The following is a 55,011-nucleotide window of genomic DNA, read 5'->3' on the forward strand; positions in this document are numbered from 1 at the left end:
GCACGATCCAGTACCGCAGCAACCTCATCGACGGATGCCTCGCCGGCACCGGCCTATCCCTCACTCCAACGACTCCACGAGTTCAAGCCCAGTAGGTGCCAACTGAAGCGCTAAATGTAGCTGCGTCCGATGTGCGTCTCGCGGCCCATGCAGACGAGCCCGTACGCAGCGGGGAAACAAGACACTCTGCGGCATCTGGAGAACCCGGGGACGCGCCATCGCCCTCGGCCTCCGTGCGGTGCGCCGTGTCACCTACGGTCGGGTTCATGAGCAGCGACGGTGCAGTGGTGAACGAGGCGGTCCGTGCGGCATGGGACTCCTACCGAGTCCTGGAGAAGCGGACGCCCCATCAGGAGCGTCGGCAGGCGCAGCAGCGAGTGCAGGCCGCGGTGGACTCCGTTGGGCGCGAGGAGGTCTCGCGGGGCACGGTGTTCCTGGTGGGCGTCCTGACCGGGTACCTGATCGCCGAGCAGCCCGGTGGCCGCAAGGATCGTCTTGATCCGCTCGGTGATCTGATTCCTGCTGTGATCCGCCGGCTCCCCGCCTTCGAAGAGGCCGACCCGGAGCAGGTGCCGATGGTCACCGGTGTCCTCATGGCCGCCGCGATGGGCATGGACACCGTGGCCTGGCGCGACCGGTTCGGACAGATCCCGGCGCAAGAGGCCCTGGCACACAGCTTCGTGCTGTGGGTGCTCGCCGACCTTTTCGACTCTCTGATCGAAAAGCCCGGAGCCATCGACCAGATGATGCGGGAGACCCTCGATGCCATGGCCACCGAAGGCCCCTGACCTGCGAGCTTGGAGCGGCACCCATCGGGCGTGAGCCGGCGGCCCGAGCCGCCCGCAAGGGGCGGGGGAGGTGACCCGAGGCCTGCCTACGACCACGCCCTGTGGGGAATCCCTGTGGCCGTTGACATTACGCAGGCAGTTACCTGCATAATAGTGTCGTGAGCTTCGAACCGACGGCTATCGACGCGGTCTTCAAGGCCCTTGCCGATCCCACCCGGCGCCAGCTGCTCGACCGGCTCCGCGCCCACAACGGGCAGACGCTGGGCGAGCTGTGCGAGCGGCTGGAGATGGCGCGGCAGTCGGTGACGCAGCACCTCGACGTTCTCGTACGGGCCGGCCTGGTCACCGTGGTAAGGCGTGGGCGAGAGCGGCTGCACTACCTCAATCCGGCCCCCATCCACGAAATCGACGAGCGCTGGATCTCCGGGTTCGACCGGCCCCGCCTGCAAGCGATCAGCGCCATCAAGCACCAGGCAGAGGAGTACGCCATGGCAGACACCGCACCCGCACCGGTGCCAACCTACGTCTACGTCACCTACATCCGCGCAGGCGCCGAACAGGTGTGGCGCGCGCTCACCGACGCCGACCTCACGGCCCGTTACTGGGGGCACCACAACGTCTCGGACTGGCAGCCGGGATCGGACTGGGAACACCGGCGCGCCGATGGCTCCAGCGCCGTCGACGTCGTCGGCCGCGTCCTCGCCGCCGAGCCGCCGACGCGGCTGGTCATCACCTTCGAGGACACTCCGGACGCCGAAGCGCCCCGGGAACCGTCAGTGGTCACCTTCCTCATCGAGCCGCACCAGGACATCGTGCGCCTCACCGTGACGCACGAAAACCTCCCCAACCAGGAGATGTTCACCGGCATCTCGGCCGGCTGGCCCGCCGTACTGGCGAACCTGAAGTCACTCCTCGAAACCGGCGACGTACTCCCGCAGGCACCCTGGGACATGTCCCCCGCCCACCAGTGAGAAAGGCACCGACGACCATGGACACCACCCCGCTGCGCGACGCCTGTCGCTCCCTGCTGGACGCCGCCACCGAAGTGGCGACCCGCGCGGACAACCCCGCGCCGCCCGACGGCGAATGGAGCGCCGATCAGATCCTGGCGCACGTCTCCGTCGTCACGGCCGCCACCATCGTCACGGCCGCCACTGTCGCCGCCGGGGCAAACGCCACCTACGACAACCGCCACGCACAGGACACCTGGACCCTGACCCGCGTCGCCGAACGCGCCGGCGGCAACGCCGGACTCCGGGAACGTATCCGTGCCCAGGTCGACGCCCTGTGCACCCTTGGGGGTGAACCTGGGCTCGGCGAGGCCGAACTCGACACCCTCGTGCCGGCACTGCTGCTGTCCAACGACGCCCTCATGCTCGATCAGCCCATCACGCTCCGGGACATCCTCACCGGCCTCGCCGAGGCAGAGCTGCCCGGCCACACAAAACAACTACTGGCACTCATGCCGTCACACGTCGGCGCACAGGCCTGCGCGACTTAGGGAATCCAGGCGAAAACGATTTCACCCATTTACCAACCATTACGCACCTTGACTCGAAACCTCAAATTCCCCTCAAGAGTCGACCAACTCCCTTGGAGTGACCGCGAGTTACTCGGGCCGGCTCCCAGGTCGAAAATTGAGCGTTGCCGTTCTCTTGACTGGGTATTCCTGCGGTCAATATGGTCTGCACCTGCCAACATCCATTCGGATTGCTGGCGAGATCTTCGACCTGGGGGAACAATGAGCAGGGTCACGAAAATGGGTGCCGCAATGGCAACGGGAGTGGCACTGACGCTGGGCGGGACCGCTCCCGCCATTGCGAGCGACATGGGGACGCAGTCATGCCCCGTCGACTACGGGGTACTCATTACTTCACACAGCGGATATTTCCTCCCCGCCAGCGGTCAGTCTTTCAAGGACGGGCCCGGCGGGACCATGACGGTGAGCGTCACCAAAGCCAGCACCATCACCTACACGCTGTCGACCTCGCTGGAAGTCAGCGCCTCATACCTGTTCGCAGCAGCCAAGGCGCAGGTAAGCGGCAGCGTCGCATCGTCCACGGCCGTGACAGTGGGCCACACGTACTCACACAACATCGGATCAAAAAAGTACGGGCACATGCAGTACGGCTCCAGCGGTTACAAGGTGGGGTGGGAGTCGAACAAGACCAATCCGAACTGCACCACCACCACTCTCGCCCGCGGCACGGCCTATCTGCCGGTCAACTCCGTGGGATGGAAGTACTGGGAGACATCTTCTTGAGATTCGACCCGCACCGGTCGGTCTCTGAGCGGCCCGTTGGCGCCGCACTCGCCATGGGAGTGATCATGCTCGGCTTGGCAGCCTGTTCCGGACAATCCGGTCCGGAACAGGTGCACGCTGCGTCACCCACCCCAAAGGCCACTCCGTCGTCGCCCGGCAAGAGTCTTGATGACACGGCGAAGCCCGCCGTGGCCCTCGTGAACGAGCACACACCAAGCAGCTATCGGGCTTCTGCGGACGCATCCGGTTACGACTGGTCCAAGGCATCAGGTCAGAAGATTTCCGAATCGCTTCCCGGCGATCATCTGTTCCAGATTGCCTGTTCCGGCAGCGGGGGCATCTCCATGCATATCTATCTCCCAGAGGGAGATAAAAAAGAACACGTAGAGTGCGGGGCGAAGGCGAAGTCAATTTCCTTCAATGATAATTTCGACGTAATCATCGACGGAGATCAGTTGAATGACGGAGCTTACGCTTGGCGTATGCTACGACGTGTCTGAAATGACAAATAAGTAGCGGTGGCCCCTTTCGGCTCGAAGGGGGCCATTTACTTATCGGCTATGCCGGGCCCTGTGCGGATCACGGAGCGCAATCGGCAGCCGTCGCAGCGCCTTCGCAAGAGCACCCGCCAATGAGGCGAACATCCGGCCCCACGGGTGTCCTTCTGTGGTTCGGGGCGTTGGCTGGTCATGAACAAGATCCATGCACTCTGCCGAATCGCCACAGCTGCGGTCTGCGCCGCCCTGCTGCTGAACGCCACCACGCGTTCCGCAGAAGCCGCAGACGGCCAGTTCACCTACACCCGCACGGACACCCAGGCCACGATGCCTCTGGCCGCTACGCCCAGCGATCAGTGTCTGCCCCTGGACGGCGGTGCAACCCACGCGGCCAACGACACCGACGCGACGGCCTTCCTCTACGCCGACGACGCGTGCACTCAGCTGCTGGCCCTGGCAGAAGTCGGCGCCATCTGGGAGGGCGTAGAGGGCCACCCTGCCCATAGCGTGCGCTTTGGTTCCTGATTGCAGGCCGGGGTGGGCCCGCGCACGGTGTCGATGGCACCGAGTCGGAACTCACCCACATCGTCGTTGCGCGGCCGGCAGGCGACCCGCGCCGGTCGTGTCGGCTAGCGCTCCTGGCTGATCTCGTACAAAGTGCGGAGGCTTCGCAGGAACACCTCTCGGTCCGCGGCTGGAAGCCGTCCCAGCAGGAGTTGCTCGCCGTCCTGGATGGCGGCCTGGGCGGCGTCCCGCAACCGGCGGCCCTCGGAGGTGAGCGAAAGCAGCCGCGCTCGACGGTCGTTGGGGTCGGGGCGGCGGGTCAGCAGTCCGCGGGACTCCAGGCCGTCCAGTACCGGGATGATGCGGGTCTTGTCGGCCTGGATGGCTTCGGCCAGTGCGGCCTGGGTCCGAAGGGGTGTCTCGTCGAGATATGACAGCACCGCATAGGCCCACATGGTCAGGCCGTGAGCGTCGAGGATCGGCTGCTCCGCAGCCATCAGGGTGCGCCCCAACGGGACGACCATAGCGGCGACATCGGGGCGCGGTGCGTTCCTGCGGGGTGCGGCCATATCAAGGAACGTACCCGTTGACAAACGATACGCACAAGCAGATCGTAAGCGCATGCGTACTAAAGTGTTGAGGTCCTCATGGACGCCTGGGCCGGACCATGACCGAGATGGCCCCGTCCTGGTCAGCGTCACCGAGTTCCGACTCGACCGGCGGATCGACCTGCTCGGCGTACACCGTGCCGCCCGACGGCTCGCGACCGGCTGGCCTGAACTCGACGGGGCATACGGAATGTGGCTCTGGGCGCGGCCCACCGTCGGCCGGTGCGGCGCCGTGGCCGTGTGGCGGGACGTAGCCGCCCTGCACCGATTCATCGCCTGGCCACCGCACGTCGAGATCATGCATGCCTATCGCGGCAGAGGCGTCCTGACCTCCAGCACCTGGCACGCGGACGCCTTCGACCCGGTGGAGACATGGGCCCGCGCCTGCAGAGGCCTGCTCACCTGAACTCTGCCTTCGACGCGCACGCTCTGGAGATGACCCGTTCGGCGAGGCAGCCCTCCCTGTGCGAAGTGGAACCGCGGGACGGCGCCGTCCCGTGCGGTGGTTGATCACTGCTCGTTCAGCGAAACGAGGAGTTCGCGGCCATGCGGCCACGCACCCAGGCCGCTGGCGGAGTTGATGTGCCCGAACGCGCCCGACAGGTGCCATCGCGCCTCCCATCGCGCCGCGAAGTCGACGGCTGCCTCGGGGGTGCAGTACGGATCGTTCGTACTGCCCACCACCAGGGCCGGACAAGGCAACGGTTGTGCGGACACCTCGATGAACGTCGCGGCCGCCTGGCTCGGGAAAGCCGGCCCCCGCGGATCGGGGGGCGCGACCAGGAATGCACCGGCGACCGGCCTCGACGGGTTCTTGCTCAGCCAAGAGGACGCCGCCCAGCAGCCCAGGCTGTGGGCTACCAGCACAACGCGACTGTCTTGGCGGCAGGCATCGTCGTACGCCTTGTGGACGGCGTTGACCCAGTCATCCAGATCGGGGGTGGACCACGAGGCCGGAGAGATCCTTACCGCTGAGGTGCCCCACTCTCGCTCCCACAAGGTCTGCCAGTGCTGCCCGTCGGAGCCGTCGATACCGGGGATGATGACGTACGCGACCACTGCTTGCCACCGTTTCACTCGTCCGCCCCCAGCGATCCTGGGGAAGCCTGCGGAGATTCTGTTGGAAGCAACAGATCAGCGACAGCGGCGCAAATGATCTCAAAGAAGATGGTGCGGACAACGATGGAATCACTCGACCAGATCGACCGGGACATCCTCAGCTTGCTCCAGGCCGAGGGCAGGTTGACCGGCGCCGAGGTAGGCCGTCGCGTCGGACTCTCGCAGCCCGCGGCCAGCGCGCGCATCCAACGACTGGAGAAGAGCGGCGTCATCACCGGCTACCGGGCCGTTGTCGACCCGGCGGTACTCGGCCTGAACATTCACGCAGTCATCCGCCTGCGCACCACGCATGCCCAGCTCTCGCGCGCCCTGGACTTCGCTTCCCGGACCCCCGAGATCATCTCCACTCTGAGGGTCACCGGGGAAGACTGCCTCATCTTCAACGTCCACTGCCCGCAGGCAGGGCGACTCGAAGAAGTTGTCGACGCACTGGCCCGTTACGGCCCTGTCACCACGTCACTCGTGCTCCGCGCCTACCCGCCGAAGCCACTGACCGACGCCACGTCAACAACGTCCTGACGCACAACTCCCAAGGCTTCTCCCCGTGTTGCCCACGCGGCCGCTCACTACGGATCGCACCACCAATCACATCGACCCCAGGGTGTAGACCCGTGGGCCGATGCTGCACGAGAGGGGCACATGACAGCGTTTGCCTGTGCCCACGGACCGGCCGTCGCGGCACGAATGACGATCCGTGACCACGGGAGGGCCCCATGACCACCGCTCCGTTCATCAGTCGGCAGGGCACGACGCGCCGCCGCATGCTGGGGGCCGCGCTGGCGGCCGGAGCCGCAGTGCCGCTTGCCGCCATCGCTGGTCCCGCCTGGGCGGAGCCCGGCACGCCTGAGCCCGTACCGAAGCGGCTCACGCTGCCCGTGCCCACCGGGCCTCACCCGGTGGGCCAGGTCCAACTGCGCCTCGTCGACCGGTCGCGACGGGACGACATCGCGGGTCCCGGACACTTCCGCGAGCTGATGGCCACCGTCTGGTATCCGGCCCGGAACACCGAGCGGTACCCGGTGGCGCCCTGGATGCCGGCCGGCGCCCTGCAAGCGTTCCTCGACGACACGGGGTTCGGCTCCCTGACCCCCGTGGCGCCTCTCACGGCCGGCCATGTGGGCGCTCCGGTGCGGCGATCGGGTCGACAGCTGCCAGTCGTCGTGTTCTCGCACGGGGCGCACAGCCACCAGGGCGACCACACCATCGTGGTCCAGGAGCTTGCCAGTCACGGATACGCGGTGGTGACGGCGGCTCACCAGTACGACACCTACACCGAGTTCCCCGACGGCAGGGTCACCGTTCCGCTCTCCGGTCAGAATGCGCCGACGCTGCCCGGGGATTTTGCCGCTGATCTACGGTTCGTCCTCGATTGCGTCGAGCAGCTCGCCGCAGGGTGCAACCCGGACGCCGACCAGCGCAGGCTGCCGGCCGGGCTGCTCGGCTCCCTCGACCCGCGGCGCATGGGCGCGTTCGGCTGGTCGAAAGGTGGGACGGCCACCGCCTCCGCCACGCTCGCGGACGAGCGCATCCGCGCCGGGCTGAGCCTCGACGGCCCGATGCAGATGAACCCGCCGCTGGCCGGCGACCTGCACCGGCCGTTCATGATGATGTCCGCCGAGTTCACGCGGACCACGGATCCCGAGGCCGCCGCGTTCTGGTCGCTCCTGCGGGGTCCGCGTCTCAACATCCAGGCCCAGGGCGCCGCCCACGTCTCGTACGGCGACAACGAAGCACTGTTCCCACAGGTGGCGAAGCTGCTCGGCTGGAGCAGGCAGCAGCTCCAGGACGTGATCGGCACCCTCGATCCCGATCAAGCGGTGAAGATCCAGCAGGCGTACCCGCTCGCGTTCTTCGACGAGCACCTGCGCCACCGGCGGGGGCACCTGCTCGACGGGCCTTCCCCGGCCTTCCCCGCAGTGACCTTCCTCCCCTGACCTCTACGCGACGTCTGGTCGTGTCATCAGCGGCGACCGCACATGCACCTCGAGGCTGGGTCCGGTCAGGGGCACCGTGCTCCATGTCGCTGTCGCGGTCGCCGCGTTGGCGTCGATGACCAGCCGGACTCGGTGCGGGGTGGTGATGACGTAAAGATCGGCAACGAACTTGCTGCCCTGCCAGCCTCCGGCTGCGACGACCGGTCGCCCGAGCGGGGAGCTTTCCCGCCATTCGCTGTGGCCGACCTCGACGTCGAGGAGCGACTCGAATCGGACGAGCCATCCGCCGTCGGTGGGATCGACAGTCACCGTCGTTCCGTCGGGCAGCGCCGAGGCCTCGGCGCACGCGTCCACTCTCGCGGTGACCGAACGCTGCGGGTCGGCGGTGCCCGGCACCGGCGGCAATGACAACTGCTGCAACCGATCGGCGAGGATCTCGTCGTCTCGGGCGCTTCCCGCTTGGCCCACGCCGGGCAGCAGGCACTCCCACAGGGCGTCGAGCAGGTCCTGGGCCTCGGTTTGGGCGGTCGCGGCGACCACGAGATGGTGCGACGGGACCACCACGCACTGCTGCCCGCCGGAGCCATGACCGTGGTATCCGTGACGCGCCATCCAGAACTGGTAGCCGTAGCCGTGGGAGAAGTCGGCGTTCTCCGGTCCGCCGTCCTTGGCCGGTTCCCAGTCGATGTGCCGTCGTGTCGCGAGCTCGACCCATTGGCTCGGGACGAGCTGTTGGTCGCCCCAGCGGCCTCCACGCAGCAGCAGTTCGCCGAAGGCGGCTACGGCCTCGGTCGTGAGGTGCAGCCCATGGAATCCGAAGGCGGCACCGCTCTTCACACGGTCCCATTCGGCGTGGTCGACGCCCATCGGCTTGAAGAGGCGCTCGTTGAGGAACTCCGGGAGGCCGCGTTCCGTGACGCGTTCCAGCATCCGGGCCAAGATGAAGGTGGTTGAGTTGTCGTAGGTGTGGCGCGTTCCCTCGGCATCGGAGAACGGCAAGCTCAGGAAGCCCTTCACCAGGTCGTCGGGTTCCAGTTGCCAGGCTTCGGCAAGGCTGTCCGTAGGGTGCCCTGCTGTCATGGACAGCAGGTGATGAACGGTGATCCGGCTGCCTTGCTCCGAGACGTCGGCTGGGACGTGGTCGGGCAGCACGTCCACCACCCGATCGTCCAGGGAGAGCAGACCGTCGGCGATCGCGAGCCCCACGGCGACCGAGGTGAACGACTTGGTCAGCGAGTAGAGAAGGTGCGGGCGTTCGGCCGCGTACGGCGCCCACCAGCCTTCGGCGACGACGTGACCGTGGTGCACGACCATGAGGGAGTGACATTCCACGGATCGTTCTTCGAGCCGATCCAACAGCGCGGCGATGGAGCGGGACGATATCCCCGAGGCGGCCGGTGTCGAGCGCGGCAGAAGGGTACGCTGAGAAGCCATCCGGGCACCGTACACAAACTCCCTTTCAGGCTCTATCGATTAAGGCCGCGCCCTCTGTGGTGCGGCGAGGTAGGCACTCAACATGGGGTGCGGTACGTGGAGTTGGACTATTCCGGACGGGCTCTTCTGGACGGCTGAGCCTGCTCGTAGAGCGCTACCCACACCCCGTGCACGGGCTGGTCCTCCGCACTCTCCTCGGCCTCGTCGATCAATTCGGTCAGCTTCTCGCCGAGTTCACTTGCCTTCGCCGGGCTGAGACGCAGGTGACGCAGTGTCAGATAGGTCTGGGCGGGTGAGCGGTCCAGTTCCTGGGCGACTGCGGCGAGCATCGCGGCCGTGCCTGCCGGTTGAGGTTCTGCGACGACCATGCGGCGGGCCGTGCGCTGGTAGTACTGCTCGGTGCCGCCGCGAACCTGGCGGGTCTCGGCGATGTGGATAAGCCCGGCTTCGCGGAGCACTTTGAGGTGGTGGGCCACGCTGCCCTTCTTCGCGTCGAGTTGCGCGGCAAGCTGGCTGAGAGTGGCAGGCCGGTGGCCCAGGGCGAAGAGCAACCGCTGGCGCAAGGGGTGAGCGAGCGCCGCGAACTGCTCGGGCGCACCGATCTCCAACACCTCGTCGGGCGGCGGCTGGTAGGAAGACTGATCGCTCATACCGAAAGTGTCCAATTTGATTGACGCTTTCGCAAGGGTGGTGCTCTACTCCCTGCCATGACGACTCCTACGAAGCTTCCGGCGGCCCCTGTCATCGACGAGACAGTCCGGCTGATGACCGAGCACTACGTTTTCCCCGACATAGCCGAGCAGCTGCGCGGCCTGCTGGACCGGCGCCTCGCCGAGGGCGCCTATGACGTCGACGATGCCGAGGAACTCGCCCGTCTGGTCACCGCGGACCTGCAATCCCTCAACGGCGACCGCCACTTGAGACTCAAGCACCACGCCGACCCGGTGTCCCCCGAGCAGGGGGCGGCCACCCTGGAATCCATCCGCCGCGACTTCGACACCTCGCTGGGTGGCGCACCCCGGCTGGAGCTGCTCGAGGGCGGGGTCGCCGTACTGGAGCTGGCACCGATGCTGTTTCCGCTGGACTGGGCCGCCGAACCGCTCGGCGCCGCACTCACCCTTGCCTCCCGCGCCCAGGCACTGATCGTGGACCTTCGCACCAACCGGGGCGGCGACCCGGACACCGTCGCCTTCGTCTGCAGCTACCTGCTCGATGAGCGCACCCACCTCAACACCATGCACTGGCGCGACGGCGAGCGCAGCGAGCAGTCCTGGAGCCTGCCGCACGTGCCTGGCGCACGCTTCGGTGGCAGCAAGCCGCTGTACATGCTCACCAGTGACTTCACCTTCTCCGCCGCGGAGGAACTCGCGTACGACCTCCAGCAGCTCGGCCGCGCCACAGTCGTCGGCGAACCCACGCGCGGCGGCGCGCACCCGTGCAGGGGCTGGACCGTGCACCCCCACCTGGAAGCCACGATCCCCACCGGCCGCGCCGTCAACCCCGTCTCCGGCACGAACTGGGAGGGCACCGGTGTACAGCCGGACGTCCTGTGCGCCGCAGCGGATTCCCTCGACCGCGCGCATGCGCTGGCCCTTGCCCGCCTGACGGACTGACCCCGGCGTGCGGTTCTCGCTCACCCCGCTGACATGTGTGCCGCACCGAACAGGCACTTGGACATCCCGAGACGCTCATACGTGGCAATCGCCGGCGCGTTGCCGGCGAGGACCATGAGCGCGGCGCGCCCGTGGCGTTTGACGAGGTCGTCGAGTACGAAGCCGCTGACCGCCCGCGCGAGGCCGCGGCCGCGGGCGGCGGGATGGGTGATCACCCCGCCCATGAACCCGCAGCCGTCCGCGGACCACGCGTCCGCCGCCACCGCCAGGAGCTCCGGCCCGGCGCCTGCACGCACTGCGCCGGTGGCACCGGCCCAGCGGTGCACCCCCGTACGTCCCGGCTGCGCATAGGAGTCGGGGAAGAAGCGGTCGAACAGCGACGCCGCGTCTTTCTCTTCCTCGGTGCCGAGCCATCGCACGCCCCGATCGGCGGCCTCGGAGAGTGATGTGGTCTCCATCCAGTAGAAGTGGTGGACCGGCGCCAGGCCGGGGAGCCGTCGCACCAACGTATCGATCAGGGCCGCCTCCCCCAAGAGCCGGTAGGACGGCCCGACTTCAGCGAGCGCCCATCGCACCAACACGGCCGCGTCGGCGCTGTCGCCCCGGACCGCAAGGCGGTCCTGTTGCGGGCTCGGGCTCGCCACCGCCAGGGCTGCGCCGTGGCGCCACGCGCGCACCCCCGGCCCCAGTTGCCCATCGCGTTGTCCCTGGGCGGCCCAGATCAGTTGCCCGTCACCGGACGCGGCCTGTTCGATATCGCTGGATCGTTCAAGTTCATCCACGCACCATGCCTACCAGGCACCCGGACTCGCCCGGGCTCCCGGGAGGGGCGGTCAGTAGAAGCTGCGGACGAAGATGTCCGACTTGCCGTTGGTGTCGCCGGGCACGATGTCGTCGGCCGCGGAACTGAAGACCACGTCACGCCCATTGGCGCTGACCGCGTCGGTCCCTGCCGAGGCTGGCTGGTTCGAGACGATTTCGTCGGTGCCCGCCGCCAGGTCACGCAGCATGAGCGACGGTCCGCTCGTGTCGTTCGGGGCGTACAGCAGATAGCGTCCGGTGGGATCGATGGCCACGCCTCGTACGTTCGCCACCAGTTGGTCGGCGCCCGAACTCTCGTCCTGGACGTAGGTGTCGGAGCCCGAGAGATAGACGATCTTGCTGCCGTCCTTGCTGATCTGGACGAGTGTCGCCGCCTTGGACGGGCCTTCGATCGGCCCGGCAGAGGTGTCGTCGGTCCGGTCCCACACGAAGACGTCCTGCGCCTGGCCGTCCTGGTAGGCGACAAAGCGTCCGTCGCCGCTGATGGACGGCCGGGCCGATGCGGTGTGGCCGAACTCGGCGACGGTCTGCGTGGTGTTGGCCTGCCAGTCCTGGATCTCGATGCGCTGGTGGTAGGGCGGTTGATTGAAGGCGGCGACCTGGACGATGTAGCGGGCGTCCGCGCTCAGCGACGGATGGCTGCAGGCGAGGGACGAGCAGTTGATACCGATAGTGCTTTGCGAACTCACCTGGGCCAGGAAGGTCTTCGTGTACCTCTGCACTTCCCCCCACAGGGCAACGTATTGCCCGTCACCGCTGATCACCGGCCGATCGATCGGGGGTGTGAAGGTACTCATCAGCATGGTCTGGCTCGTCCGCTGATCGCGGACGAACACCCTTCTCCACGCCACAGGGTTGGCGGGTGTGAGGTTCTTCGCCAACGACGAGAAGGCGATACGCCGGCCGTCGGTCGTGATCGTGGCGCCGGTGGAGTCACCGTCTCCCTGGGTGCCGTCGGTCGCGACGCTGATCCGTTCGACTCCAGCTCCGCTGTCGCTCGCGCCACCCGGCTCGGCCGAAGCGGCTCCGGGCAGCAGCACCGTCGTGACCGCGCAGACCACGACCGTGGCGCCTAAGGCGGCGCGAACACGTCTGGTGGCACTCCGACGCGTGTTTCCCCTCATTTTTCCCCCTAGGACAGACCTGGCCCTCTCTCCCGATTTCCCCACCGGAGGGCCACAAGCATGCAACCGCGTTGGCACAGCGGGGTCAATGCCGGGATCCGGGCCGCAGAGTAGGTGGATGTCCGATTCACCTGATGTCCCGGCCGGAGCCGGGCCTGCGACCGAGGACTTCTACTGCGATGAGGCGTTGAGCGGTCGGACCGCCGTCGACGTCGTCGTGGAAACCGACACGGTCCTGGCGTTTCACCACACACACCCGTTCTGGCCGGTCCATATCGTGGTGGTGCCCAAGCAGCACGTGCCGTCACTGATCGATCTGGGCGGTGGCGACATGTCGGCGGTGCACGACGTCCTCTCCGTCGTCCGACACGTTGCCCGCCAGGTTGCCGCGGACCATGGTGCGTGCCGGGTGCTGACGAATCTGGGTGACTACCAGGACTCCAAACATCTGCATTTCCATGTCAACTACGGTGAACCGCTGCGCGATTGACGTCGAGCCGGGCGGCTCACTCCTCTTCCAAGCGGCGTACCCGGTCCGCGTCTTCGGTGCGTGGGCAGGTGAGGCATGCCTGTGGCACCGGCCGGTCCGACTCGGCCGCGGTGCGGATGGCGTAATAGAGGCAGCATCCGGCCCGGGTGCGGGTCAGGTGTGTGCGGCCTGCGCTGCCCCGCAGTCGGCGGAAGTCGGCGCCGGCCGGGAAGGGTGCGATCGCGGTGGGCAGCAGGTCGGTCGCGGCGCGCACGGACTGCTCTTCCTGGCCGAGCGTGCGGCCCACGTACCAGATGCCGGAGATCAGGTCGTCGCCGGCCATCCCCCACTGAGCGCGTGGCCCGCGGCGCATCCGGGGTCCGGCCGCGGCCAGCAGCGGGCGCATGTGGTCGGCGACCGCTGAACGCAGTTCGGCCCGCAGCGCCTCCTCGTGGGCGACGACCTTGACACCGCGCAGTGCGGCGGCCGGGTCGTCGGGCAGGCAGGCAAAGCCGCCTGGCGCGAACGCGAGGTCAGCGGTGGCGAGATGGATGTGGATGTCGCGGGGGCGGATGCGTGGGACGCGGCGGGCCAGGTACCAGGGGCCGCTCATCAGAAGGCTCACGGACCACAGGTAGTGGTGCATCAGCCGGGAGGCGGCGACCTCCCTGCGCGGCGCAGCTCCGAACTCCTGCTGGATTCTGGCTGCTTCGCCCTCCACGAGAGCGTCGAGCAGTTCGGGGTCGGCGGCCAGCTCGGCCCCGTTGACCCAGGCGCCGGGTCCGTCGGCGTGAGTCGGCCCCGGCACGGACAGGTCGCGTTCGGTGCACGGCGGGGACGGTTCCACGATCTCGACCCGCAGCGATGCGCAGGTGCGCAGCAGGAGTTGGCAGGTCTCCGCCAGCGGTCCGGAGCCGTTTTCGGCCAGCATAGGAGCCGACATGGCCGGACTTGTTCTCACCGACACCCCTCCACCAACGTCATCATTAGGTGAGGCTCACCTTAGCCACACGCTCGCGGGTTTTCAGTCAAGCCCCTCGGGCCGGATTCACAGCAAGTTGACAGACTTAGGTATGCCTAACCTAAGATCTTGGCCGTGTCCAAGACCGCACCGGGCGTCGTCGCCGGTTTCTCCTCCGTATCCGCCCGCCGCGTCCGCGTCCCTCTACTCCTTCTCGGCGTGGCCGTGTTGGCGCTGTGCGCCGCGCTGAGCCTCGCCCTGGGGGCCAGGTCGATTCCGCCGTCCACCGTCGTCGACGCACTGTTCGGCGACGCGCACGGAAGGGACGCCATCGTGGTCAGGGGGCTCAGGCTGCCGCGTACGGTGATCGGACTCGCCGTGGGTGCGGCACTCGGCGTGGCCGGGGCGGTGGCACAGGGCATCACCCGCAATCCGCTCGCCTCACCGACCACCCTGGGCATCAACGCGGGCGCGGGCTTCGCCGTTGTCGTCGCCATCTACGCCTTCGGACTCACCCGGCCCATCGAGTACGTGTGGTTCGCCTTCGCCGGAGCGGCCGCCGCGACGCTCTTCGCCCTGGCGCTGGCCCGCCGCGCAGGTGACATCGACCCCGTACGCCTCGCCCTGGGCGGCACGGTGCTGCAACTCGTGCTGCTGTCCTGGACCTCCGCCGTCATGCTCGCCAGTCAGCGCACCCTGGACGAGGCCCGCTTCTGGCTCGCCGGCTCCCTCTCCGAGCGCTCCCTGCACGTGCTCTACCCGGTGCTGCCGACCTTGGGCGTCGGCCTGCTGCTCGCCTTCGCCGTCACCCCGGCGCTCAACACCCTGGCGCTGGGCGACGATTCGGCCCAGGCCCTCGGTGTCCCCGTCGCCCGCATCCGGCTCGCCGGAGCCGTCGCGGTCGCCCTCCTCGCGGGATCCGCCGTCGCCGTCGCCGGGCCCATCGCCTTCATCGGACTGGCCGCACCTCACCTGGTCCGCCCGATCCTCGGCGGCGACCACCGCTTCCTGGTGCCCGGGTGCCTGCTGGCCGGCCCGATCCTGCTGCTCTCCGCGGACGTGCTCGGCCGGGTCGTCATCCGACCCTCCGAACTGGAAGTCGGCATCGTCAGCGCCTTCCTCGGTGCGCCCCTGCTCGCACTGCTCGCCCGGAAAGTGGCCCGATGACCGGCCTCGCCAACCCCGTTGCCGCCGCGCTCCCCCAGGCCTTGACCGCGCCCGCCCGTAGGCGACGGCGCATCCTGCTGCTCGGCGTGATCGCGACCGTGGCGCTGCTCGCCCTGTCGCTGATCTCGCTCACGCAGGGGCAGATGGACATGGCGCCGTCCGCAGCCCTGCGCGGCCTGTTCGGATTCGGCGACCAGGGCGATGTGTTCGTGGTCCAGGAGTTCCGGGCGCCCCGCCTTGCGGCCGCGCTGATCGCGGGGGCCGGACTCGGCGTCGCCGGCTCCGTCCTGCAGCGCCTGTTCCGTAATCCGCTCGCCTCACCGGATGTCATGGGGATCACCGGCGGCGCCTCCTTCGGGTCGGTCGTCCTGCTCGCCGCCGGCGCCTCGGCCTCGCTCATCCCGCTGGGCGCACTCGGCGGCGGGCTGCTCGCCGCGCTGTTGCTCGGCGTGTTCGCCTGGCGCTCCGGACTGACCGTCACCCGCCTGGTCCTTGTCGGCCTCGCCGTGCAGGCGGGCCTGGCGGCCGCGGTCAATCTCATGGTCGTACGCTTCCCCGCCGAGCTCGCCGGCGCCGCCCTGCAGTGGACCACCGGCTCGCTGTACGGACGGACCTGGACCGAGGTGGGCGGTGCGGCCGCCGCGATGGCCGCGGCGCTGGTCCTCGTGTTCGTACTGCACCGACGCCTCGCGGTGATGGATCTCGGCGACGAGTCGGCGGGCGGCCTCGGCATCAACGTCTCCGCCGCCCGGCTCCAACTGCTGCTCACCGCGATCACATTGGCGTCCCTCGCCGCGGCGCTGACCGGCCCGGTCGCCTTCGTGGCCCTGGCCGTGCCGCACCTGGTGCGCTTCGCCGCCGGACCGCCCACCGCCGCCACCACCGCGCTGTGCGGCCTGGTGGGCGCCGCCCTGCTGCTCTCCTCCGACCTGGTGGTCCAGCACCTGCTGCCGGTCGAGGGGCTCCCCGTCGGAGTGGTCACCGCCACGCTGGGTGCCCCATGGCTCCTGGTGCTGATGATCCGTCAGAGCATGCCCGTCAACAGGAGCGCCGTATGACCTCCCAGCAGCTCACCCCGCAGCAGGACGCCCTGCCGGGAGCATCCGCACAGCCCGACGAGCTGTCCACCCACGGTCTCGACCTCCGCTACGGCGACCGCATCGTGGTCGGCGGCCTGGACCTGGTGCTCCCCGGCGGCGCGGTCACCGCCATCGTCGGCCCCAACGCCTGCGGCAAGTCCACCCTGTTGCGCGGCCTGACCCGCCTGCTCGCCCCGTCCGCCGGCACCGTGGCCCTGGACGGCACCGACATCCACCGGATGTCCGCCCGTTCACTGGCCCGCCGCATGGGCCTGCTCCCCCAGCAGCCGGTCACCCCCGAGGCCATCACGGTGGAGGCGCTGGTCCGGCTCGGCCGCTACCCCCACCAGCGTCTGCTCAGCCCCTGGTCGGCCGGCGACCAGGCCGCCGTCGACGCGGCTCTGGAGCGCACCGGCACCGCAGCTCTGCGCGAGCAGCCGGTGGACCAGCTGTCCGGCGGTCAGCGCCAGCGCGCCTGGATCGCGCTCGCCCTCGCCCAGGACACCGACCTGCTGCTCCTCGACGAGCCCACCACCTTCCTGGATCTACGTCACCAGCTCGATGTCCTGGACCTGGTCGCCGAGTTGCACTCCGAGGCGGGCCGCACCGTGGTGATGGTGCTGCACGACCTCGGGCAGGCCGCCCGCTACGCCGATCACCTCGTCGTCCTCAAGGACGGCGGGCTGGCCGCTGCCGGCGCCCCGGCCGACGTACTGGACGCGGAGCTCGTCAAATCCGTGTTCGACGTCGACTGCCGGGTGATCCCCGACCCCGAGACCGGCACCCCTCTGGTCATCCCCAGGAGCAGGACGGCCCGCCGGAACCCCTCTGCCTGAGCGCCCACCATCACGCCACAACTCCCCTGCCTAGCAACTCCGTTCGCCGACAGGAAAGAACCCTCATGTCCAGCAGAACCACGCCGCGCGGCCTGCGCCGCCTCGGCACCGCCCTCGCCGCTCTCGCCATCGGCGCCACCGCGCTGACCGCCTGCGGAAGCGACAAGGCCGACGACGCGTCGGGCAAGGAGAACGCCGCCGCGACCGCCGGGGCCTTCCCGAGGACCGTCAAGCACGCCATGGGCGCAACCGAGATCCCCTCCCAGCCCAAGCGGGTCGTCGTCCTCGACACCGGCGAGCTGGACTCGGTGACGATGCTCGGCATCAAGCCGGTCGGCGCGGTCTCCCCGCACTTCAAGACCGCGGGCGGCTTCCCCGGCTACCTGGCGGACAAGGTCGAGGGCGCCAAGGACGTCGGCCCGCTGCTGGAGCCGAACCTGGAGCTGATCGCCTCCCTCAAGCCGGATCTGATCCTGTCCTCCAAGGTCCGCCACGAGAAGGTCTACGACAAGCTCAAGGGCATCGCCCCGACCGTCTTCACCGAGACCACCGGCGGTCCGTGGAAGGCGAACCTGAAGGTGCACGCCGAGGCCCTGGGCCTGGAGAAGCAGGCCGCCGAGGCGCTGACGAAGTACGAGACCGACGCCAAGGCGCTGGGTGCGGCCATCAAGGCGAAGTACCACGGCACGATGCCGTCAGCGTCCGTGGTCCGCTTCGTAGCCGGCCCGACCCGTCTCTACCAGAAGTCCGCCTACAGCGGCGTCGTCCTCGACGACATCGGCCTGGCCCGCCCCGAGTCGCAGTCCTCGACGGACCCCGAGGTCACGATGCTGGACGTCAGCCCGGAGCAGATCGACAAGGCCGAGGCCGACCTGGTCTTCGTCACGCTGGCCGACGAGCCCTCCAAGACCAAGCAGAAGGACGTCACCTCCAACCCGGTCTGGAAGTCCCTCAAGGCCGTCAAGAACGGCAAGGTCTTCAGCGTCCCGGACGAGACCTGGATGTCGGGCATCGGCGTCCAGGCCGCCGAGCACATGCTCGCGGACGTCGCGAAGGCCACCGGCGTAGAGCTGCCCAAGCAGTAGATCCGATACGCGGGCGGGGAGGACTTTCCCCGCCCGCGGTCCCGCCCCGCCCGCCCTCTCCGCTCCACCACCCGCACCCGCTCCCCGATCCGGAAGGGGTTCAGCCCATGCGGCTGTACCTGCTCGCCCTCAATCCCACCGACTCGGTCAGCGAAGGGTTCCTGCCCGCCGCCGCGCGGCTCGGCCTCACGGTCACCGTGCTCACCGACCAACCCGACCTGCACCGGCGCGCGTACCAGGACCTGGGCCATCTCGGCGGTGCCGCGAGCGTCGAAATCCTGGAGTGCGACGTCCGCGACTTCCGTACGGTCATCACCCGGATCGCGACCCACCACCGCGCCGACGCCGTCTTCACCAACAGCGACCATCTGCAGACCCAGGCCGCCCTGGCCGCCGACTACTTCGGCCTGCCCGGCAAGGACTGGCGCGCCGCGCTCCGTACCAAGGACAAGGCGCACATGCGCCGCCACCTCGCCGCCGAGGGCGCCGACACGGTCTGGTCGGCCGAACTGCCCGCAGGCCAGGACCCGGCCTCGCTCGCCGCACTCCCCGTGCCCTACCCGTGCGTGGTCAAGCCGCGCGAGGGCGTGGCCAGCGAGGACGTCGTCCTGGCGGGCGACATCGAAGACCTGCTGCTGCGGTGCAAGGAGATCCAGGCGCGCCGCCCCTGGGCCGCCCTCGTGATCGAGGAGTACCTGCCCGGCGAGCTCTACACCCTGGAGACGCTCGGCGACCGCCACCGGCGCCATGTGCTGGGCGGTTTCCATACGACGGTTTCGCCTCCCCCGGTCTTCATCGAGGAGAGCCTGGTCCTCGTCCCCGCGCACCCCGAGCCGGTCGTCGAACAGGTCCTGGCCCAACTCGACGCCCTGGGCGTCGGTTTCGGCGCCTGCCACACCGAGTTCGTGGTGCACGAAGGCCGCGCCCGCCTCATCGAGGTCAACTACCGGGCCATCGGCGACCAGTGCGACCTGCTGCTCGCGCAGCTCCTGGACATCCCGCTGTTCGAGCACATCCTCCGTACGCACCTGGGCGAGCCGCTGCCCGTGCGGCTCGGCGCGCGCACGGACGGCCGGGCCCGCCTGGACTACCCGTGCGCCGAGCGCGCGGGCACTTTGACCTCGGCGCCCGAGGCCTGCGATCTGACCGTGGACGGCGTGCAGTTGACCTATCGGCCGCTGCGCGCGGTCGGTGAGCGACACGAGGTGTACCGCACCAACCGCGATTACCTGGGGGTGCTGCGGGCCACCGGCACCGACCAGCCGACGGTGGACCGGGTCGTGGCGGGCTTCCTCGCCGCACAGCGCTGGGAGATCACCTCATGACGGTCCCGGCCGCCGTACGCGAGGTGGCCGCTCCGCGCACACCGCCGGACGGCGCCGGCGCCGAGCACGACACAACGGAGTCCGAGCTCGTCCTGCGCGTGCTCAGCGCGCTGCTGCGCGAGGACGTCGTAGGGCTGCGCACCCACAGCACCCTGGAGCGACGCACGGACGGCGACTGGCTGCGGCTGCCCGCCGGCGAGGGCACCTCACTGCTGCTGCCGGTCGGCGACGACGGCTTCCAATGCGCGTACGCCGCCCGCCTGCCGCTGCTGCGCCACGAGCCCGACGGCACCCGGCTCACCGACCTGGACACCATCCTGGCCTCCTTGCGCATGCTCGCCGAGCCCGTCGACCGCGGCGGCTTCGACGCCTTCGCCGAGGAGTGCCGCCAGACCCTGGCCACCATGCGCCTGCACCACCGGGTGCACCCCCAGGTCACCGCCGGGCTCACCGCCAGCCACGGCGCGGACCCGGCGGCCTGGACGGGCCTTGCCAGTTCATTGGCGTACGACACCCTCGCGGCCCATCTCGACCACCCGGTGTACCCGACCGCCCGCGGCCGCTCCGGTCTGAGCGACACCCAACTGCGCTCCTACGCACCCGAATTCCACCCCCGCTTCCGGCTGCGCTGGCTGGCCCTGCCCAAGAGTGCCCTCACCCTCCAAGGCCTGACCGATGAGTTGCCCGGCTTCTGGCCTTCCCCTGCCGACCTCGGTCTGCCCGCACTGGCCACGACGCACCTGGCCCTCCCCGCGCATCCGCTGACCGTCGGCGAACCACTGCGCGAGGCCCTGCGCACGCTGGGGCTCGAAGACGCGGCTGTGCTCGCCGAGCAGCCGTACCTGGACGTCGTCCCCACGCTGTCGATGCGCACCGTCGCACTCGCCGAGCATCCTGGCGTCCACCTCAAACTGCCGCTCGCCACAGCCACCTTGGGGCTGCGCAACCGCCGCACCATCAAGCCCGGCTCCCTGATCGACGGCGCCGCGGGCCAGCACCTGATCGAAACGCTCATCGCCGGCGAACCGCGCTTCCAGGGCGCGATCCTGCACGCCGACGAGACCCGCTACGCCCACGCCGCGCACGAACTGCTCGCCGTCCTGATCCGCCGCTGCCCCGCCGGTCTCGACGACGCGACGGTGCTGCCGCTGGCCGCGCTGCTCAGCCGCGCTCCGGGCGGCCGGCTGGTGATCGACCACCTCGCCGACCGGTTCTACGACGGCGAGGCGGTCCGCCTCCTCGATGCCCTGCTGACCCTGCTCTTCGACTGGCAGACCACCTTGTTCGGCTACGGCGTCGCACTCGAGTCGCATCAGCAGAACGTCTCCCTCGTCCTGGACGAGCACCACGGGCGGACCCGGCTGCGGCTGCTGTTCAAGGACAACGACGGGCCGCGCATCAACACCGTCCGCCTCAAGGCCGCCCTCGGTGACGACGCCCCGGCCCTGGACGCGTTCGACGACGCCCGGACCTTCAGCGACACCGACGACGCGGTGGTGGCGCTGTTCACCACCATCACCGTCCATCTGTGCGCGGGCTCTTACGCGTTCGGCCTCGCCCGGCACGGGCGCGGTTCCCTGGACCGGCTGCTCGGCCTCGTACGCGGGCGCCTCACCGAGGCCGTCGACCGCCTGGGCGCCGGCCCCGGCGAGCCCGGCACCGTACTGAGGGACATGCTCCTGCAGGCCGACCTGCTGCCCGTCAAGGCGATGGTCACCGCAGGAACCCTGCTCAGCAAGGAGCGCTCGGGCGCGGCCGACATCAACAAGCACTACACCACCGGCCCCAACTATCTGCTGCGCGGAGTGTGAGAGGCCATGGCGACGACCACTCCCCCGATCCACCCCCACGCGGCCGGCCAGGACCCGGCTCCCGCCTTCGGGCGCCGTCAGGTGCATGCCGTGGCCGCCTGCTATTTCGTGGCGTCCTTCGCCGCGCTGGGACTGCCGCCCTATCTGACGGCGATCCTGCCCGGGCTGGGTGACGCGGCCGCGCGCTGGGCGGGGCTGCTGTACGTCGTACCGACCGTGTTCGGGGCGCTCGGCGCCCCTCTGTGGGGGCGTCTGGCCGACCGGTTCGGGCGCAAACGCCTGCTGCTGCGGGCCCAACTGGGCCTGGCCGTCTCGTTCCTGCTCGCCGGATGGGCCGATTCGCTGGCCACGTTCACGGCGGCACTGATACTGCAAGGAATCCTCGGCGGCACATTCGCCGCGTCCAACGGCTATCTGGCCGCCGCCCTGCAAGGTCCCGGCCTGTCCAAGGCACTCACCTTGATGCAGGGCAGCGCACGTGCCGCCCTGGTCTTCGCGCCGATCCTCGTCGGCTCGCTGTCGCCGTGGATGTCACCGCACCGCCAGTACGCGCTGCTCGCCGTGCTGCCGCTGGCCGCGGCGGCGATGCTGTACGCACTTCCCGAGCCGGCCAAGGCGACCGGGAGCTGGAGCGAAGCCCAAGAGGACGGTGCGGCCGGGTGCCTTCAGTCGGGAGCCGTCGCCCGAACGCCCCTGACCGCGCTCTACACCTTCGAGTTCGCCTTCGTCTTCTCGACCGTCATCTCCTTCCCGTATCTCATCTCGCTGGTCGAGGAGCGAATACCGGGCACCCCACCGGCCGTGTCCGGCGTGCTGTTCGCCCTGCCGCATCTGTTCTATCTGCTGTTCGCGATGCGGATCCACGCCCGATTCGTCACGCGGCCGCGCCTGGGCATCGGCATCGGCTTCGGCTTCATCGCGCTGGGCCTGGCCGGCCACGGCGTCTCCGACTCGCTCGCCGCGTTCACCGCCGTGCGCATCCTGCTCGGCGTGGGCCTGACCCTGGGCCTGGTCTCTCTGTCCGTACTGGCCGCCGACTGCGCCAACGGCCGCCCGCCGGGCGGCATGTTCGGCTCGCTCGAACTCGTCTCCAAGGGCGGCGCCGTCGCCGCCGGACTGGCCGCCGCCGCCGGCAACAGCCTGCTCGGCCCCACCGCCCCCGTACTGATCGGCACCGCCGTCGCCCTGGGCACGGCCTGCACCGTCGCCCTCCGTTCCCTGTTTCACGGTCCGATCCCCCGATCGCCCCGCATCCGCTGGAGCCGTTGATGTCGCTGCCCACGGGCACCGTCCCCGCTCATCCCACCGCCCCCACCGAACTGCCCACCGCCGACCAGGCCGTGGCCCACACCCTGCTCAACTGTCTGCTGCGCGAGGTGTCAGGACCCGAGCACCAGACCGCCGTCGTCGACGGGCATCTCCTCCTGCGCCTCCCCCGGGCCGGCGTACTGCTGCGCGCCGCCCTGCGCCGCACCTCGCTGCTCGGCGCGCACCGCTTCACCGGGCCCCTGCAGGTCCAGCGTGACGGCGAGTGGGCCGAGGCCGACTGGCAGCTCCTGGCCCGGTTCACCCAGGCCGAGCTGGAGCGGCGTACCGGAGTGCGCAACGAGGAGTTCCTGGAGCAGCTCGCCTCCAGTCATCAGGGCGTACGTTCCGCACTGGGCGCCACGTCGGCTGCCGGCCGTACCGCTTCGACCCGGGCCGCCTCGGACGACGGCCGACTGGCCACGTATCTGGCCTCCGAGCAGTCCCTGCTGTTCGGCCACCGCTTCCATCCCACGCCCAAGGCCCGCAGCGGAGACCCCGCCGCCTGGAGCGAGTACGCCCCCGAGGCCGGCGCCACCTTCCCGCTGCGCCTGTTCGCCGTACGCGAGGACCTCGTCGCCGAGGAGACCGCCGAGCCCGGCGCCACCGCCGCCCTCGACCGCCTGCACCCCGATGTCCCCGCCGGCTACAAGGTGCTGTCCGCCCACCCCTGGCAGCTGTCCCTGCTCCAGGACCACCCCGCGCTGGGAGCCGCCCTGGACCGCGGCGACCTCATCGATCTCGGAACGAGCACCGCGCCCTTCGCCGCCACGGCCTCCGTGCGCACACTGTACGACGGCGATACGTTCCTGAAGTTCAGCCTGAATGTGCGCATCACCAACTGCCTGCGCAAGAACGCCAGTTACGAGCTGTCCGGCGCCGTTGCCCTGACCCGTCTCCTGGACGGCGCCCTCGCCGATCTCGCCGCCCGCTTCCCCGGCAGCGCGATGCTGCGCGAGCCCGCCTACCGCAGCCTCGCCCTGCCCGGCCCGGACGGGCGCCCCGATCGCGCCCTCCTCGAAGGCTTCGGCGTGATCGTCCGCGAGGGCCTGTCCCGGCGCCTCCTTCCGGGCACCACACCGCTGCTCGCCGGCGCGATCGCGGACGAGTACCCGACGGGGCCCGGACATATCACCCGGCTCCTGGACGGCGCCGGACCGGAGCAGGCCCTCGGCTGGTGGCGGGCGTATCTGCAACTCCTCGTGCCACCGGTGCTCGCCGCGTACTTCGAGTACGGGCTGGTCCTCGAACCCCATCTGCAGAACGTCGTCGTCTGCGTCGACGGCGACGGCATGCCCGCCCAGGTCCTCTTCCGCGACCTGGAGGGCACCAAGCTCCTGCCCGAGCATCATGCCGACACGCTCGCCGCTCTGCCGCCGGAGGTGGCGGAGCACATGACGTACGACGCCCAACGCGGCTGGGACCGCGTCGTGTACTGCCTCCTGGTCAACCACGTCGCCGAGATGCTGGCGGCCCTCGCCGACCAGCACCCCGAGACCGAGACCGCTCTGTGGGCCGAGGTCCGTGCCGTCATCCAGGGCTACGCCGACGCCCACACCTGCCCGCCGCGCCTCGCCGCACTGCTGGCCGGCGTGCCCCTGCCCGCGAAGGCCAATCTGCTGACCCGCTGGGAGCGCAAGGCCGACCGGGCGGCCGGCTATGTCCACCTGCCCTCTCCCCTCGCCAAGGACGTGCTGTCCGGCGCGAGCAGCCCCGATGCCCCCTGGAGCACCCGATGACGGCCCCCACCGAGCGGGTACGTGAGCGCGCCCAGGCCCTCGACTTCGAGGAACTGCCCGCCTACCTCTACGACCTGGACGCCCTGCGCGACCATGCGGCCGCCGTCCGCCGGGCCCTGCCCGAGCGCGTCGAGCTGTACTACGCGGCCAAGGCCAACCCCGAGCCGGAGATCCTGGCAGCCCTCGGCCCCCACGTGGACGGCTACGAGGTGTCCTCAGGCGGCGAACTCGCCCATGTCGCCAAGGCGGCGCCGGGCCGTCCGCTGGCCTTCGGCGGACCCGGCAAGACCCCGGCGGAGATCAGGACCGCGCTGGAGCTGGGAGTGAGGCGCTTCCACGTGGAGAGCGCGTACGAGCTCCGCATGCTGGCAGACCTGACCGCACGCCTGGCCCCGCGGGCCCGCCCCGGGGTGCTGCTGCGCTTCAATCTGCCGCTGTCCGACGACTCCCTGCAGGGCAGCTCCCTCACGATGGGCGGCCGCCCGACACCGTTCGGCCTGGACCCCTCCGAGGCGGACTCCGTCGTACGCCTGCTGACCGACGGCACCTGTCCCCAGCTCGAACTCCTCGGCGTACACGCCCACTTGGCCAGCGGACCGGGCGCGCCCGAACTGCTCACGATGTCCCATGCGATCGTCGCGTGGTCGCTCGCCCTGGCCGAGCGGCACGCCATCCGCTTCAAGGAGATCAATGTCGGCGGCGGCATGAGCGTGGACTACGCCCACCCCGAGGACCGCTTCGACTGGGCGGCGTACGGGCAAGGGCTGGCCCGAATCCTCGACGCCCACCCGGAGCTGACGCTGCGCATCGAGCCGGGGCGGGCGCTGACCGCCTACTGCGGCTGGTACGCAACCGAGGTCCTTGATGTGAAGGAGAGCCACGGCGAGGAGTTCGCCGTGGTCCGCGGCGGCACCCACCATCTGCGCACCCCGGCGACCAAGGGCCACGACCAGCCGTGCACGGTCCTTACGAGCGAGCAGCCGTGGCCGCACCCGTGGCCGCGTTCGGTGGCCCGACGGGACCGGGTGACCTTCGCCGGGCAGCTGTGCACACCCAAGGACGTTCTGTCCCGGCAGGTACCGGCGGCCGGATTGCGGGCGGGCGACCGTGTGGCCTTCGGACTGGCGGGCGCGTATGCGTGGAACATCTCGCACCACGACTTCCTGATGCACCCGCGGCCGACCTTCCACTTCCTCGGGGAAAGCTGAGCCTGCCTGGCCGCCACGATCCCGCGCCGCACCCCAGATCGACCATGACCTCCCGGCCAGGAGCCAGCACCACCCGTACAGATCGGCACGCCGAAAACGAGCACTCCGACGCTTGATCAGGAAAGGGTGAGCGCCTCCTGGGGGTGCCGTCGAGGACGAATCCGTTGTCGAGCCGGCTCAGATGTGAGGACGGGCAGCGCGCCGGGCGCGCGCGTGTACCCGACTGTCGCGCGATGACACGTGGCGGAACCTCGCTGTGGCGAGACTCGCAATTCACCATCGCTCATTGCTTGAGCGAACGGGCGGGGCCTAGCGTGATCCGTGGTCCGCCGGTGCGAAGCGTTCCCCCGCAGGTGGCGCAGTCAGAGCCCCTGCGCGCCCGGTCCGTCGGACGGCCAACCGCAATACAGCGAAACAGGTGTGCACCAAGTGTCCAGTACAGCTGAGTTGACAACGTTGTCAGACGTACGTGGAAACCGCGGTAGAGCGATCGGTATCGCCATCGCCGCAGCCGTCGGAGGATTCCTCTTCGGCTTCGACTCCTCCGTGATCAACGGTGCGGTCGACTCCCTCACCGACCAGTTCGCGCTGGGCTCGTTCATGTCCGGCTTCGTCGTCTCCATCGCGTTGCTCGGCTGCGCGGCGGGCGCCTGGTTCGCCGGACGCCTCGCCGACCGCTTCGGCCGGCGCATGGTGATGGTGGTCGGCGCGGTTCTGTTCGTCCTCAGCTCGCTCGGCACGGCGACAGCGTTCAACGTGCCGTCGCTGCTGATCTGGCGCGTCGTCGGCGGCCTGGGCATCGGCGTGGCCTCGGTGATCGCGCCCGCGTACATCTCGGAGATCGCACCGGCCAAGGGCCGCGGCGCCCTGGGGTCGCTGCAGCAGCTGGCCATCACCATCGGCCAGCTCGTGGTGCTCAGCTCCAACGCGGGGCTCTCGCACTGGGCAGGCGGCCCGTCCCGCGATCTGTGGTGGGGCATCGAGGCATGGCGCTGGATGTTCCTCGTCGGCGTCGTGCCCGCCCTGGTGTACGGCGTGCTCGCGCTGATGATCCCCGAGTCTCCCCGCTATCTGGTCTCCCGAGGCAGGACGGACGAGGCGGCGAAGGTCCTCGGCCGGGTCGGCGGAGAAGCCGACCCGCAGGCCAAGGTCGCCGAGATTCAGCAGACGATCTCCGCCGAGCGCCGCCCGTCGTTCGCCGACATCCGAGGCAACCGCTTCGGCCTGCATCCGCTGGTGTGGGTAGGGATCATCATGGCCGCGCTCCAGCAGCTCATCGGGATCAACGCGATCTTCTACTACTCCACAACGCTCTGGCACTCGGTGGGCTTCAGTACCGGCGACTCGTTCATCACGTCCGTGATCACTGCGGGCATCAACGTGATCATGACGGTCGTCGCGATGCTCTTCGTCGATCGCGTCGGCCGACGCCGCCTGCTCACGATCGGCTCGGTCGGCATGTTCGTGGGTCTGCTCATGGCCGCGGTCGCCTTCTCCCAGCAGCACGGCAGCGGCGACAACGTGACACTTCCGGGCTCCTGGGGCCCGGTGGCACTCGTCGGCGCAAATCTCTTCGTCGTCTTCTTCGCGCTCTCCTGGGGCCCGATCCTGTGGATCATGCTCGCCGAGATGTTCCCGAACCAGATGCGTGGCTATGCCCTGGCCATCGGCACGGCATCCAACTGGATCTTCAACTTCATCGTGACGTTCTCATTCGAACCGATGACGAAGCACGTCGGTCTGTCCTGGCTGTACGGAGGGTTCGCCTTCTTCTCGGTCGTCGCCTTCGTCTTCACACGTGCGAAGGTTCCCGAGACCACGGGTCAGGAGCTCGAGGCGATGACCGGCGAGGTCCACCAACGGCAGCAGCCCGCCTGAGCCCGGCCGCTGCCCCGCGTACTTCCGTTCATGGACTCGGGCGATGCCCTGCAGAGTGATACGCAAGCGGGTGGGCCCGGCCGTCTCCGGCCGGGCCCACCCGCTTGCGTCTGCCGCTTTCATGCGACTTCACTCGACGGCACGCATCACCACCGATACCAGCGGCCCTTGCGACCGCCGCTTGCTGCCGGACGGATCACGAAGCCGAGCAGCCACACCACCAGCACGACGACCGCGATCAGCCACAAGGCCTTCAGCGCAAAACCCGCGCCGAAGAGAAGCAGAGCCAGAAGAAGTACCAGAATCAGGGGAACCATTGTTATCAACCTCCTGACCAACGAATGCTCTGGAACCGCTCACACAAACGCACCCAGCTGCGTTTCTCCAAAAGCGTCGGGGGCATATGCGCGTGCTCCGCAATCCTCTTGCCAGTGGGATGTTTGCGTCAGCGGCGAGTGGCCACACGTACGACAGCACCTGATGTCGAGAAGCCAAGGAGCGTGAGCGGACATGGCCGCCAACGAGAAGGCCAAGGCGAAGACCGAGCAGGCGAGCGGCGCCGCGAAGGAAGCGGCCGGACGTCTCGTGGGCAACGAACGCCTCACCGCCGAAGGCAGCGCCGAACGCAAGAAGGGCGATGCGCGCCAGGCCAAGGAGAAGGTCAAGGACGTCGGGAAGCACTGAATACTTCCTGCATGACACTGCCGGTGGGGCGGGACCTCTTGAGGGTTCGCCCCACCGGCAGTGTCGTGCCCTGACTGCGGTGCGTCCCCCGGCACATACTTCACGCGTGAGCGATGAGTTTGGGCGGTGGTCCGAGTCAACCCTGACATGAATCGAACCAGCACGGATATCTCGGCATCGATCGCGCCACATCCGACCTACGACGTCTCCTGGTGACCCGATGACCACTGTCAACGCCAATGAAATCGCCTTGGGCATCGAGTCGTTCGGTGACGAGGACGCACCACTCGTTCTGCTCGCGGGCGGGACCACGATGCTCTCCTGGCCCGACGCGCTGTGCGAGCGTCTCGCCGCCGGCGGGCGTCGTGTGGTCCGCTACGACCTGCGCGACAGCGGGGAGTCAACGGCGGCGAATCCTGAGGCACCGGCCTACACCCTGCGCGACCTCGCCGCCGACGCCGCCGCCCTCGCCGATGTGCTCGGCGGGGGGCCTGCGCACCTCGCGGGGATCGGTGTCGGCGGGATGGTCGCCCAAGTGGCCCTGCTCGACCATCCGGGCGCGTTCTCGGCGCTCACCCTCGTCGGCAGCCGCGCGGTCGCCCCTGGCCCGGCCGACGACGACCTGCCCGACCATGACCAGGCCACTATGGGCCGGCTGTTCGCGCGGCAGATGCCCGATTGGGCCGACCGCGAGTCGGTTGCCGAGTTCGCCGCCGCCGGTGCCGGAATCCTCGGCAACGACCCCGTCGCCGCGCGCGCCATCGCTGGGCGAATCTGGGACCGCACGCCGGGCACCACGCCATCGGTCCAGATGGCCAACCAACTGGGCATGGTGTTTTCCAGGCTCGACTGCACACCGCGCTGGCGCGAGCGCCTGGCCGAGATCGAGGTCCCCACTCTCGTCGTCCACGGCCGCAACGATCCGTTCTTCCCTGTCGGAAACGGCGAGGCGATCGCACGCGAGATCCCCGGGGCACGGCTGCTCGTCCTCAAGGAGGCCTCCACCGCGATCCCGGATGCGTCGGCCGACGAGGTCGCCGAGGCGATGCTCACGCTCGGATAGGGTCAATCCTCGCTGTCAGTGGATCCGCAGCCGATCACGGCATGATGGTGGCTGCCGTGTTGCCGATCATTGAGGGAGAGTCGATGACGAGCCGTGTCCATCAGCCGATGGAGAGCCAGGAATTCGATTTCATTCTCACCATGTCCCGGGTGCCGGTGCTCGCGTACTTCTCGGGGACCTGGCCCAAGGCCGCGAAGGTGTGCAAGGACATGGACGCGATCGTGGGTGAGATCGCCGACGAGTACGGCGACCGTCTGATCACCGTCAAGACCGACATGACGCGCTGCCCCGAACCGACGCGGCGCTACGGCGTCGTCGGGCCGCCGTCATTCCTCCTGATCAAGCAGGGAGAGGTGACGGCGACGAGAGAGGGTGCCATGACCGGTGACGAGTTCAGGGAGTTCCTGGCCGCGCATCTCTGAGCTCTCGCGCCAGGAGATGTCGCTGGGCAGGTCGGTCGATGGACGTAGGGCCATGGCCCCATGCGGTTTCCGATCTTGCTGACTAGCGTCGACGACCATGCAGAACTCGAAGATCGTTCATCGCACGGCAGCCGATCGCAGACGCGAGACTTTGGACCGCCTCGCCGCGGAGCGGGATGTCTGGGTGGCGACAGCTCATCCCGATCATGGTCCCCACCAGGTGCCGCTGTGGTTCGTGTGGGACGGGCAGGCGGTATGGGTGTGCACGGGCGCGGGATCCGCGACGGTGCGCAACGTACGCAAGGATCCGCGGGTACGCCTGTCGCTGCCGCACACCTTTGATGTCGTGATGCTTCAAGGCACGGCGCAATGCTTCGCGGACCAGGGCGTGCCGACGGAAGCGGCCGACGCGTTCGCCGGCAAGTTCGGCTGGGATCCGCGCACCGAGGACGCTCCCTTTGTCTATCTGCGCATCGCGCCGAAGGTGGTACGTGCCTGGCGCGGTGAGCCGGAGCTGAGCGGCCGGGTCATCATGCGTGACGGTGCTTGGCTGGAGTAGTCGGCCACTTCGCGCCCGGCATCCGCTGACGCACGCTGCGAGCGGTGCCGGGCCGTGGTCGTGGCGTTGGCCTCGCGGCAGGCCGTTCGGCGGACCAACTTCCTGGCCTGCAAAGCTTTTTGCAGTACATGTTGGGCAACTTGCGTCTTGAGCGCAGAGTATTGCGCACTGTTGGCCACTTGGTTACTGTCCAGCGCGACGAACCACCAGCGCACCGCAGGTCACTCCCCCACCGTCATGCAGCGTTCACGCCGTGACGCCGATCGGAAAGAGTCCGCCATGAGTGTGTCTCGTCGCAGGTTTCTGACAGCGGCAACGAGCGGTTCCGCCGCGGTGGGCCTGACCGCCCTGGGCCTGAGCGCCGCAGCGGGTACGGCAGCGGCCGCGAGCGGGCCGGGGGACGTGGTCGGCAAGGTCTCGGTCGGCTACCAGGGGTGGTTCGCCTGCATCGGCGACGGCGCCCCGATCAACACGTGGTGGCACTATTCGGCGAACGGCGGCCAGCCCCCGTCACCCGGCAACACCACCATCGTCGCCTGGCCCGACGTCCGCGACTACACCCACACGTACCACAGCGCCTACGCGAACCTGGGCAATGGGCAGCCGGCGAACCTGTTCTCCTCCTACGACCAGCAGACCGTGGACACCCACTTCCAGTGGATGCAGCAGAACGGCATCGACACCGCGGCCCTCCAGCGCTTCAACCCCAACGGCAGCGAGGGCCCCACCCGGGACGCCATGGCCATCAAGGTGCGTAGCGCCGCGGAGGCACACGGCCGACAGTTCTACCTCATGTACGACGTCTCCGACTGGACGAACATGCAGTCCGAGATCAAGGCCGACTGGACCGCCAAAATGAAGGCGCACACAGCGTCTTCGGCGTACGCGACGCAGAACGGCAAGCCGGTCGTCTGCATCTGGGGATTCGGCTTCGCCGACAACCAGCGGCCGTTCGACGCGGCGTCCTGCCTGGATGTCGTCAACTGGTTCAAGTCCCAGGGCTGTTACGTCATCGGCGGCGTGCCCACCTGGTGGCGGACCGGCGACCGCGACTCCCGCCCCGGCTTCAGCGGCGTCTACCACGCCTTCGACATGCTCTCGCCGTGGATGGTCGGCCGTATCGGCAATGTCGCGGACGCCGACAACTTCTACAACGTCGCGACCGTCCCCGACCTCGCCGAATGCGCCGCCCACGGCATCGACTACCAGCCATGTGTGCTGCCGGGCGCGGTCACTCTGCGCCAGCGCGCGCACGGTGACTTCATGTGGCGGCAGTTCTACAACATGGCGCGTGCCGGGGTGCAGGGCATCTACGTCTCGATGTTCGACGAGTACAACGAGGGCAACCAGATCGCCAAGACCGCCGAGTCCCAGGCATTCGTCCCCGTGGGTTCCGGGCTCCTGGCGCTCGACGAGGACGGCACCGCCTGTTCCTCCGACTACTACCTGCGCCTGACCGGCGACGGCGGCAGAATGCTCAAGGGCCAGACACCTGTGACGGCGACGCGCCCCACGGCGCCGGTGGTGGGCGGCGGCGACTCCACAGCACCGACCGCGCCCGGCGGACTCCAGGCCAGCGGGCACAGCGCCACCACGGTCTCCCTGGCCTGGACCGCGTCGAGCGACAACGTCGGCGTCACCGGCTACCGGATCATGCGCCTCACCGGCTCCACCGGCACCCAGGTCGGCAGCACGGCGGGCAACGTCACCACCGTCACCCTCAGCGGCCTGAGTCCATCCACCGCGTACAGCTTCTACGTCCAGGCGCAGGACGCTGCCGGCAACGTCTCCCCGCAGTCCGGCCAGGTCGGCGTCACGACCGACACGGACACACAGCCGGGCGCCGACCTCGCACTGGGCCGCCCCACTTCGGAGAGCAGCCACACGCAGGTCTACGGCTCGTCGAACGCAGTGGACGGCGACCCGAACACCTACTGGGAGAGTGGCAACAACGCCTTCCCGCAATGGCTCCAGGTCGATCTCGGTCTCGCGATCGCCGTCAAACGGATGGTGCTGAAACTGCCGCCGGCCACCGCGTGGAACACGCGCACACAGACCCTTTCGGTCCAGGCCGGTCCGAGCAATCCACCCACGGCGCAACTCCCGGCGTCGGACTACACGTTCAGCCCTTCCAGCGACAACACCGTGACCATCACTCTGCCTTCGACGGTCTCCGCCCGCTTCATCCGGCTGACCTTCACCGCCAACACCGGTTGGCCCGCGGGCCAGCTCTCCGCACTTGAGGTCTACAGCGCCTGACCCGCCGGCGTCCGCGGCCCGTTGAAGTAGCGGATGAGTTCCGGGTCCGGTGCGGGGACATCGACCGCTGTGCCGTTCGAGCGCAGCGATGTCGTCGCTGCCGTCGCGGCGGCGACTGCTTCGCGGGCGGCCACGGGTGAGGTCTCGGTCGGACCTCCGGTGGTCACGTAGCGGAGAAACTCGCTGACGAGTGCCTGGTCCGCGCCGCCGTGCAGCCCGTCGGGAGTCTCGGGCACGGGAACGGTGAGGTCGGCGTCGTGCCGATAGCCGGACCGGTGGCTGTTCCAGACGTTGATGACGGCGGGGTCGCCTTCGACGCCGTCCCCGAAGTTCTCCATGCGGCCCTCGTCGCCGATCACGGTGTAGTTGCGCCAGTAGTCGGGGGTGAAATGGCACTGCTGGTAGCTGGTGAGCACGCCGTTGTCGAGGCGGCCGAGCATCATGCTGAGGTCTTCGACGTCGATGACGGGGTTGAGGTCGCGCAGCGCCGAGGGCGGCCAGATTCCGGGGTCGAACCAGTCGGGCATCCGCTGATCGTCCGTATGGGCCGCGGTGCGACGGGGGTTGTCCCCGTAGACGGCGAGGGTTCCGTGCGCGGAGACCCTGCGGGTGAATCCTCCGGCGAGCCAGTGGATCGCGTCGAGGTCGTGCGCGCCTTTCTGCAGGAGCAGTCCGGTGGTCTTGGCCTGCTCCGCGTGCCAGTCCTTGAAGTAGTAGTCCCCGCCGTGGCCGACGAAGTGGCGGCACCACACCGCGCGCACGCTGCCGATCGCGCCGCTGTCGATGAGTTCGCGCATGCGGCGCAGCATCGGGAGGTGGCGCAGGTTGTGGCCGACGTAGAGCCGGCTGCCCGAGCGGTGTGCGGCTGCCAGCAAGGCATCGCAGTCGGCGACGGTGATCGCCAGGGGTTTCTCCACGAACACCGCGACGCCGGCTTCGAGGAAGAAGAGTGCCGGCTGCAGGTGCAGGTGGTCGGGGGTGAGGACGAACACCGCGTCGAGGTCGTCGTCGAGCATCTGCTCGTACCCGTCGTGGATCGCGACGTCCGCTCCGAAGAGGCGTCGTGCGTCGTCCTGTCCTCGTGGGTGCGGATCGGCGCAGGACACGATCCGTGCCGTACCCGGACGGTTGGCGAGGGTGGCCAGGGGTGCGCGCTGGCCGACGCCGACCACTCCGATGCGCAGTTCCGGAGCCTGTGCCCGGGGGCGGTTGCTCATGGTCTCTTTCTTCTTCGTCGTCGTAGTGGGGTGGCTATCGCTTCGGGGCGGCCGGCGCTTCCAGCGCATCGCTCAACAGTCGACTGTCGATTTCGTCGAGTGCCAGGCGTACGCCTCCCAGGGCCACGCTCTCGTCGCCGAGGGTGGAGGTGCGCAGTTCGGGGAGGCGCAGGCAGTGCTTGGCGAGTTCGCGGCGCAGGGGCTCCATCACGACGTCGGCGGAGCGGGAGAACCCGCCGCCGTAGACGACGACTTGGGGGTCGAGGGCGAGCACCAGGGCGGCGAGGCCTACGGCGAGGTCGCGGGTGTAGCGGCGTACGGCGGCCTTCGCGTCGCGGTCGCCGTCCCGGGCCGCCTGGAACACCCATGCGGCAGCTTCGCCAGGGGCGGCCGTGGCCGGGATGCCCGGGCAGGATTCGAGGTGGCTGGGCGCGGTGAGCCACCGTACGGCCTTGAGCGCGCCGATTTCTCCCGCGGCGCCGCCGTGGCCGCGGCGCAGGGTGCCGTCGAGGATGAGTCCGGCGCCGGTGCGCAGTCCGGCGAGGAGGAAGACGATGTCATCGGCGTCCTGCGCGACGCCCTTCCACCGTTCGGCGACGGCGGCCAGTTTGCAGTCGTTCTCGACCTGGATCGGGCAGGGGAAGCGGGCCGCGAGGTGCGCGGCCGGGTCGGCGGCGTGCCAGCCGGGCAGGGGGGTCGAGAGGGAGGTGCGGCCGCTGGCGTCGACCGGACCCGTCACCCCGACCGTCACCGCCCAGATGTCGGCGGGTGCCATGCCGGCACCCGCAAGAGCCTCGTCGATGACGCTGTCGACGGCTGCCAGGCGCGCTTCGGGTGCCGCCTCCGGGTCCGTCGAGCGCCGTACGGTGTTCACCAGATTGCCCTCCAGGTCGCTCAGTACGACCAGGATCTTGTGGACGCCGATGTCGATGCCGAGCACATGGCCGGCATCGGCCCGGAATCGGAAGCGCCGGGCCGGGCGCCCCACCACGCTGCTGGCGCCCGGCTCCTCGACCTCGGCCCAGCCGTCGGTGACCAGGGCCTGCACCAGTACATCCACCGCAGGCCGGGAGAGGCCTGCCCGGCCCGCGAGCTCCGTGACCGTCGACGGAGGATTCCCGCGGAGCGCCGACACGATCAACAGCTGGTTCATCTCACGCATCCGGGACAGATCTGTTCCGGTCGTCGTCATGTGGTGCTCCCTGAGGGGGTTCCGGTACCCGCCGGTAGATAATGCTGAGCAGTTTACTAACTCACGGCAGAGCCGCGTGTGCGGATGAGATCACGCGATCGGATAGCGCTGTTCCGACTCGGGAGAGACCGCCGCGGTGAAATCGACCTCGTTTCCGTCGAGCGAGAACCGGTAGCGGCCGAGTCTGCGCACTTCGGGCCGAGCGCTCAAGTACGCGGTCATCGCCTCGAGTTCATCGGGGTGCAGCCACCCGGGCGGATCGGAGATCGCCCGGAAGCCGCACACGTCGGCGAGGTCGCGCAGCCATCGCTGCTGCTGTTCGGTGAGCAGGTTGAGGCGGCTGCGGAAGTAGACGACGTCCGGGTCGACCTCGAGGAGCGGTGACTGCCACAGCCGGTGGAGGGTGTTGACGACGGCGTTGCGGGCCAGGGCGTCGGAGGGGTCCTGGGTGGCGTAGTGCTCCCACAGGGGTGCGACGTCGGGGCCGCTGCGGATGCCGTCGATGAGGCCGAGGGACGGCAGCAGCGGGGCGCCGCTGCCGAGCAGATAGGCGTCCTCTCCGGCCGTCTCCCGGATGATCCGCAGGCCGAGGCGGTACGCCTCCTCGCGACCGGTGTCGGCGAAGCGCACGCCCGGGACCGCGCCGGCGCCGATGAAGTCGAGCTTGAGGTAGGTGAAGCCCCACTCGTGAACGACCCGGTGGATCATCTCCCGCAGATGGTCCTGCGCCGCCGGCCTGGTCAGGTCGAGCGCCCAGTAGCCGGTGCCCCAGTTGTGGCCGGCGACCACCGGCTCGCCCCGGTCGTCGCGCAGCAGCAGTTCGGGCCGCTCTCTGGCGGTGCGTGACGTCGGGAGGACGATGAACGGGGCGATCCACAGGCCGGGGCGCAGGCCCGCGTCCGTGATGCGGTCGGTCAGCGCGCGCATGCCGGAGGGGAATTTGGCGTTGGGCTCCCAGTCGCCGACCAGCTCTTCCCAGCCGTCGTCGACCTGGACGACGTCGAAGGGCAGGCCGCGCAGGGCGGTGATGTCCTTGGTGAGCTGTTCCTCGGTGATGTTCTCGTAGTACGCGTACCAGCTGCACCACACATTGCCCGCGCGCTTGATGCTGTGTCCCAGGCGGGTGGCCAGTTCCCGGGCATAGGCGGCGAAGACCTCATCCTCGCTGCCGTACGCAAGGAACCAGGGCGCGCCGCCGTCCTCGTACCACGCTGCGAGCGTGTCCCCGTCCGCCGTCAACCGCGGTATGTCCAGGCCGAGCGCGCCGAGCAGCAGCACCTGTCCGTCGGCTCCCTGCAGGGCGGCGACGGCGGAGGAGTGGTGGCGGGTGGGGTCGTCCCAGACCGTGTCGTCCGCGGTCTGGCGGCGTTCGGCGCTCTCGATGCGCAGCGGGGCTTCGGAGAGCCGCCGCCAGCCGCACGGACTCCAGGAGTTGTGCCCGTGCCGGTAGAAGAGCGCTGTCTCTCCGAGACCGTGCAGCAGCGCCACCCGCCCCGCGGGCAGCAGCAGCCCGCCGTCGACGGCTTGCGGCGGGGCGTCACCTTCGAGCTCGACGGCGAACGTGCGCCCGCCGAGTTCCAGGAGCTGGGCCATGGGTCTCCTTGCATCGTGGTGCGTCAGGGTGGTCGGGGTGCAGGTCTGGGTGTCGACGGTCACTTGAAGAGACCGTTGACCTTGTCGTTGACGTCCTTGAGCGCCGCGTCGGGCTGAGCCCGGCCGAGCATCACCGACTGAATGGCGTCCTGGACCAGGGGGTTGATCTCGGTTCCGTGGTCGGTGACGGGCAGCATGAAGGTGCCGCCCTTCGCTGCGGCGGCATCGCTGAACGCGCTGACGTCACGGCCCTTCGCCTGGTGGACGGCGAGCACCTTCTGTGTGGCGGTCTTGAGCGCGGGGAAGACGACGGCCCGCTCGGCGACCAGGTTCTGGCAGTCGGGCGATGCGAGGAACTTGACCCACTTCCAGGCCTGTTCCTTGTGCTTGGTGCCGGCCCAGATGGCGTCCGACAGTCCGTTGATGGCGCTCTTGCGGCCGGCCGGCCCTGTGGGCAGCGGTGCGAAGGCGAGCTTCTGCTTCACCTTGGGGTCGGTGAAGGTGGAGATGGTCCAGGACCCCGCGATCATGACGGCGCCCTTGCCCGCGATGAGCAGCTCGGAGTTGGCGACGGTCGACTGCTTGTCGAGGCGGGGTGCGTACCCCTTGTCGATCAGGTGCTTGAACCAGGCGATCGTCGAGACCAGCTTGGGGTCGTCGTAGTTGTAGTGCGTGCCCCACGGGTTCTTGTCGAGGTACGAGAAACCGTTGGCGGCGGCGAGTTCGCCCCAGCCGTTCTGCCCCTGGGACCCGTCGTTCCATTCGGCGAGGAAGCCGTAGGCCTTCACATGGTTCTTGTCGAAGGCGGGGTCGAGGCCGTTACGGCCCTTGGAGTCGACGGTGGCCTTGGCGATGGTCTGCTCGAGGGTGCCGCCGTCGGTGGGGTTCCAGGTGAGGTTCTTCATCTGGGCGGCGTCCACACCCTGCTGCCCCAGCATGGTGGTGTTGTAGACGAGAGCCATGGTGTCCCAGTCCTTCGGGAGCCCGTACCGCTTCCCGTCCTTGACCCAGGTGTCGGCGAGGCCGGTCTGGTAGGCGGACAGGTCGACCTTGTCCCGGTCCACCAGCGGTTGCAGATCCGTCAGCTGGTTGCTGGCGGCGAACTGCGGATAGTACGAGCTCTGGTCGGTCCAGACGTCGGGGGCGTCCCCGGCGGTCAGCTGTGTGGTGAGGTTCTGCCAGTACTGGGCCCAGGCGGTCTGCGTGATCTTGACGGTGATGTCGGGGTTGGCCTTCTGGAAGGCGGTCGCGCAGTCCTGGTAGGCGGGCAGCTGCTTGTCGTCCCACAGCCAGTAGTTGACGGTCGTCCTGCCGCCGGCCGCGTCGTCGGAGGCTCCGCAGGAGACGAGGGTGGAGGTGGCGGCCAGGCACAGCAGGGCCGCGCCGGCGCGCAGGTAGGTGTTTCTCATCGTGAGTGACCTCTCTGTTTCGGAAATGCGCAAGAAGACTCGGAAAGACCGGGAAAGCACGGGGAGTTACTTGATGCCGGTGAAGTTGAGCGACTCGACCAGCCGTCGGCCGAACACGAGCAGCAGTACGAGGACGGGCAGGACCGAGAGCGCGGAGCCGGCCATCAGCCCCGTCCAGTCGGGCATGGTGTTCGGTGACTGCTGCTGGAAGACGCCGAGTGCGACGGTCAGCACGCGCGTCTGCTCATCACGGCCGGTCAGCAGCGGCCACAGGTAGTCCTTCCAGGCCCATACCGTGGTGGTGAGCCCGATGGTGATGAGCGGCCCCCGGCTCATGGGCATCACGACCCGCCAGAAGATGCCCCAGGCGCCCACCCCGTCCAGTACGGCCGCCTCTTCGATCTCGCGCGGGATGGAGAGGAAGAACTGCCGGAGGAAGAAGACCGCGAACGGCGTCATGAGCACGCTCGGTGCGACCATGCCGGCGAAGGTGTTCAGCCAGCCGAGATCCTTCACCAGCACGAAGTTGGGCAGCACGGTGAAGATCGGCGGCACCATCAGTGCGGCGATGAGCACCCCGAAGACGGCATCCCTGCCGGGGAAGCGCAGCCGGGCGAAGGCGTAGCCGGCCATCGCGCAGAACATCGTCTGCAGTACGGCGATCAGGCCGCTGTAGACAACGGAGTTGAGGAGGTAGCGCAGGAAGTCCACCTGCGCACCGGATCCGCCGGCGGCCTGCGATTCCGCCTGCGATTTCAGCCCGAGAACGCGCAGGAAATTGACCATGGTGGGGTGCTGCGGGACGAGGCCGGTGGAGTCGGTGTAGAGGTCGGCCGCCGGGGTCAGGGCGGTGCGGATCATCCAGTAGAAGGGGAAGACGGTCGCCACCAGAACGGCGATCATCAACGCCCAGGCGGCGACCCGGCCAGGCGAGAGACGGGTGCGGGCGCGGGAGCGCGTACGGGGAGGAGTGCGCGTGAGTGTCATGGTCATTCCTCAGGCCAGGTCCGAGCGGGAGGCACGCAGCAGGCGCATCTGTACGGCGGTCAGTACGCCGAGCAGCAGCGCGAGGACCACGGCGATGGCCGAGGCGTAGCCCATGTGGAAGTTCGTGAAGGCCTGTTCGTAGATGTAGAAGTAGATGACCCTCGTGGAGCTGACCGGGCCGCCCTTGGTGGTGACGGCGATCGTGTCGAAGATCTGGAACGAGCCGATCAGGGAGACCACCAGGACCAGGGCGAGGACCGGGCGCAGCAGCGGCAGGGTGATGCGGGTGAACATGCGCCACTCCCCCGCACCGTCCAGGGTCGCGCTCTCGTAGAGGTGTTGGGGGATCTGCAGCATGCCCGCGTACAGAAGCAGGGCCGTGTACCCGGTGTAGGCCCAGGTGTTGATGCCGGCGATGGTGGGCATGGCCCAGGTCGGCGAGGTGAGGAAGCCGGTGGTGCCCATGCCGAGTGCGTCGGTGATGTGATTGACGAAGCCGAGGTTGGCATCGAGCATCCACATCCACAGCAGGCCCACGGAGACGTTGGGCACCAGCCAGGGGATCAGCAGCATGGCGCGCAGCGCGACGGAGCGGGTCAGTCGGTGCATCAGGGTCGCGAGGCCCAGCGCCAGGACGGTCTGCGAGACGATGTTCAGCCCGACGTAGTAGCCGGTGACCTTGAGCGCGTTCCAGAACTGCTCGTCGCCTATCAGATGGCGGTAGTTCTCCGTGCCGGTGAAGTTCGGCGCGCCGAGCAGGCTGTAGTCGGTGAGCGAGTAGTAGATGCCGCGCACGGTCGGATAGGCATAGAACAACCCGAATCCGGCCAGGGCCGGAGCGAGGAACAGCCATGCCGCCTTGCGGTCGTCACGCATTTTGCGAGGCCGCCGAGGGTCTCCGCTCGCGTCCTTGCGGATGCCGGCGCGTTGGCCCGGCGGCGCAACTGTCGTGTTGGCGCCCATGGTTACGCCTCCGAAGAGATCTGCGCCGCACCTCTTGCCAGTGGAGCGCTGTGCACACATATTGATGGCCACCAGCGAAACTTTGTCAATGCTGGCGCACAACACCACGCGATCCGGCCACAGCCGGAAGCGCCCCCCACCCGGCGCGGGACGGACTTCGGCCAAGCCGTCGAGCCATCCAACTGGCGCCGCTTTCACGGAGGTTGACCATGCGCACGTACACGTCCAGACGCAGCAGAGGGCTGCTCGCCGCTCTCTGCTCCGCAGCCCTCGCGCTCGCCCTGGCAGCACTCCCCGCAAGTGCCCACGCCGACCCGCCGCCCGCCGACAACGCGCGGACCGCCTCCGCGCAGGGCGCTCCCAGCCGACCGTCACCCGGCCCGAGCCCGGACCCGACACTGCCGGTGCACGCCCTGGCCGCCGGGGACGCACCACTGGACAATCCACTCAAGGGCTTCGCCCGCTTCTACCAGCCGGGCAGTGACCAGAACTCGGGCTACCCGCACTCCCTGACCTGGGGCTACTTCGGACTGTCAGAGGTGATGAACGACGCCTCCAACTGCGGTCACTACAACTGGGATGCCCTGGACAGCACCCTGAACGCCATCGCCGCAGCCGGGAACCAGGCCGCGATCCGCTTCTACATGGAGTATCCGGGCGGGACGGGCAGCCACCCCGCCAATGCCATCCCGGCCTGCTTCGCCGGCCACGTCGACAACCGCACCAACGCGTACTGGAACACCACCAGCCCCGACTACAACAGCCCGTATCTGCTGGACTCCCTCAAGAACTTCATCGCCGCCTTCGGCGCACGCTACGACGGCGATCCGCGCCTGGGCTACATCCACCTGGGCCTGATCGGCCTGTGGGGCGAGTGGCACACCTGGCCCTACGACACGGACACCTCGAGTGACGCGTACCCGAACTACATGCCGACCGACGCGCACGCCGCCGAAATCATCAACGCCTACAACAGCGCCTTCCCCCACACCAGACTGGAGCTGCGCTACGCCGACTCCGCGGGCGGAGCAGCCGACAGCCTTCCCGCCATCGGCTACCACGACGATTCCTTCTGCTACCGCGAAGGCGACCCCGCACAGGGCGTCACGCTTCCGGCATCCATGGGCGGCGCACCCTGGGCACAGTTGCAGAAGGCCATCGAGCACGGGGTCGAGAACCGGTGGACCACCGCATCGATGGGCGGTGAGGTACGCCCCGAGATCCAGTCCACCGCCTTCAACAGCTGGCCCGGCGGCTCAGGATCCGTGGACAACATGAAGGCCTGCATCGAGCTGGAACACACCACATGGAAGATCAATGAGGGCAGCGACGGCTACTCGCCCACCGATCCCAACGTGGCAGCCGCCGTACGGCTGATGGGCTACAACCTCAGCGTCAAGAACGCCTACTTCCAGAACACCGCACAGGGCACCACCACCGTGGGAGTGCAGATCGCCAACACCGGCGTCGCACCCTTCTACTACCCCTGGACCGTCAGCCTCGGCCTCAAGGACTCGGCCGGCAACGTCGTACGCACCTGGGACACCCCCTGGGACCTCCGCAAGGTCGCCCCTGCCAAGATCCGCGCCTTCCCCGACTGGGGCACGGGCACCGACCCCACCTACCTCGACTACGGCTACCCCCAGTACTTCGGCACCTCCGTCGACCTCTCCGGCATGAACACCGGCAGCTACCAGCTCGTGATGAAGGTCAAGAACCCCCTGGAGTCGGTGAGCTCGAACGCCAAGAAGCTGCGCTTCGCCAACGCCGGCCAGAACAGCGACGGATGGCTCGGCCTCGGCGCGATGGCCGTCGGCTCCGGCCAGACCCCCACTCCCGCGAGTTACGAGGCTGAGGCAACAGGCAACACCCTGACCGGCGGCGCCATCACAGCAGGCTGCGGCGGCTGCTCCGGCGGCAGCAAGGTCGGCTACATCGGCAACGGCGCGACCCTCACCTTCAACCACGTGGACGGGGGCGCCACCGGAGGCACCCGCACCATCACCCTCCACTACGCCACACAGGTCGCGCGCACCGCGACGGTCAAAGCCAACGGGGCCACCGCCCAGACCGTCAGCTTCGCCCCGACGCCGGACTGGTCGACGACCGGAACCACCACGGTGACCGTGAAACTGAACGCCGGCACGGGCAACACACTCACCGTCGCCAATCCCGCCGGCTGGGCGCCGGACATCGACAGGATCACCGTGAGTTGACCCGTACCGCAACGCACGACCCATGACTGGTGTCCCCAAGGCAGGTTGCCTTGGGGACACCCCACCCCTCACTCGGTCAGCGCAGGGAGCTGTCGACGGTCAAGGCCGCGGCGGCATCGTCCTCATCGAGATAGACGCCGCACTGTCGCAGCGCGATCCGCTGCACATCACCCACGTCGGGGGCACCGCAGCAGCGCCTGGCCTCCGTCACCGCCCACCTCAGTACCGCCAGATACCCCGGCTCGGCGGCCCGGTCGCGGTGTCCGATGATCACGTCGTGCTCTCCGAAACCGGTGCGTAGACATCTGTATCCAAATCTGTTGCCCCGCTGCGCAGTTCATAGCGGGCCCGCAACGCGCTGCGGGCATCCGCAGGCTGCGCGGCCAGGCCGAAGTGTTCATGCGCGGCAATCAGCACATCAGCGGTGGACACATGCCCGCGCGCGTCCTGCGGGAGGTTGCGCCGGGCTCTCGAAATCACGATGTCAGCGGCAGTGCGCAGCTGAGCACCTTGGTGGGCGGCGTGCAGTGCGGTCGCACGCTGCTGCTTGCGCTTGGCGAATCCGAACATCAACCAGGCCTCCTCGAGTTGCACACAACCGTTACGTTACGCATCCCCTCCCGCACCGAACGTATGCCTTGCTGTAACCCTCCCCACATGTCGGGCCACCTGACGTCCGACGCGCAACACCCCTTACTCGGCACCGCTTTTTCCCCTCAATTTCCATAACTGTCCGTTTTATGGACAGCGTTGAAGGTGCCCCCGAGACTGTGCGCATGTATCAACAGGGATCGGACAAGAATCCGCAGGAAAAGCGAGCTCAGGGCCAGGCGGCCATCCCGGGGACGGTGCTCGCGGATGATCTGGCGCGGGCCGCGGAACGGCTGCAGAAGCAGTTTCCCGGCATCGTCATCGAGGGGAAACTCAGCACGCAGGACGACGCATTCTGGACATCGGGCGTCCGGCACGGCGGGACACCCCTGTCCGTCGACGATCTCCTCTCCTCGTTGCTCGGACTGCTCAGCCACGAGCAGTGCGTGGGACTCCGGGTGCAGTTCTTCACCGAGGGCACCGTGCCGGAGGGCGAGCCGAGAGCGGGCCTCAGCAAGGGAGTTCGGCTCATCATCAACGCCAAGGTGCCTCTCTCCGCAGCGGACGAACTCAAGCGGCCCTTCTCGCTCAACCAGGTCTACAAGCCCGGCGCGACCGGGCCTGTGCTGCACATCGAGGCCGTCGTCGCACCGCAGCACGGACGACAGGCAACCCAGCTGCTCTTCGCGCACGCACAGCACATCGGCGTCTCCCGGCTCACCCTGTGCGCGTCGATGATCGCAGGCAGCCAGGAAGGCGTCTTCGCCTGGGCAAGGTACGGGTTCGTCCCTCTGCAGAAGGACTGGGACGACATGCGCCGTGCGGGGCTCGAGAAGCTGGACAGCGACCCGGTGGATCTCCGTGCCCACAACGCGGAGCTCCGGGGCATCGTGCTCGACCCCGCCCCGAAAGCCCTGCGCCGCCTCGTCTACTGCTCCTGGCAGCGGAAGGGCGCAACGGTCGCCTTCCTCAACGCCATGCTCACCGCGCACGTGAGCTGGCAGGGGGAGCTCGACCTCACGGACACGGACGGCTGCACCTGGCTCCAGACCTACGCTCGCCTGGCCAGGGCGTCGGATCACCTCGCGCAGTTCACACCGCTGCTCCCCGCTCCGTCCACGCATCCGGCCGCGCCGCCGCAGATCCCGCAGGTCCAGCCGCCGGTCGGCGCCGATGCGTCGGACGAGGACGACAGCCCCTTCGGTTTCAGCGAGGCCGAGGAGGTGGAGGCGCTGGTCGGGCAGATCAGTGCGGGCCTGGCCACTTTCGAGGAGGTCGAGAAGGAGTACGGCGACAAGCAGAGGCCCGAGGTGATCCGGAAGGTCCGTGAGGCTTTGGCGAAATAGCTGCGCCCCCGGCCGTCGCCGTTGCGCTGCTCGACTACCTCAGTTCAGATGGAACTTCTGGGCGGCCGAGCCGTTGCAGTCCCAGATCTGCAGCCGGGTGCCGTTGGCGGTCGCTCCGCTCGGCGAGTCGAGGCACCTGCCGGACTGCGGATTCAGCAGCGATCCGTCCGCCTGGACGACCCACTTCTGCCCTCCCACGCCGTTGCAGTCCCAAAGCTCGACCTTGGTGCCGCCGGCCGTGCCGTTGCCGTTGATGTCCAGGCAGCGGCCGAGCGTACGCAGCGTGGTGTCCGCAGGGTGCGCCCAGTGCTGGTCCTCGGCCCATTTCTGGCAGTCCCACAGCTGAACCGCCGCGGCGTTGACCCCTGTGTCATCGGCGGCGACGTCCACGCACTTTCCGCCGGGGCCGGTGAACTTGCGCTGGTCGCCGTTGGGTTCGTCGGTCTGGCCGGAGTACCCGACCGAGGTGATGTTGGCCTGTACGACGTTCTCGGCCGCGTCGGTCGGATAGCCGGAGACCATCACGCCCTCGAAGAAGGTGCCGCGGTTCCAGTTGCTGTTGTCGCCGCCGGTGCCCAGGATGATGCCGCCCTCCTGGTGCATGGGGATGTAGCCACCGCGGTTGGGCAGGGCGCCGTTCCACCACGTGGACATGGCGCCCGACTGCGCGTTGCCGCCCTTGAGCGCGTACTTGGTCTGTCCGTCGTTCTTCAGCATCGCGGTGACGTACGGGGTGCTGTTGCCGAGGTTGGCCGTGTTGGAGCCGTTGGCTCCCTGGAACATGCCGTTCTCCAGGTCGGCCTCGACCCACGGGCCCGATCCGGTGCACGGGGCGAAGTAGCAGGTGGTGGCGATGGAGACGGCGTCCATGTGGCCGTTTCCGGTGTCGGCGGGGGTGCGCTCCGCGTTTCCGTAGTCGAAGCAGCAGGCGGAGCCCACGTGGGTGCCGCTGGCCACCATGTAGGCGCCCTCGGCCTGGCCGTTGACGGCCGTGCCCGAGGCCTGGCCGTTGGAGCGGTAGCCGACACCGGGAGAGACCCAGATGCCGTAGACCTTGTGCCCGCCGGCCGTCACCGCGATCTCACTCGCACTCGCGCCGCGGTCTGCGCCCATTCCCGCGGTTCCGGCCGGGCCGGGGAACAGGTCGTTGTGGCGTGAGGTCTGGTCGTAGACCTTGTTGATCGAACAGGTGGTGTTCTGGCAGAAGCTGTCCTGGGCGGCCGCATCGGCGTAACCGCCGGGCGTGAGCGGTCCGACGTCCCTCGTGGTGCCGTCGGAGGCTCGTTTCACCTGGTAGAGGGGCCCGTTGTAGGAGGAGATGAGGGCGCGCGTGGTGCTGTGCGCGGCAACGCACGGGGTGCCGGCTCCGGCATAGATGTCGCACGGCAGAGCGGCGGCGGCATGCGACACGCCGGGTGTGGTCAGCAGTGCGCCGAGCACAAGGGCCAGCGTGGCGAGGACGGAAAGCGCGATGCGGTGCGTGCGGGTGAGCAGGCCGAGCCCCAGCACTTCGAGGCCGGCGGCTCGGCGGGACGGTCTGCGCATACCTTGCTCCCATGGGGGTGTGATGGAGCGTCAGGTCACTTGTGTGGCAGGGGACTTGACGTTGCATGGCAGAGCCGGAACGTAGTCCTGCTGTTGGGTTGCGTCAATGTTTGTTGCTTTGACGCGCCAATGTTTGAAGGAATTCTTTGGGTCACCGGGACACCTCGACGCGCCAACGCGTTGACGTGTCCCTGAACATTCACTACTTTCCCAAGCGTCGCCTGAGAGCGCTCTCAGCGAGTGGACGCACCGCGCAACACCCCCACACAGCACGGCACTTCCACCGAGGAGGAAGAGCTTGTCCGCTCATCGCGCCCCACACCGCTCCCGCAGAAAGCCATCGACGGCGCTCGCCGCCCTGGCCGTCGCCGCCGCCCTGTTGATCGCCTCACCGTCCGCCCCTGCTGCCGAAGCCGCCGTTCCCGCGACCATCCCCCTGACCCTCACCAACAACTCGGGGCGCGGCGATCAGGTGTTCGTGTACGTCATCGGCACCGAGCTCGCCACCGGCCGGCAAGGCTGGGCGGACGTCAACGGCACCTTCCACCCCTGGCCGGCCGGCGGGAATCCGCCGACCCCGGCCCCCGACGCGTCGATCCCCGGCCCGGCCAACGGGCAGGTGAAGACGATCCGTATGCCGAAGTTCTCGGGCCGGGTCTACTTCTCCTACGGGCAGAAGCTCATCTTCAAGCTGACCACCGGCGGCCTGGTGCAGCCCGCCGTGCAGAACCCGAGCGACCCGAACGCGAACATCCTCTTCAACTGGACGGAGTACACGCTCAACGACTCCGGTCTGTGGATCAACAGCACCCAGGTCGACATGTTCTCCGCCCCCTACGCGGTCGGAGTGAAGATCCCCAACGGGACGACCAGAAGCACCGGCCATCTCAAGCCCGGCGGCTACAACGGCTTCTTCAACGCCCTGCGCAGCCAGTCCGGCGGCTGGGCGAATCTCATCAAGACCCGCTCGGACGGCACGATCCTGCGGGCCCTCGCACCCGGCCACGGCATCGAGGCCGGCGCCCTGCCCGCCACGGTGATGAGCGACTACGTCAACCGCGTATGGACCAAGTACTCCTCGCAGACCCTGACGGTGACACCGTTCACCGACCAGCCTTCGGTCAAATACTTCGGCCGGGTGTCAGGCAACACCATGAACTTCACCAACACATCGGGCGCCGTGGTCACCTCCTTCCAGAAGCCCGACTCCGACAGCATCTTCGGCTGCTACAAGCTCCTCGACGCGCCCAACGACCTCGTACGCGGCCCCATCTCCCGCACCCTGTGCGCCGGTTACAACCGCTCGACCCTGCTCACCAACCCCAACCAGCCGGACGCCTCCGACACGAACTTCTACAAGGACGCGGTCACCAACCACTACTCCCGCAACATCCACGCCCAGATGGTCGACGGCAAGGCCTACGGCTTCGCGTTCGACGATGTGGGCGCCCACGAATCCCTCGTCAACGACAGCAACCCCCAACAGGCCTACATCACGCTCGACCCGTTCAACTGATCCTGTACGGGACCTCGTTGCGGGCCGGAGCACCCCGAGCCCCGGCCCGCAACACCCCGTCGCGCGGGATCACCAACCGGTCCCGTCAGCGCCCCCGCGTACGGTCAGCAGATCCCAGACCTGCCCCAGGGCTTGCTCGGCGGTGTCCGGAAGCCGGTCCGCGCTGCCCAGCCGCCGCGCGACGGCGCGGGCGAGTGCGGCGCGGTGCGGCGCCGTCGCCTCCATCGCCCGGACCAGGGCCCCTCGTCGTTGAGCCGGGGCAGCTGCTCGATCCCTTGCCAGGTCGCGTCGAAACGCTGATTGCGCCCGCGTCCGGCAATGCCCTGGTTGCCGTCGGTGAGAACGGCACCGACGGCGGTCCCGCCCTGCCGGTACGCATCCCAGGCCAACTCCATGGCTGCCCGCCGTCGCACCCGCCCTCTGTCGCAGACCTTGCTTCACCTATCGAAATTCGATAGATTCCCGTCGTCATTCGATAGGAAGACGGGTCATGGGAAAACTGACAGTGCGTGCTCTGCGCGCCGTGCTCGTGGTGGTGCTCGCCGGCACCGTGTTCGTTCAGGCATCGATGGCGTGGGCGTTGATCAGCGGGAACGACCCCGAGGACGGCTCGCTCCCGCTGACCCCGCTGCGCGTGATCACCTTCCTGGGCATGGTGTCGGCCCAGACCGCACTGGTCTGCGTTTGGCGGCTGGTGGCGATGGTGCGACGCGGAACCGTCTTCTCCCACGCCGCGTTCCGGTACGTGGACATCGTGATCGGCGCGATCGTGGCGGCTGCCCTCATGTGGTTCGCGATCACGGCCGTCAACGCGCCGGGCCAGCGGGACGACCCGGGCGTCACCCTCATCATGGGCGGGGTCGGCGTGGCCATCCTGGGGGTCGCGCTTCTCGTGCTCGTACTGCGGATGCTGCTCGCCCAGGCGGTCGCGCGCGACGTCGAAGCGGCGCAGATGCAGGCCGAGCTGGACGAGGTGATCTGATGCCGATCACCGTCGACATCGACGTGATGCTGGCCAGACGGAAGATGTCCGTGGGCGAACTCGCGGAGCGCGTAGGAATCACGCCGGCCAACCTGGCGGTGCTCAAGAACGGCCGCGCCAAGGCGGTGCGCTTCGCGACGCTTGCCGCGCTCTGCGAGGTACTCAAGTGCCAGCCGGGCGACCTGCTGCGCTGGGAGGCCGAGGACGCCGCGAGCGGATGACGCGGCTCAGCGGCTTGCCGCGTACGCCGAGACCTTGAACCGCGCCCCCATGGCGGGCGCGTACCGCCTTTGGTCGGCCCTTTGGCATGTTTCAAAGGGGCTTGGCAGGGGCGCGGGGATGGGCACATCATGAGGCGCGCCCTTGTCATGGACGCGACTCGAGTGCCTCCGCCCTCTCCCCCAAGGGACCCCCATGGATCAACTCAGCCCCGGCGCCAGACCCTCGCGCCGGCGCCTGCTGCAGGGCGCCGCGGTCACCGCCGCTGCCGCCGCCCTCGGGCCGCTCACCGCCGGGCGCGCCGCCGCGGCCTCGTATCCCGCGACGCACTGGATACCGGCGAGCACCTCCAACTACACGGTCTCCAACCGCCCGAGCAGCTACCCCCTCAACTATGTGGTCATCCACGTCACCCAGGAGACCTTCCAGGACGCGATGCGGATCTTCCAGGATCCGAGCCGCAAGGTGTCCGCGCACTACATGGTCGCCTCCGGCGACGGATACATCGGACAGTTCGTGCGCGAGAAGGACATCGCCTGGCACGCCGGGAACTGGGACTACAACACGCGCTCCATCGGCATCGAGCACGAAGGCTGGGTCGACCAGCCGTCGTGGTTCACCGATGTGATGTACCAGCAGTCGGCGAAGCTCACCGCAGCAGTCTGCGACCGCTACGGCATCCCGAAGACGCGCACGCACATCCTGGGCCATGTCGAGGTCCCGGGCACGGACCACACGGATCCGGGACCGTACTGGGACTGGACGAAGTACCTGCGCCTGGTCAACAACGCCTGAGCGCTCAGGGCGTGTTGGCCGGGCCTCCTCCCGGCGCCGCCCGCAGGCCGCCGGGCACCATCGGCGTGATCTGCTGGATGTCGTAGCGCAGCCGCAGCTCCCGTATCGCATCCTGGTCCGGCGGTCCCTGCCGGACCAGGAGTTCGCCGATTCCCTCCAGATACTCCTCGTGCCCGGCGGGCGCCACCAGGAACAGCATCCGGGCGGCCGTCAGGCCCGGGTTGGCGAAGGCGTGCGGGCAGCCCGGGGGTACGAACATCAGGGAGCCCGGGCCGCCCCGCGCGACCTTGCGGCCCGAGTCCGACTCCCACGTCTGCCAGTCGCCGGCCGTCCGGACGCTGGGCTCGAAAGCCAGCAGGTCGAGCTCTCCGTCGAGTACGTAGAAAAGCTCCTCGGCCTCGGCGTGGGCATGAGCGCCCACGTCGAATCCAGGGGCGACCTCGACCTCGAAGAGGGACCAGCGTTCGGTCTGTCCGACCCCCACCTTGAGCGTCATTCCGGTGCCACCGATGGTGCGGCCCGCACCGGGCGGGACTACCAGTCCGTCAGTCATGCGGTCATCGTGCTGCGGAGCGATTCGCTCCGACAAGAGGGCGGATGGCACTCGGCATTTCGTCATATGCCGTCGGGTCAGGCTCAGTTGGACCGGTCCCGCTCCTGTCCGAAACGTGAAGGAGATCGCGCCGGCGACCCGCTGCGGGCGGGAGCAGCCCTCCGACAGGGTTGAACTTCGTGGTGCGAACTAATATTGTTCGTGACACGAACTCAACTCTTTGTCTTTGGGAGCGTGTTGTCCATGACCCGTACAGTTGCAGTCATCGGCGGAGGTTACGGGGGCGCCGCGGTCGCCAAGGCACTGGAAGCCGAGGCCGACGTCGTCCTCATCGACCCACGGGACGCCTTCGTGAATGCGGCCGCCTCACTGCGGGCGCTGACCCGACCCGACTGGGCGGGGAACATGTTCTTCCCCTTCGACACCATGCTCACCACCGGCAGGGTGCTGCGCGAGCGCGCGCTCTCGGTCGATCCCGGCGGTGTGACTCTGGCCTCGGGCGCGTATGTCCCGGCGGACTACGTGGTGTTGGCGTCCGGCTCCAGCTATCCCTACCCGGCCAAGCCCGCCTCCGATTCCACCTTCGAGGCGCTGGCGGACCTGCGCCGCACCCACAAGGAACTGCTCCCCGCCCAGCGGGTCCTGATCCTCGGCGCCGGCCCGGTCGGTCTTGAACTGGCCGGCGAGATCAAGGAGGTCTGGCCGGACAAGCACGTGATCATCGCCGACCCGGCCACAGAACTTCTTCCCGGCTTCGAACCCGGGCTCGTGAAGGACCTGCACAGTCAACTCGACGCCCGTGGAATCGAGTTGCTCCTCGCCACCGGCTTGACCGCACATCCAGAGACCGAGGCAGGCCGGTTCGGCACCTTCACCCTCGCCACCACCGCGGGCAGCACCGTGAGCGCCGACATCTGGTTCCGCGCCTACGGACCCACCACCAACAGCGACTACCTCGCCGACGGCCGACTCACCACCCGCAACCCGGCCGGCCAGGTCCCGGTGACCCCGTCCCTCCACGTCGCAGGCCACCACCACATCTACGCGGTCGGCGACATCACCGACGTCGCCGAGGCCAAGATGGCCGGCTTCGCCATGCGGCATGCCGAGGTCGTCGCCCAGAACATCAGCGCCCAGCTGAAGGGCGAACAACCCACCGCCACTTACCAGCCGATGCCCCACCCCATCATCCTCCTCCCCCTCGGCTCCACCGGCGGCGTCGGACAACTCCCCTCCCCCGAGGGCCCCACCCTCGCCTCCGCCGCCATGGTCTCCGAGTACAAAGGCGCCGACCTGTTCACCCACCGCTTCACCACACAATTCGGCCCCACCGCTGAATGCCACCGGATCAACGTCCGGGCCGACGGCCTTCGGCGTCGGTGAGGCGCTCCACGACCGTCTCGCCGATATCGGCGAACACCTCGATCTGCTCGGGAGTCAGCAGATCGACGAAGTGCCTGCGGACGGACTCGACGTGCAGAGGGGCCGCAGCCCCGATGGTCCGCAGCCCCAGATCGGTGAGGACCACGACCGCACCCCTGCCGTCCGTCTCGCACTCCTCGCGCACGACGAGACCGCGCTGTTCCATCCGGGCCAGGTGATGGGAGAGGCGGCTGCGGGACCAGAGCATGCGCTCCGCCAGCTCACTGACCCGACACCGGCGATCCGGGCTGCTCCCCAGATTGGACAGCACGTCGTAGTCAGGGTCCGAGAGCCCGCTCTGCTGGGCAAGGTCGCGTGACACCTGGGCATTGAGCAGCAGGAACATGCGGCGGTACGCCTGCCATGCGCGCTGCTCGCGATCGGACAGCCAGCGGGATTCCTGGGTCATACGGCCACCGTACCGGCATGTGGTTGACGTGTCACACACCCCGCTCTACGGTGGTGCGTGACACGTCAACCATATGGAGGCCGCCGTGGCGCGCTCGCTGAGTCTCATGTCGGGGCTCGTCCTGTTCGGCGTGAGCGTCGCGCTCATGGTCGCCGCGGGGCTCGGCCTCCCCTCCTGGGACGCCCTGCACCAAGGAATTTCGCGCAGTACCGGGCTGTCCTTCGGGTGGGTCGTGAACCTGGTCGGCGTCCTGGTGCTCCTCGCCTGGATACCGCTGCGGGTCCGCCCCGGCATCGGCACCCTCTGCAACATCCTCGTCATCGGCGTCGCAGCCGATGTCACGCTCGCCCTCCTCCCGGAGACCGGTCTCCTGGCCGTACGCATCCCGTTCCTCCTCGTAGGAATCGGGCTGAACGCCGTGGCCACCGGGCTCTACATCGGAGCCGGTCTCGGCCCCGGACCGCGCGACGGCCTGATGACCGGCCTGGCGCAGCACGGGATCTCGATCCGCGCCGCGCGCACGGTGATCGAGGTCGGCGTGCTGCTCGCAGGCTGGCTGCTCGGTGGCACGGTCGGCGTCGGCACGCTCCTGTTCGCCGTGACGATCGGCCCCCTCGCCCAGCAGGCCATCCGCCGCTTCACCATGGCACCGACCACCGCCTCCACCACCACCTCGACCACTTGAAGGATCGGCACGATGCCTCGTCTCTACGTCGTCTCCGCCAGCACGCGCCCCACGTCGGCGGGGCGCCCGCTGGCCGCCTGGATCGCCGAACTCGCCGTCTCCCGACCGGAGTTCGACACCACACTGATCGATCTCGGGGAGCTCGCCCTGCCGTTCTTCGATGAGCCCGAACATCCCTCCGGTGGCCGATACGCGCATCAGCACACCAGGCAGTGGAGTGCGAAAGTCAGCTCCGCCGACTGCTTCGTCTTTGTCATGCCGATGTACAACGGCGGCTTCAGCGCACCCCTCAAGAACGCCATCGACTTCCTCTACCAGGAGTGGCAGGGCAAGCCGGTGGGCCTGATCAGCTACAGCGCGGGCACATCGGGCGGCGCCCCGGCGATCGAGATGATCCGGCCGGTACTCGGCCGGGTCGGCCTGCGCCCCACCGCGAAGAGCCTTTCGGTTCCCGGCATCGAGGAGCACATCCGTGAGGGGCAAGGGTTCATGGCCACACCCGAGATGACGGCGCAGGCCGAGGCCGTCCTCGACGAGGTGGCGGAGTCACTCGCAACAGCAGAGCATGCCGCAGCCTGAGCAGTCCGGCCCGGCCGGTCGTCAATCCACGGCCAACCGTCCACGGGCGGCCGTGGATTGACGGGACCACACCAGAGGGGACAAGATCGACAGGCATCAGGATGACAACGTTGTCGTACGAGAGGAACGCGATGCGAGCGTTGAGACGCGTATTCACCGCCTTGTTGGTCGTCAGCACCATGGCCGCGGCTTCCGTCACCTCCGGCGTAGCCAACGCCAGAGACCGCGGACCGCAGTTCGCCGCGGATCCCACCACGCTGGTCGACACGTCGATCGGCAACAACGGTGACGGAACCACCTTCCCCGGCGCGGCCGCCCCGTTCGGCATGGTCCAGCTGAGCCCCGACACGCAGCTGAACAAGTACGCGTCCTACGACTACCAGCAGGACACCATCCTCGGTTTCAGCCATACGCATCTCTCGGGCGTCGGGTGCCAGACGATGGGCAACATCCGCTTCATGCCCACCACCGGAGCGGTCACCTCGTCCGACCCCGCTCAGTACGGCGCGAAGTTCAGTCATGACAACGAGACCCGAGCGCCGGGCTATTACGGCGTGAAGTTCGACAACGGCATCCAGGCCGAGCTCAGCGCGACCCAGCGGACCGGCCAGCACCGCTACACCTACCCGGCCGGTGCGGGTGCCGAGAACGTGCTCATCGAAGCCGGTCAGAGCAACGGCAGCACCTATGCGGGCGACATCAAGGTGGTCGGGAACGACACCGTGGAGGGCTGGGTCCAGGGAGGCAACTTCTGTGGAGAGACCGGCAAGGAGCGCTACCGGGTCTTCTTCAGCGCCAAGTTCGACCGGACCTTCTCCACGTTCGGGACCTGGACCGACGGCACGCTCACCCCGAACCAGCGCGAGGCGACTCGCGGCACCAAGCGCGCCGGTGCCTGGCTGTCGTTCGACCCGGCCAAGGGCGGACAGGTCGGCTCATCGGTGGGGCTGTCCTACACCTCGGTCGACGGTGCGCGTCTCAACCGCACCGCTGAACAGCCGAAGTCGTTCGACAAGGCCCGCGCCGGCGCGCACGACGCCTGGCGGACCGAGCTGAACCGTATGCGCGTGGCCGGTGGCAGCACCGCCGACCAGCGCACGTATTACAGCGCGCTCTATCACTCGCTGCTGCACCCGTCGGTCGGCTCCGACGTCGACAACCGCTATCGCGGCTTCGACGACCAGGTGCATCGCGCGGATTCCACGTACTACCAGATGTTCTCGCTCTGGGACACCTACCGATCGCAGAACCAACTGGTCGCCCTGCTGCATCCGGACAAGGCCGCCGACATGGCCAAGTCCGTGCTGCACATCTACCAGGACGGCGGCTGGCTGCCGCGCTGGGGGCTGGGCAACGGCGAGACCAATGTGATGAGCGGCGACCCCATCACCCCGTGGATCGTCGACATCTACAACCGCGGCCTGCTCGACAACCGCACGTCGCGCCAGCTCTTCGACGCGCTCTGGAAGAACGTCAACGAGGTCCCCACGGACCAGTCCCTCTTCCGTGGCCGTGACGGCAACTCCACGTACGTCAAGAACGGTTGGGTCGGCTACCAGAATCTGCCCGGGTACACGTACGGGGACAGCCGCCAGGCGGGCTCGGCCACACTCGAGTACTCACTCGCCGACTGCGCGCTGTCCACGATGGCCGGCGGTCTCGGCTACAAGGACAAGGCCTCCACGCTCGCCTCGCGCTGCGACAACTTCGCCAAGCTCTGGGATCCGAGTGTCACCTCACAGGGCTTCTCCGGGTTCCCGGTCACGAAGAACGCGGACGGCAGCGTCGCCGGCGATCCCGACCCCAGTCAGGCCGGCGCCTTCCACGAGGGCACCGCTTGGCAGTACCAGTGGCTCGCCCAGCAGGACCCGCAGACGCTGTACGGCCTGATGGGCGGTCAGGGCGCTGCCGAGCAGCGGCTGGACAAGTTCTTCGACATGCCCACCGTGCTCACCGACCCGGCCAAGGCCGCCTCGGAGTCGTGGGTGACCGGCGCCTACGACTACCACAACAACTTCGCCTTCAACCCCAACAACGAGCCCGACTTCCACACGCCGTGGATGTACGCGTGGACCGGCGCGCCCTGGAAGACCTCGGCGGTGCTGCGCGCCATGCGGACGCTCTTCACCGACAGCGTGTACGGCATGCCCGGCAATGACGACCTCGGTGCGACCTCGTCGCTGCTCGTCTTCGCCATGGCCGGCATCTTCGAGGCCCAGCCCGGTTCCGCCAAGTA

General features: G+C 68.6%; 56 protein-coding genes (1 of these 56 only partly in view). 36 read left to right on the top strand and 20 right to left on the bottom strand.

All coding sequences use genetic code 11. The annotated features are described in order from the left end of the window. Positions 1-266: 266 nt before the first annotated feature. The 6 genes from AB0H78_RS35420 to AB0H78_RS35445 all read left to right on the top strand — a co-directional run bounded on the left by AB0H78_RS35420 (position 267) and on the right by AB0H78_RS35445 (position 4,073). Positions 267-788, top strand: a complete 522-nt coding sequence (locus tag AB0H78_RS35420) for a hypothetical protein (protein ID WP_363238928.1) — start codon at positions 267-269, stop codon at positions 786-788. A gap of 179 nt (positions 789-967) precedes the next feature. Further along, complete coding sequence (locus tag AB0H78_RS35425) at positions 968-1,759, top strand: metalloregulator ArsR/SmtB family transcription factor (RefSeq protein WP_363239016.1); 792 nt, start codon at positions 968-970, stop codon at positions 1,757-1,759. 17 nt (positions 1,760-1,776) lie between these two features. Then, positions 1,777-2,289, top strand: coding sequence for a hypothetical protein (locus AB0H78_RS35430; RefSeq protein WP_363238929.1), 513 nt, complete (start codon positions 1,777-1,779; stop codon positions 2,287-2,289). Positions 2,290-2,547: 258 nt separating this feature from the next. Continuing rightward, positions 2,548-3,051: a hypothetical protein gene (locus AB0H78_RS35435; protein WP_363238930.1), complete on the top strand. Its 504-nt coding sequence runs from the start codon at positions 2,548-2,550 to the stop codon at positions 3,049-3,051. Next, positions 3,024-3,551: a hypothetical protein gene (locus tag AB0H78_RS35440; protein ID WP_363238931.1), complete on the top strand. Its 528-nt coding sequence runs from the start codon at positions 3,024-3,026 to the stop codon at positions 3,549-3,551. Before AB0H78_RS35435 ends, AB0H78_RS35440 begins: the two co-directional genes overlap by 28 nt. Before the next feature lie 189 nt (positions 3,552-3,740). Then, the gene (locus AB0H78_RS35445) at positions 3,741-4,073 is read left to right on the top strand and encodes a hypothetical protein (protein WP_363238932.1); all 333 of its coding nucleotides are present in this window, start codon (positions 3,741-3,743) and stop codon (positions 4,071-4,073) included. Between the two features lie 104 nt (positions 4,074-4,177). Here AB0H78_RS35445 and AB0H78_RS35450 read toward each other — a convergent pair whose 3' ends face one another. Next, complete coding sequence (locus AB0H78_RS35450) at positions 4,178-4,621, bottom strand: MarR family transcriptional regulator (protein WP_363238933.1); 444 nt, start codon at positions 4,619-4,621, stop codon at positions 4,178-4,180. A gap of 52 nt (positions 4,622-4,673) precedes the next feature. Here AB0H78_RS35450 and AB0H78_RS35455 point away from each other — a divergent pair, with 52 nt between their 5' ends. Next, positions 4,674-5,066: a hypothetical protein gene (locus tag AB0H78_RS35455; RefSeq protein ID WP_363238934.1), complete on the top strand. Its 393-nt coding sequence runs from the start codon at positions 4,674-4,676 to the stop codon at positions 5,064-5,066. A gap of 104 nt (positions 5,067-5,170) precedes the next feature. Here AB0H78_RS35455 and AB0H78_RS35460 read toward each other — a convergent pair whose 3' ends face one another. Next, on the bottom strand, positions 5,171-5,719 hold the full coding sequence (locus tag AB0H78_RS35460; protein WP_363238935.1) for an alpha/beta fold hydrolase: 549 nt from the start codon (positions 5,717-5,719) through the stop codon (positions 5,171-5,173). A gap of 123 nt (positions 5,720-5,842) precedes the next feature. Here AB0H78_RS35460 and AB0H78_RS35465 point away from each other — a divergent pair, with 123 nt between their 5' ends. Together AB0H78_RS35465 and AB0H78_RS35470 are read left to right on the top strand one after the other, a co-directional pair. Then, positions 5,843-6,298 (top strand): Lrp/AsnC family transcriptional regulator, encoded by a 456-nt coding sequence (locus AB0H78_RS35465; protein WP_363238936.1) that lies wholly within the window; start codon positions 5,843-5,845, stop codon positions 6,296-6,298. 194 nt (positions 6,299-6,492) lie between these two features. Further along, entirely contained in the window at positions 6,493-7,713 is a 1,221-nt protein-coding gene (locus tag AB0H78_RS35470; RefSeq protein ID WP_363238937.1) for an acetylhydrolase, read from the top strand. A gap of 3 nt (positions 7,714-7,716) precedes the next feature. On the opposite strand, the gene AB0H78_RS35475 is transcribed toward AB0H78_RS35470, so the two are convergent. After that, entirely contained in the window at positions 7,717-9,147 is a 1,431-nt protein-coding gene (locus AB0H78_RS35475; protein ID WP_363238938.1) for a serine hydrolase, read from the bottom strand. 107 nt (positions 9,148-9,254) lie between these two features. After that, entirely contained in the window at positions 9,255-9,797 is a 543-nt protein-coding gene (locus AB0H78_RS35480) for a winged helix-turn-helix domain-containing protein (RefSeq protein ID WP_363238939.1), read from the bottom strand. 57 nt (positions 9,798-9,854) lie between these two features. Here AB0H78_RS35480 and AB0H78_RS35485 point away from each other — a divergent pair, with 57 nt between their 5' ends. Further along, positions 9,855-10,760, top strand: a complete 906-nt coding sequence (locus AB0H78_RS35485) for a S41 family peptidase (RefSeq protein WP_363238940.1) — start codon at positions 9,855-9,857, stop codon at positions 10,758-10,760. Positions 10,761-10,780: 20 nt separating this feature from the next. Here the strand turns inward: AB0H78_RS35485 and AB0H78_RS35490 are convergent, their stop codons facing one another. Then, positions 10,781-11,542, bottom strand: coding sequence for a GNAT family N-acetyltransferase (locus AB0H78_RS35490; RefSeq protein WP_363238941.1), 762 nt, complete (start codon positions 11,540-11,542; stop codon positions 10,781-10,783). A 51-nt stretch (positions 11,543-11,593) separates the two neighbouring features. Then, on the bottom strand, positions 11,594-12,643 hold the full coding sequence (locus tag AB0H78_RS35495; protein WP_363238942.1) for a hypothetical protein: 1,050 nt from the start codon (positions 12,641-12,643) through the stop codon (positions 11,594-11,596). A gap of 181 nt (positions 12,644-12,824) precedes the next feature. Between AB0H78_RS35495 and AB0H78_RS35500 the strand changes: the two genes are divergently transcribed. Then, on the top strand, positions 12,825-13,196 hold the full coding sequence (locus tag AB0H78_RS35500) for an HIT domain-containing protein (RefSeq protein WP_363238943.1): 372 nt from the start codon (positions 12,825-12,827) through the stop codon (positions 13,194-13,196). Between the two features lie 16 nt (positions 13,197-13,212). Here the strand turns inward: AB0H78_RS35500 and AB0H78_RS35505 are convergent, their stop codons facing one another. Next, a complete protein-coding gene (locus AB0H78_RS35505; protein WP_363238944.1) occupies positions 13,213-14,118 on the bottom strand; it encodes an iron-sulfur protein in 906 nt (301 codons plus the stop codon). A gap of 237 nt (positions 14,119-14,355) precedes the next feature. On the opposite strand from AB0H78_RS35505, the gene AB0H78_RS35510 reads away from it, so the two are divergent. The 10 genes from AB0H78_RS35510 (at position 14,356) to AB0H78_RS35555 (ending at position 27,569) form a co-directional block, all read left to right on the top strand. Further along, a complete protein-coding gene (locus AB0H78_RS35510; protein ID WP_363239017.1) occupies positions 14,356-15,303 on the top strand; it encodes an iron ABC transporter permease in 948 nt (315 codons plus the stop codon). Then, a complete protein-coding gene (locus AB0H78_RS35515; protein WP_363238945.1) occupies positions 15,300-16,361 on the top strand; it encodes an iron ABC transporter permease in 1,062 nt (353 codons plus the stop codon). The genes AB0H78_RS35510 and AB0H78_RS35515 overlap by 4 nt, the downstream gene beginning before the upstream one ends. Beyond that, positions 16,358-17,218: an ABC transporter ATP-binding protein gene (locus tag AB0H78_RS35520; protein ID WP_363238946.1), complete on the top strand. Its 861-nt coding sequence runs from the start codon at positions 16,358-16,360 to the stop codon at positions 17,216-17,218. Before AB0H78_RS35515 ends, AB0H78_RS35520 begins: the two co-directional genes overlap by 4 nt. Before the next feature lie 65 nt (positions 17,219-17,283). Further along, entirely contained in the window at positions 17,284-18,303 is a 1,020-nt protein-coding gene (locus AB0H78_RS35525; RefSeq protein ID WP_363238947.1) for an iron-siderophore ABC transporter substrate-binding protein, read from the top strand. Between the two features lie 107 nt (positions 18,304-18,410). Continuing rightward, positions 18,411-19,628, top strand: coding sequence for an ATP-grasp domain-containing protein (locus AB0H78_RS35530; RefSeq protein WP_363238948.1), 1,218 nt, complete (start codon positions 18,411-18,413; stop codon positions 19,626-19,628). Next, positions 19,625-21,439, top strand: a complete 1,815-nt coding sequence (locus AB0H78_RS35535; protein ID WP_363238949.1) for an IucA/IucC family protein — start codon at positions 19,625-19,627, stop codon at positions 21,437-21,439. The genes AB0H78_RS35530 and AB0H78_RS35535 overlap by 4 nt, the downstream gene beginning before the upstream one ends. Positions 21,440-21,445: 6 nt before the next feature. After that, positions 21,446-22,708 carry an MFS transporter gene (locus AB0H78_RS35540; RefSeq protein WP_363238950.1) on the top strand — a complete coding sequence of 421 codons (1,263 nt, stop codon included), beginning with the start codon at positions 21,446-21,448 and terminating at the stop codon, positions 22,706-22,708. Beyond that, a complete protein-coding gene (locus AB0H78_RS35545; protein ID WP_363238951.1) occupies positions 22,708-24,483 on the top strand; it encodes an IucA/IucC family protein in 1,776 nt (591 codons plus the stop codon). Before AB0H78_RS35540 ends, AB0H78_RS35545 begins: the two co-directional genes overlap by 1 nt. Continuing rightward, positions 24,480-25,691, top strand: coding sequence for a type III PLP-dependent enzyme (locus tag AB0H78_RS35550; protein ID WP_363238952.1), 1,212 nt, complete (start codon positions 24,480-24,482; stop codon positions 25,689-25,691). Before AB0H78_RS35545 ends, AB0H78_RS35550 begins: the two co-directional genes overlap by 4 nt. Positions 25,692-26,120: 429 nt before the next feature. Beyond that, a complete protein-coding gene (locus AB0H78_RS35555; RefSeq protein WP_363238953.1) occupies positions 26,121-27,569 on the top strand; it encodes a sugar porter family MFS transporter in 1,449 nt (482 codons plus the stop codon). Positions 27,570-27,715: 146 nt separating this feature from the next. Here the strand turns inward: AB0H78_RS35555 and AB0H78_RS35560 are convergent, their stop codons facing one another. After that, the gene (locus AB0H78_RS35560) at positions 27,716-27,886 is read right to left on the bottom strand and encodes a hydrophobic protein (RefSeq protein WP_363238954.1); all 171 of its coding nucleotides are present in this window, start codon (positions 27,884-27,886) and stop codon (positions 27,716-27,718) included. 193 nt (positions 27,887-28,079) lie between these two features. Between AB0H78_RS35560 and AB0H78_RS35565 the strand changes: the two genes are divergently transcribed. The 5 genes from AB0H78_RS35565 (at position 28,080) to AB0H78_RS35585 (ending at position 32,556) form a co-directional block, all read left to right on the top strand. Next, positions 28,080-28,253, top strand: coding sequence for a CsbD family protein (locus tag AB0H78_RS35565; RefSeq protein ID WP_363238955.1), 174 nt, complete (start codon positions 28,080-28,082; stop codon positions 28,251-28,253). A gap of 220 nt (positions 28,254-28,473) precedes the next feature. Further along, positions 28,474-29,316, top strand: a complete 843-nt coding sequence (locus tag AB0H78_RS35570; protein WP_363238956.1) for an alpha/beta hydrolase — start codon at positions 28,474-28,476, stop codon at positions 29,314-29,316. 83 nt (positions 29,317-29,399) lie between these two features. Then, entirely contained in the window at positions 29,400-29,738 is a 339-nt protein-coding gene (locus AB0H78_RS35575; protein WP_363238957.1) for a thioredoxin domain-containing protein, read from the top strand. 97 nt (positions 29,739-29,835) lie between these two features. Then, the gene (locus AB0H78_RS35580) at positions 29,836-30,297 is read left to right on the top strand and encodes a pyridoxamine 5'-phosphate oxidase family protein (protein ID WP_363238958.1); all 462 of its coding nucleotides are present in this window, start codon (positions 29,836-29,838) and stop codon (positions 30,295-30,297) included. Positions 30,298-30,576: 279 nt separating this feature from the next. Further along, positions 30,577-32,556, top strand: a complete 1,980-nt coding sequence (locus AB0H78_RS35585) for a discoidin domain-containing protein (RefSeq protein WP_363238959.1) — start codon at positions 30,577-30,579, stop codon at positions 32,554-32,556. Here the strand turns inward: AB0H78_RS35585 and AB0H78_RS35590 are convergent. The 6 genes from AB0H78_RS35590 to AB0H78_RS35615 all read right to left on the bottom strand — a co-directional run bounded on the left by AB0H78_RS35590 (position 32,544) and on the right by AB0H78_RS35615 (position 39,917). After that, complete coding sequence (locus AB0H78_RS35590; RefSeq protein WP_363238960.1) at positions 32,544-33,773, bottom strand: Gfo/Idh/MocA family oxidoreductase; 1,230 nt, start codon at positions 33,771-33,773, stop codon at positions 32,544-32,546. The genes AB0H78_RS35585 and AB0H78_RS35590 overlap by 13 nt on opposite strands. Positions 33,774-33,807: 34 nt before the next feature. Next, the gene (locus tag AB0H78_RS35595) at positions 33,808-34,965 is read right to left on the bottom strand and encodes an ROK family transcriptional regulator (protein ID WP_363238961.1); all 1,158 of its coding nucleotides are present in this window, start codon (positions 34,963-34,965) and stop codon (positions 33,808-33,810) included. A gap of 90 nt (positions 34,966-35,055) precedes the next feature. After that, the gene (locus tag AB0H78_RS35600; RefSeq protein WP_363238962.1) at positions 35,056-36,558 is read right to left on the bottom strand and encodes a glycoside hydrolase family 36 protein; all 1,503 of its coding nucleotides are present in this window, start codon (positions 36,556-36,558) and stop codon (positions 35,056-35,058) included. 59 nt (positions 36,559-36,617) lie between these two features. Continuing rightward, positions 36,618-37,967 (bottom strand): sugar ABC transporter substrate-binding protein, encoded by a 1,350-nt coding sequence (locus tag AB0H78_RS35605; RefSeq protein WP_363238963.1) that lies wholly within the window; start codon positions 37,965-37,967, stop codon positions 36,618-36,620. Between the two features lie 66 nt (positions 37,968-38,033). Further along, positions 38,034-38,954: a carbohydrate ABC transporter permease gene (locus AB0H78_RS35610; RefSeq protein ID WP_363238964.1), complete on the bottom strand. Its 921-nt coding sequence runs from the start codon at positions 38,952-38,954 to the stop codon at positions 38,034-38,036. Positions 38,955-38,963: 9 nt separating this feature from the next. Then, positions 38,964-39,917, bottom strand: coding sequence for a sugar ABC transporter permease (locus AB0H78_RS35615; protein WP_363238965.1), 954 nt, complete (start codon positions 39,915-39,917; stop codon positions 38,964-38,966). Positions 39,918-40,126: 209 nt separating this feature from the next. Here AB0H78_RS35615 and AB0H78_RS35620 point away from each other — a divergent pair, with 209 nt between their 5' ends. Then, positions 40,127-42,133 (top strand): DUF4832 domain-containing protein, encoded by a 2,007-nt coding sequence (locus AB0H78_RS35620; RefSeq protein WP_363238966.1) that lies wholly within the window; start codon positions 40,127-40,129, stop codon positions 42,131-42,133. Between the two features lie 76 nt (positions 42,134-42,209). On the opposite strand, the gene AB0H78_RS35625 is transcribed toward AB0H78_RS35620, so the two are convergent. Then, on the bottom strand, positions 42,210-42,407 hold the full coding sequence (locus AB0H78_RS35625) for a hypothetical protein (RefSeq protein ID WP_363238967.1): 198 nt from the start codon (positions 42,405-42,407) through the stop codon (positions 42,210-42,212). Continuing rightward, entirely contained in the window at positions 42,404-42,727 is a 324-nt protein-coding gene (locus tag AB0H78_RS35630) for a hypothetical protein (protein WP_363238968.1), read from the bottom strand. Before AB0H78_RS35630 ends, AB0H78_RS35625 begins: the two co-directional genes overlap by 4 nt. 182 nt (positions 42,728-42,909) lie before the next feature. Here AB0H78_RS35630 and AB0H78_RS35635 point away from each other — a divergent pair, with 182 nt between their 5' ends. Further along, entirely contained in the window at positions 42,910-44,070 is a 1,161-nt protein-coding gene (locus AB0H78_RS35635) for a hypothetical protein (protein WP_363238969.1), read from the top strand. A gap of 39 nt (positions 44,071-44,109) precedes the next feature. Here the strand turns inward: AB0H78_RS35635 and AB0H78_RS35640 are convergent, their stop codons facing one another. Beyond that, complete coding sequence (locus tag AB0H78_RS35640) at positions 44,110-45,615, bottom strand: arabinofuranosidase catalytic domain-containing protein (RefSeq protein WP_363238970.1); 1,506 nt, start codon at positions 45,613-45,615, stop codon at positions 44,110-44,112. Positions 45,616-45,913: 298 nt separating this feature from the next. On the opposite strand from AB0H78_RS35640, the gene AB0H78_RS35645 reads away from it, so the two are divergent. Then, positions 45,914-47,131: a glycoside hydrolase family 64 protein gene (locus AB0H78_RS35645; RefSeq protein WP_363238971.1), complete on the top strand. Its 1,218-nt coding sequence runs from the start codon at positions 45,914-45,916 to the stop codon at positions 47,129-47,131. A 69-nt stretch (positions 47,132-47,200) separates the two neighbouring features. Here AB0H78_RS35645 and AB0H78_RS35650 read toward each other — a convergent pair whose 3' ends face one another. Next, positions 47,201-47,356, bottom strand: coding sequence for a hypothetical protein (locus AB0H78_RS35650; RefSeq protein WP_363238972.1), 156 nt, complete (start codon positions 47,354-47,356; stop codon positions 47,201-47,203). A gap of 265 nt (positions 47,357-47,621) precedes the next feature. On the opposite strand from AB0H78_RS35650, the gene AB0H78_RS35655 reads away from it, so the two are divergent. From AB0H78_RS35655 to AB0H78_RS35665, 3 genes are all read left to right on the top strand, one after another. Then, entirely contained in the window at positions 47,622-48,113 is a 492-nt protein-coding gene (locus tag AB0H78_RS35655; protein WP_363238973.1) for a DUF2975 domain-containing protein, read from the top strand. Beyond that, entirely contained in the window at positions 48,113-48,334 is a 222-nt protein-coding gene (locus AB0H78_RS35660; RefSeq protein ID WP_266324226.1) for a helix-turn-helix transcriptional regulator, read from the top strand. Before AB0H78_RS35655 ends, AB0H78_RS35660 begins: the two co-directional genes overlap by 1 nt. Before the next feature lie 193 nt (positions 48,335-48,527). Then, positions 48,528-49,127, top strand: a complete 600-nt coding sequence (locus AB0H78_RS35665) for a peptidoglycan recognition family protein (RefSeq protein ID WP_363238974.1) — start codon at positions 48,528-48,530, stop codon at positions 49,125-49,127. A gap of 4 nt (positions 49,128-49,131) precedes the next feature. Here the strand turns inward: AB0H78_RS35665 and AB0H78_RS35670 are convergent, their stop codons facing one another. Next, complete coding sequence (locus AB0H78_RS35670; RefSeq protein WP_363238975.1) at positions 49,132-49,680, bottom strand: cupin domain-containing protein; 549 nt, start codon at positions 49,678-49,680, stop codon at positions 49,132-49,134. A gap of 243 nt (positions 49,681-49,923) precedes the next feature. On the opposite strand from AB0H78_RS35670, the gene AB0H78_RS35675 reads away from it, so the two are divergent. Beyond that, positions 49,924-51,063, top strand: a complete 1,140-nt coding sequence (locus tag AB0H78_RS35675) for an FAD-dependent oxidoreductase (RefSeq protein ID WP_363238976.1) — start codon at positions 49,924-49,926, stop codon at positions 51,061-51,063. On the opposite strand, the gene AB0H78_RS35680 is transcribed toward AB0H78_RS35675, so the two are convergent. Further along, positions 51,029-51,511: a MarR family winged helix-turn-helix transcriptional regulator gene (locus tag AB0H78_RS35680; RefSeq protein WP_363238977.1), complete on the bottom strand. Its 483-nt coding sequence runs from the start codon at positions 51,509-51,511 to the stop codon at positions 51,029-51,031. The genes AB0H78_RS35675 and AB0H78_RS35680 overlap by 35 nt on opposite strands. Positions 51,512-51,596: 85 nt before the next feature. On the opposite strand from AB0H78_RS35680, the gene AB0H78_RS35685 reads away from it, so the two are divergent. The 3 genes from AB0H78_RS35685 to AB0H78_RS35695 form a co-directional block, all read left to right on the top strand. After that, positions 51,597-52,196, top strand: coding sequence for a hypothetical protein (locus AB0H78_RS35685; protein WP_363238978.1), 600 nt, complete (start codon positions 51,597-51,599; stop codon positions 52,194-52,196). A gap of 12 nt (positions 52,197-52,208) precedes the next feature. Then, on the top strand, positions 52,209-52,775 hold the full coding sequence (locus AB0H78_RS35690; protein ID WP_363238979.1) for an NAD(P)H-dependent oxidoreductase: 567 nt from the start codon (positions 52,209-52,211) through the stop codon (positions 52,773-52,775). 131 nt (positions 52,776-52,906) lie between these two features. Beyond that, positions 52,907-55,011 carry the 5' portion of a GH92 family glycosyl hydrolase gene (locus tag AB0H78_RS35695; RefSeq protein ID WP_363238980.1) on the top strand. Its footprint extends 256 nt past the window's final position, so 2,105 of the gene's 2,361 nt are visible here — the first part of the coding sequence; its start codon is at positions 52,907-52,909; the stop codon falls past the right edge of the window.

It is taken from the genome of Streptomyces sp. NPDC050738, from assembly GCF_040654175.1.
GTDB lineage: Bacteria > Actinomycetota > Actinomycetes > Streptomycetales > Streptomycetaceae > Streptomyces.

Excerpts from the sequence above, each read along its gene's own strand:
- AB0H78_RS35420 (WP_363238928.1), top strand. The coding sequence starts at position 267 with ATGAGCAGCGACGGTGCAGTGGTGAACGAGGCGGTCCGTGCGGCATGG.
- AB0H78_RS35430 (WP_363238929.1), top strand. The coding sequence starts at position 1,777 with ATGGACACCACCCCGCTGCGCGACGCCTGTCGCTCCCTGCTGGACGCC.
- AB0H78_RS35435 (WP_363238930.1), top strand. The coding sequence starts at position 2,548 with ATGGGTGCCGCAATGGCAACGGGAGTGGCACTGACGCTGGGCGGGACC.
- AB0H78_RS35440 (WP_363238931.1), top strand. The coding sequence starts at position 3,024 with ATGGAAGTACTGGGAGACATCTTCTTGAGATTCGACCCGCACCGGTCG.
- AB0H78_RS35445 (WP_363238932.1), top strand. The coding sequence starts at position 3,741 with ATGAACAAGATCCATGCACTCTGCCGAATCGCCACAGCTGCGGTCTGC.
- AB0H78_RS35450 (WP_363238933.1), bottom strand. The coding sequence starts at position 4,621 with ATGGCCGCACCCCGCAGGAACGCACCGCGCCCCGATGTCGCCGCTATG.
- AB0H78_RS35455 (WP_363238934.1), top strand. The coding sequence starts at position 4,674 with ATGCGTACTAAAGTGTTGAGGTCCTCATGGACGCCTGGGCCGGACCAT.
- AB0H78_RS35465 (WP_363238936.1), top strand. The coding sequence starts at position 5,843 with ATGGAATCACTCGACCAGATCGACCGGGACATCCTCAGCTTGCTCCAG.
- AB0H78_RS35470 (WP_363238937.1), top strand. The coding sequence starts at position 6,493 with ATGACCACCGCTCCGTTCATCAGTCGGCAGGGCACGACGCGCCGCCGC.
- AB0H78_RS35475 (WP_363238938.1), bottom strand. The coding sequence starts at position 9,147 with ATGGCTTCTCAGCGTACCCTTCTGCCGCGCTCGACACCGGCCGCCTCG.
- AB0H78_RS35480 (WP_363238939.1), bottom strand. The coding sequence starts at position 9,797 with ATGAGCGATCAGTCTTCCTACCAGCCGCCGCCCGACGAGGTGTTGGAG.
- AB0H78_RS35485 (WP_363238940.1), top strand. The coding sequence starts at position 9,855 with ATGACGACTCCTACGAAGCTTCCGGCGGCCCCTGTCATCGACGAGACA.
- AB0H78_RS35500 (WP_363238943.1), top strand. The coding sequence starts at position 12,825 with ATGTCCGATTCACCTGATGTCCCGGCCGGAGCCGGGCCTGCGACCGAG.
- AB0H78_RS35505 (WP_363238944.1), bottom strand. The coding sequence starts at position 14,118 with ATGTCGGCTCCTATGCTGGCCGAAAACGGCTCCGGACCGCTGGCGGAG.
- AB0H78_RS35515 (WP_363238945.1), top strand. The coding sequence starts at position 15,300 with ATGACCGGCCTCGCCAACCCCGTTGCCGCCGCGCTCCCCCAGGCCTTG.
- AB0H78_RS35520 (WP_363238946.1), top strand. The coding sequence starts at position 16,358 with ATGACCTCCCAGCAGCTCACCCCGCAGCAGGACGCCCTGCCGGGAGCA.
- AB0H78_RS35525 (WP_363238947.1), top strand. The coding sequence starts at position 17,284 with ATGTCCAGCAGAACCACGCCGCGCGGCCTGCGCCGCCTCGGCACCGCC.
- AB0H78_RS35530 (WP_363238948.1), top strand. The coding sequence starts at position 18,411 with ATGCGGCTGTACCTGCTCGCCCTCAATCCCACCGACTCGGTCAGCGAA.
- AB0H78_RS35535 (WP_363238949.1), top strand. The coding sequence starts at position 19,625 with ATGACGGTCCCGGCCGCCGTACGCGAGGTGGCCGCTCCGCGCACACCG.
- AB0H78_RS35540 (WP_363238950.1), top strand. The coding sequence starts at position 21,446 with ATGGCGACGACCACTCCCCCGATCCACCCCCACGCGGCCGGCCAGGAC.
- AB0H78_RS35545 (WP_363238951.1), top strand. The coding sequence starts at position 22,708 with ATGTCGCTGCCCACGGGCACCGTCCCCGCTCATCCCACCGCCCCCACC.
- AB0H78_RS35550 (WP_363238952.1), top strand. The coding sequence starts at position 24,480 with ATGACGGCCCCCACCGAGCGGGTACGTGAGCGCGCCCAGGCCCTCGAC.
- AB0H78_RS35560 (WP_363238954.1), bottom strand. The coding sequence starts at position 27,886 with ATGGTTCCCCTGATTCTGGTACTTCTTCTGGCTCTGCTTCTCTTCGGC.
- AB0H78_RS35565 (WP_363238955.1), top strand. The coding sequence starts at position 28,080 with ATGGCCGCCAACGAGAAGGCCAAGGCGAAGACCGAGCAGGCGAGCGGC.
- AB0H78_RS35570 (WP_363238956.1), top strand. The coding sequence starts at position 28,474 with ATGACCACTGTCAACGCCAATGAAATCGCCTTGGGCATCGAGTCGTTC.
- AB0H78_RS35575 (WP_363238957.1), top strand. The coding sequence starts at position 29,400 with ATGACGAGCCGTGTCCATCAGCCGATGGAGAGCCAGGAATTCGATTTC.
- AB0H78_RS35580 (WP_363238958.1), top strand. The coding sequence starts at position 29,836 with ATGCAGAACTCGAAGATCGTTCATCGCACGGCAGCCGATCGCAGACGC.
- AB0H78_RS35585 (WP_363238959.1), top strand. The coding sequence starts at position 30,577 with ATGAGTGTGTCTCGTCGCAGGTTTCTGACAGCGGCAACGAGCGGTTCC.
- AB0H78_RS35590 (WP_363238960.1), bottom strand. The coding sequence starts at position 33,773 with ATGAGCAACCGCCCCCGGGCACAGGCTCCGGAACTGCGCATCGGAGTG.
- AB0H78_RS35595 (WP_363238961.1), bottom strand. The coding sequence starts at position 34,965 with ATGACGACGACCGGAACAGATCTGTCCCGGATGCGTGAGATGAACCAG.
- AB0H78_RS35600 (WP_363238962.1), bottom strand. The coding sequence starts at position 36,558 with ATGGCCCAGCTCCTGGAACTCGGCGGGCGCACGTTCGCCGTCGAGCTC.
- AB0H78_RS35605 (WP_363238963.1), bottom strand. The coding sequence starts at position 37,967 with ATGAGAAACACCTACCTGCGCGCCGGCGCGGCCCTGCTGTGCCTGGCC.
- AB0H78_RS35610 (WP_363238964.1), bottom strand. The coding sequence starts at position 38,954 with ATGACACTCACGCGCACTCCTCCCCGTACGCGCTCCCGCGCCCGCACC.
- AB0H78_RS35615 (WP_363238965.1), bottom strand. The coding sequence starts at position 39,917 with ATGGGCGCCAACACGACAGTTGCGCCGCCGGGCCAACGCGCCGGCATC.
- AB0H78_RS35620 (WP_363238966.1), top strand. The coding sequence starts at position 40,127 with ATGCGCACGTACACGTCCAGACGCAGCAGAGGGCTGCTCGCCGCTCTC.
- AB0H78_RS35635 (WP_363238969.1), top strand. The coding sequence starts at position 42,910 with ATGTATCAACAGGGATCGGACAAGAATCCGCAGGAAAAGCGAGCTCAG.
- AB0H78_RS35640 (WP_363238970.1), bottom strand. The coding sequence starts at position 45,615 with ATGCGCAGACCGTCCCGCCGAGCCGCCGGCCTCGAAGTGCTGGGGCTC.
- AB0H78_RS35650 (WP_363238972.1), bottom strand. The coding sequence starts at position 47,356 with ATGGAGGCGACGGCGCCGCACCGCGCCGCACTCGCCCGCGCCGTCGCG.
- AB0H78_RS35655 (WP_363238973.1), top strand. The coding sequence starts at position 47,622 with ATGGGAAAACTGACAGTGCGTGCTCTGCGCGCCGTGCTCGTGGTGGTG.
- AB0H78_RS35660 (WP_266324226.1), top strand. The coding sequence starts at position 48,113 with ATGCCGATCACCGTCGACATCGACGTGATGCTGGCCAGACGGAAGATG.
- AB0H78_RS35665 (WP_363238974.1), top strand. The coding sequence starts at position 48,528 with ATGGATCAACTCAGCCCCGGCGCCAGACCCTCGCGCCGGCGCCTGCTG.
- AB0H78_RS35670 (WP_363238975.1), bottom strand. The coding sequence starts at position 49,680 with ATGACTGACGGACTGGTAGTCCCGCCCGGTGCGGGCCGCACCATCGGT.
- AB0H78_RS35675 (WP_363238976.1), top strand. The coding sequence starts at position 49,924 with ATGACCCGTACAGTTGCAGTCATCGGCGGAGGTTACGGGGGCGCCGCG.
- AB0H78_RS35680 (WP_363238977.1), bottom strand. The coding sequence starts at position 51,511 with ATGACCCAGGAATCCCGCTGGCTGTCCGATCGCGAGCAGCGCGCATGG.
- AB0H78_RS35690 (WP_363238979.1), top strand. The coding sequence starts at position 52,209 with ATGCCTCGTCTCTACGTCGTCTCCGCCAGCACGCGCCCCACGTCGGCG.